This is a genomic window from Flavonifractor sp. An100, from assembly GCF_002161175.1.
GTDB lineage: Bacteria > Bacillota > Clostridia > Oscillospirales > Oscillospiraceae > Lawsonibacter.
The window spans coordinates 1-52,463 of sequence record NZ_NFMA01000025.1 but is presented as its reverse complement, the minus strand read 5'-3'; the positions used below and the strand labels follow the sequence as shown (position 1 = coordinate 52,463).

Annotated in this window: 48 protein-coding genes and 1 tRNA gene; 22 read left to right on the top strand and 27 right to left on the bottom strand. The window is 57.8% G+C overall.

Going from position 1 to position 52,463, the window contains the following annotated elements; translation table 11 throughout:
• A partial coding sequence (locus tag B5E43_RS12580) for a peptidase dimerization domain-containing protein (protein WP_087397240.1) occupies window positions 1–1,039 on the top strand: 1,039 nt, incomplete at its 5' end.
• Between the two features lie 60 nt (window positions 1,040–1,099).
• On the opposite strand, the gene B5E43_RS12575 is transcribed toward B5E43_RS12580, so the two are convergent.
• The 7 genes from B5E43_RS12575 to dusB all read right to left on the bottom strand — a co-directional run bounded on the left by B5E43_RS12575 (window position 1,100) and on the right by dusB (window position 10,817).
• A complete protein-coding gene (locus B5E43_RS12575; RefSeq protein ID WP_087397238.1) occupies window positions 1,100–2,275 on the bottom strand; it encodes an amidohydrolase in 1,176 nt (391 codons plus the stop codon).
• A complete protein-coding gene (locus B5E43_RS12570; protein ID WP_087397236.1) occupies window positions 2,272–3,465 on the bottom strand; it encodes an amidohydrolase in 1,194 nt (397 codons plus the stop codon). The genes B5E43_RS12575 and B5E43_RS12570 overlap by 4 nt, the downstream gene beginning before the upstream one ends.
• Window positions 3,466–3,573: 108 nt before the next feature.
• A complete protein-coding gene (locus tag B5E43_RS12565) occupies window positions 3,574–5,130 on the bottom strand; it encodes an AbgT family transporter (RefSeq protein ID WP_087397234.1) in 1,557 nt (518 codons plus the stop codon).
• A 470-nt stretch (window positions 5,131–5,600) separates the two neighbouring features.
• A complete protein-coding gene (locus tag B5E43_RS12560) occupies window positions 5,601–7,673 on the bottom strand; it encodes an elongation factor G (RefSeq protein WP_087397232.1) in 2,073 nt (690 codons plus the stop codon).
• Between the two features lie 282 nt (window positions 7,674–7,955).
• A complete protein-coding gene (locus B5E43_RS12555) occupies window positions 7,956–9,179 on the bottom strand; it encodes a zf-HC2 domain-containing protein (RefSeq protein WP_087397230.1) in 1,224 nt (407 codons plus the stop codon).
• Between the two features lie 5 nt (window positions 9,180–9,184).
• Window positions 9,185–9,796, bottom strand: coding sequence for a sigma-70 family RNA polymerase sigma factor (locus B5E43_RS12550; protein WP_087397228.1), 612 nt, complete (start codon window positions 9,794–9,796; stop codon window positions 9,185–9,187).
• Between the two features lie 49 nt (window positions 9,797–9,845).
• Window positions 9,846–10,817 carry a tRNA dihydrouridine synthase DusB gene (gene dusB, locus B5E43_RS12545; RefSeq protein ID WP_087397226.1) on the bottom strand — a complete coding sequence of 324 codons (972 nt, stop codon included), beginning with the start codon at window positions 10,815–10,817 and terminating at the stop codon, window positions 9,846–9,848.
• A 128-nt stretch (window positions 10,818–10,945) separates the two neighbouring features.
• On the opposite strand from dusB, the gene B5E43_RS12540 reads away from it, so the two are divergent.
• Window positions 10,946–12,145 carry an ATP-binding protein gene (locus B5E43_RS12540; RefSeq protein WP_087397224.1) on the top strand — a complete coding sequence of 400 codons (1,200 nt, stop codon included), beginning with the start codon at window positions 10,946–10,948 and terminating at the stop codon, window positions 12,143–12,145.
• Between the two features lie 115 nt (window positions 12,146–12,260).
• Here the strand turns inward: B5E43_RS12540 and B5E43_RS12535 are convergent, their stop codons facing one another.
• The 4 genes from B5E43_RS12535 to B5E43_RS12520 form a co-directional block, all read right to left on the bottom strand.
• Window positions 12,261–13,649, bottom strand: a complete 1,389-nt coding sequence (locus B5E43_RS12535) for a hypothetical protein (protein ID WP_087397222.1) — start codon at window positions 13,647–13,649, stop codon at window positions 12,261–12,263.
• A 711-nt stretch (window positions 13,650–14,360) separates the two neighbouring features.
• Window positions 14,361–15,749, bottom strand: a complete 1,389-nt coding sequence (locus tag B5E43_RS12530; protein WP_087397221.1) for a hypothetical protein — start codon at window positions 15,747–15,749, stop codon at window positions 14,361–14,363.
• 808 nt (window positions 15,750–16,557) lie between these two features.
• Window positions 16,558–17,625, bottom strand: coding sequence for a branched-chain amino acid aminotransferase (locus B5E43_RS12525; RefSeq protein WP_087397219.1), 1,068 nt, complete (start codon window positions 17,623–17,625; stop codon window positions 16,558–16,560).
• Between the two features lie 42 nt (window positions 17,626–17,667).
• Window positions 17,668–17,916 (bottom strand): hypothetical protein, encoded by a 249-nt coding sequence (locus tag B5E43_RS12520; RefSeq protein WP_087397217.1) that lies wholly within the window; start codon window positions 17,914–17,916, stop codon window positions 17,668–17,670.
• A 65-nt stretch (window positions 17,917–17,981) separates the two neighbouring features.
• On the opposite strand from B5E43_RS12520, the gene B5E43_RS12515 reads away from it, so the two are divergent.
• The 6 genes from B5E43_RS12515 to ftsH all read left to right on the top strand — a co-directional run bounded on the left by B5E43_RS12515 (window position 17,982) and on the right by ftsH (window position 25,918).
• On the top strand, window positions 17,982–19,964 hold the full coding sequence (locus tag B5E43_RS12515) for a DHH family phosphoesterase (protein WP_087397215.1): 1,983 nt from the start codon (window positions 17,982–17,984) through the stop codon (window positions 19,962–19,964).
• Window positions 19,965–20,077: 113 nt separating this feature from the next.
• Window positions 20,078–20,524, top strand: a complete 447-nt coding sequence (rplI, locus tag B5E43_RS12510) for a 50S ribosomal protein L9 (protein ID WP_087397213.1) — start codon at window positions 20,078–20,080, stop codon at window positions 20,522–20,524.
• A gap of 55 nt (window positions 20,525–20,579) precedes the next feature.
• Complete coding sequence (gene dnaB / locus B5E43_RS12505) at window positions 20,580–21,929, top strand: replicative DNA helicase (protein WP_087397211.1); 1,350 nt, start codon at window positions 20,580–20,582, stop codon at window positions 21,927–21,929.
• A gap of 51 nt (window positions 21,930–21,980) precedes the next feature.
• Window positions 21,981–23,387: a tRNA lysidine(34) synthetase TilS gene (gene tilS, locus B5E43_RS12500; protein ID WP_087397209.1), complete on the top strand. Its 1,407-nt coding sequence runs from the start codon at window positions 21,981–21,983 to the stop codon at window positions 23,385–23,387.
• 29 nt (window positions 23,388–23,416) lie between these two features.
• Window positions 23,417–23,959 (top strand): hypoxanthine phosphoribosyltransferase, encoded by a 543-nt coding sequence (gene hpt / locus B5E43_RS12495; protein ID WP_087397207.1) that lies wholly within the window; start codon window positions 23,417–23,419, stop codon window positions 23,957–23,959.
• An 81-nt stretch (window positions 23,960–24,040) separates the two neighbouring features.
• Entirely contained in the window at window positions 24,041–25,918 is a 1,878-nt protein-coding gene (ftsH, locus tag B5E43_RS12490; protein WP_087397205.1) for an ATP-dependent zinc metalloprotease FtsH, read from the top strand.
• A gap of 72 nt (window positions 25,919–25,990) precedes the next feature.
• Here the strand turns inward: ftsH and B5E43_RS12485 are convergent, their stop codons facing one another.
• The 6 genes from B5E43_RS12485 to B5E43_RS12460 form a co-directional block, all read right to left on the bottom strand.
• On the bottom strand, window positions 25,991–26,983 hold the full coding sequence (locus tag B5E43_RS12485) for a biotin--[acetyl-CoA-carboxylase] ligase (RefSeq protein ID WP_087397203.1): 993 nt from the start codon (window positions 26,981–26,983) through the stop codon (window positions 25,991–25,993).
• Window positions 26,984–27,074: 91 nt separating this feature from the next.
• Window positions 27,075–27,626, bottom strand: a complete 552-nt coding sequence (gene raiA, locus B5E43_RS12480; RefSeq protein ID WP_087397201.1) for a ribosome-associated translation inhibitor RaiA — start codon at window positions 27,624–27,626, stop codon at window positions 27,075–27,077.
• Window positions 27,627–27,763: 137 nt separating this feature from the next.
• Window positions 27,764–28,924, bottom strand: a complete 1,161-nt coding sequence (locus tag B5E43_RS12475) for an amidohydrolase (protein WP_087397199.1) — start codon at window positions 28,922–28,924, stop codon at window positions 27,764–27,766.
• 229 nt (window positions 28,925–29,153) lie between these two features.
• The gene (locus B5E43_RS12470; RefSeq protein ID WP_087397197.1) at window positions 29,154–29,618 is read right to left on the bottom strand and encodes a S1 RNA-binding domain-containing protein; all 465 of its coding nucleotides are present in this window, start codon (window positions 29,616–29,618) and stop codon (window positions 29,154–29,156) included.
• A 78-nt stretch (window positions 29,619–29,696) separates the two neighbouring features.
• Window positions 29,697–29,972, bottom strand: a complete 276-nt coding sequence (locus B5E43_RS15560; protein ID WP_242964823.1) for a hypothetical protein — start codon at window positions 29,970–29,972, stop codon at window positions 29,697–29,699.
• Between the two features lie 489 nt (window positions 29,973–30,461).
• Complete coding sequence (locus B5E43_RS12460; protein WP_087397193.1) at window positions 30,462–30,752, bottom strand: YabP/YqfC family sporulation protein; 291 nt, start codon at window positions 30,750–30,752, stop codon at window positions 30,462–30,464.
• Between the two features lie 170 nt (window positions 30,753–30,922).
• On the opposite strand from B5E43_RS12460, the gene B5E43_RS12455 reads away from it, so the two are divergent.
• From B5E43_RS12455 to lexA, 4 genes are all read left to right on the top strand, one after another.
• The gene (locus B5E43_RS12455; RefSeq protein ID WP_087397191.1) at window positions 30,923–31,696 is read left to right on the top strand and encodes a Cof-type HAD-IIB family hydrolase; all 774 of its coding nucleotides are present in this window, start codon (window positions 30,923–30,925) and stop codon (window positions 31,694–31,696) included.
• A 105-nt stretch (window positions 31,697–31,801) separates the two neighbouring features.
• Window positions 31,802–33,400, top strand: a complete 1,599-nt coding sequence (locus tag B5E43_RS12450; RefSeq protein ID WP_087397189.1) for an MBL fold metallo-hydrolase — start codon at window positions 31,802–31,804, stop codon at window positions 33,398–33,400.
• Between the two features lie 39 nt (window positions 33,401–33,439).
• Entirely contained in the window at window positions 33,440–34,393 is a 954-nt protein-coding gene (locus B5E43_RS12445) for a DUF975 family protein (protein WP_087397187.1), read from the top strand.
• Window positions 34,394–34,532: 139 nt separating this feature from the next.
• On the top strand, window positions 34,533–35,150 hold the full coding sequence (lexA, locus tag B5E43_RS12440; RefSeq protein WP_087397185.1) for a transcriptional repressor LexA: 618 nt from the start codon (window positions 34,533–34,535) through the stop codon (window positions 35,148–35,150).
• A gap of 77 nt (window positions 35,151–35,227) precedes the next feature.
• Here the strand turns inward: lexA and B5E43_RS12435 are convergent, their stop codons facing one another.
• From B5E43_RS12435 to ychF, 3 genes are read right to left on the bottom strand one after another with little or no spacing between them, the layout of a single operon-like run.
• A complete protein-coding gene (locus B5E43_RS12435) occupies window positions 35,228–35,791 on the bottom strand; it encodes a chromate transporter (RefSeq protein WP_087397183.1) in 564 nt (187 codons plus the stop codon).
• Window positions 35,788–36,345 (bottom strand): chromate transporter, encoded by a 558-nt coding sequence (locus B5E43_RS12430; protein WP_087397181.1) that lies wholly within the window; start codon window positions 36,343–36,345, stop codon window positions 35,788–35,790. Before B5E43_RS12430 ends, B5E43_RS12435 begins: the two co-directional genes overlap by 4 nt.
• 22 nt (window positions 36,346–36,367) lie before the next feature.
• Window positions 36,368–37,456, bottom strand: coding sequence for a redox-regulated ATPase YchF (gene ychF / locus B5E43_RS12425; protein ID WP_087397179.1), 1,089 nt, complete (start codon window positions 37,454–37,456; stop codon window positions 36,368–36,370).
• Window positions 37,457–37,622: 166 nt separating this feature from the next.
• Between ychF and B5E43_RS12420 the strand changes: the two genes are divergently transcribed.
• Window positions 37,623–38,093, top strand: coding sequence for a hypothetical protein (locus B5E43_RS12420; protein ID WP_087397177.1), 471 nt, complete (start codon window positions 37,623–37,625; stop codon window positions 38,091–38,093).
• A gap of 11 nt (window positions 38,094–38,104) precedes the next feature.
• Here the strand turns inward: B5E43_RS12420 and B5E43_RS12415 are convergent, their stop codons facing one another.
• Entirely contained in the window at window positions 38,105–38,869 is a 765-nt protein-coding gene (locus tag B5E43_RS12415) for an ATP-binding protein (protein WP_087397175.1), read from the bottom strand.
• Window positions 38,870–39,183: 314 nt separating this feature from the next.
• On the opposite strand from B5E43_RS12415, the gene rplM reads away from it, so the two are divergent.
• From rplM to B5E43_RS12375, 8 genes are all read left to right on the top strand, one after another.
• Window positions 39,184–39,615 (top strand): 50S ribosomal protein L13, encoded by a 432-nt coding sequence (gene rplM, locus B5E43_RS12410; protein WP_087397173.1) that lies wholly within the window; start codon window positions 39,184–39,186, stop codon window positions 39,613–39,615.
• Window positions 39,616–39,631: 16 nt separating this feature from the next.
• Window positions 39,632–40,036 (top strand): 30S ribosomal protein S9, encoded by a 405-nt coding sequence (gene rpsI / locus B5E43_RS12405; protein ID WP_087397171.1) that lies wholly within the window; start codon window positions 39,632–39,634, stop codon window positions 40,034–40,036.
• Between the two features lie 197 nt (window positions 40,037–40,233).
• The gene (locus B5E43_RS12400) at window positions 40,234–40,629 is read left to right on the top strand and encodes an Hpt domain-containing protein (RefSeq protein ID WP_087397169.1); all 396 of its coding nucleotides are present in this window, start codon (window positions 40,234–40,236) and stop codon (window positions 40,627–40,629) included.
• On the top strand, window positions 40,626–41,672 hold the full coding sequence (locus B5E43_RS12395) for a response regulator (protein ID WP_087397167.1): 1,047 nt from the start codon (window positions 40,626–40,628) through the stop codon (window positions 41,670–41,672). Before B5E43_RS12400 ends, B5E43_RS12395 begins: the two co-directional genes overlap by 4 nt.
• A 292-nt stretch (window positions 41,673–41,964) precedes the next feature.
• Window positions 41,965–42,744 (top strand): sulfite exporter TauE/SafE family protein, encoded by a 780-nt coding sequence (locus tag B5E43_RS12390; protein ID WP_087397165.1) that lies wholly within the window; start codon window positions 41,965–41,967, stop codon window positions 42,742–42,744.
• A 195-nt stretch (window positions 42,745–42,939) separates the two neighbouring features.
• Entirely contained in the window at window positions 42,940–43,425 is a 486-nt protein-coding gene (locus tag B5E43_RS12385; protein ID WP_158099062.1) for a MarR family transcriptional regulator, read from the top strand.
• Between the two features lies 1 nt (window position 43,426).
• Complete coding sequence (locus tag B5E43_RS12380; protein ID WP_087397161.1) at window positions 43,427–45,166, top strand: ABC transporter ATP-binding protein; 1,740 nt, start codon at window positions 43,427–43,429, stop codon at window positions 45,164–45,166.
• Complete coding sequence (locus tag B5E43_RS12375; protein ID WP_087397159.1) at window positions 45,166–47,223, top strand: ABC transporter ATP-binding protein; 2,058 nt, start codon at window positions 45,166–45,168, stop codon at window positions 47,221–47,223. Before B5E43_RS12380 ends, B5E43_RS12375 begins: the two co-directional genes overlap by 1 nt.
• A 77-nt stretch (window positions 47,224–47,300) precedes the next feature.
• Here B5E43_RS12375 and B5E43_RS12370 read toward each other — a convergent pair whose 3' ends face one another.
• Genes B5E43_RS12370 through B5E43_RS12360 form a run of 3 tightly spaced genes read right to left on the bottom strand, consistent with a single transcriptional unit; the run spans window position 47,301 to window position 48,806 of the window.
• Window positions 47,301–47,582: a hypothetical protein gene (locus tag B5E43_RS12370; protein ID WP_087397157.1), complete on the bottom strand. Its 282-nt coding sequence runs from the start codon at window positions 47,580–47,582 to the stop codon at window positions 47,301–47,303.
• Window position 47,583: 1 nt separating this feature from the next.
• Complete coding sequence (locus B5E43_RS12365) at window positions 47,584–48,351, bottom strand: hypothetical protein (RefSeq protein ID WP_087397155.1); 768 nt, start codon at window positions 48,349–48,351, stop codon at window positions 47,584–47,586.
• Entirely contained in the window at window positions 48,348–48,806 is a 459-nt protein-coding gene (locus tag B5E43_RS12360; protein ID WP_087397153.1) for a LytTR family DNA-binding domain-containing protein, read from the bottom strand. The genes B5E43_RS12365 and B5E43_RS12360 overlap by 4 nt, the downstream gene beginning before the upstream one ends.
• 269 nt (window positions 48,807–49,075) lie before the next feature.
• On the opposite strand from B5E43_RS12360, the gene B5E43_RS12355 reads away from it, so the two are divergent.
• Window positions 49,076–49,151: transfer RNA gene (locus B5E43_RS12355), tRNA-Arg, on the top strand.
• A 153-nt stretch (window positions 49,152–49,304) separates the two neighbouring features.
• On the opposite strand, the gene B5E43_RS12350 is transcribed toward B5E43_RS12355, so the two are convergent.
• From B5E43_RS12350 to B5E43_RS12340, 3 genes are all read right to left on the bottom strand, one after another.
• Window positions 49,305–50,723 (bottom strand): site-specific integrase, encoded by a 1,419-nt coding sequence (locus B5E43_RS12350; protein ID WP_087397151.1) that lies wholly within the window; start codon window positions 50,721–50,723, stop codon window positions 49,305–49,307.
• An 82-nt stretch (window positions 50,724–50,805) separates the two neighbouring features.
• Complete coding sequence (locus B5E43_RS12345; RefSeq protein ID WP_206407000.1) at window positions 50,806–51,006, bottom strand: helix-turn-helix domain-containing protein; 201 nt, start codon at window positions 51,004–51,006, stop codon at window positions 50,806–50,808.
• Between the two features lie 63 nt (window positions 51,007–51,069).
• Entirely contained in the window at window positions 51,070–52,227 is a 1,158-nt protein-coding gene (locus B5E43_RS12340) for a phage/plasmid primase, P4 family (protein ID WP_158099061.1), read from the bottom strand.
• Window positions 52,228–52,463 lie beyond the last annotated feature (236 nt).

Here is a 52,463-nt window from a genome sequence, read left to right as displayed (position 1 = left end):
CGCCACCCCCCAGGGCTTTGCCCACGCCTGCGGCCATTATGCCCAGATCGTGTGCATGCTGGGAGCCGCCCTGGCCCTCAGTGATCCGGAGGTGGCCGCCAGCCTGGGCGGCACTGCCACCATCTTCGCCGTCCCCGCCGAGGAGTTCCAGGACGCCTCCGTTCGGGAGGAGGTCCGCCGCACCCACGACGTCCACTGTGCCGGGGGCAAGTGTGAGCTACTGCGTCGGGGAGAGTTTGACAACGTGGATCTGGCCATCACCACCCACTCTCTCATGGTGGACCGGGACTCCGGGGCCGACCTGGTGTTGGGCAACAGCGCCTGCACCGGCTTTGTGGGTAAGACCGTCTACCTCCACGGCCGGGCCGCCCACGCCGCCGCTGCTCCCCATCTGGGAATCAACGCCCTCAATGCCGCCTGTCTGGGCATGTCCGCTCTGGGTATGATTCGGGAAACCTTCCAGGAGAAGGACTGTGTCCGGGTCCACCCCTATATCCGCAAGGGGGGCGAGGCCATCAATATCGTCCCCAGCGAGGCCATCGTGGACATGATGGTCCGCGCCAACAACCAGCCCGCCATTGAACGGGTGAGCCAACAGGTGGACAACTGCTTCCAGGGCGCTGCCATGGCCATCGGTTGTGAGGCGGAGATCGTCAATTCCCAGGGCTATATGCCCTGTCCCCAGCGCCTGCCTGACCAGGTGATGTGGGATGCCGCCGCCCTGTTGGGGGATCAGTACAAGGTGGTCTCCATCCCTGACGGGGCCTGCAACACCGCCAGCACTGACGTGGGTGACCTGTTCGCCGTGATGCCCGTTTTAAACTTCACCTTCGGCGGCAGCACCGGCGACCTACACTCCAAGGACTACAAGGTATCTAACCCCGACGTGGCCCATATTCTGCCCGCCAAGATGATGGCCCTGCTGACCTACCGCCTGCTGAAGGACGGCGGCGCTGAGGCTAAGAATATCGTGGCAGGGTATCAGGCCCCCTACACCAAGGAGAGCTATAAGGAGTATGTGAAAAAGATCAGCGGCTAATTGGGTGAAAATTAAAAAACAGGTCCCCCGGTATAACCGGGGGACCTGTTTTTCCCATTTTTAGTGGGTCTCTTCCAGGTAATCCATGGCAAACTGGGCGTAGATGCCGGCTCCGTAATAGAGCACCGACTCATCCACATCGAAGCTGGGATGGTGGGCGATGCACTCAATGCCCTTCTCCCGGTTCCGGATCCCCAGGTAGCCGTAAACGCCCGGGATGTGCTCCATATAAACGCTGAAGTCCTCAGCCCCCAAGGTCTTGACCGAGGGAACCAGACACCCCTCACCCATCACCTTCTCCGCTGCACCCTGGGACAGGCGGTTGAGCAGGTCGTTGTCGTTGATGAGGGGGCTGGGACCAAAGTAGTAGTCACACTCGGCGGTGCAGTTATAGCCCGCAACCACCTGCTCCACTACCTTCTGGATGCGCTGGGGCATGCTCTGGCGGAACTCCCGGTTAAAGGCCCGGACGGTACCCACCAGCTCCACGTGGTCACACAGGATGTTCTCCTTAGTACCGCCGTTCATCATACCCACGGTGACCACCAGGGAGTTGAGGGGGTCATTTTGCCGACTGGGGATGGACTGCAGGGCCATCACCGCCGCAGCGGCTGCCAGGATGGCGTCGTGGCCCAGGTGAGGAGCGCTGCCGTGGGACAGCTTACCCTTGATCTGGATGGTGAAGCGGTCGCTGCATGCCATCCGCTCCCCGGCCTCAAAGTTGGCGGTCCCCACATCCAGGGAGGGCCACACGTGCATACCGAAGATGGCGTCCACTCCCTCCAGAACGCCCCGCTTCACATATTCCTCCGACTTCCGACCGATCTCCTCGGCCATCTGGAAGATGAGCTTCACGGTGCCCTTGAGCTCCTGCCGGTGGGCCCACAAAATCCGGGCGGCCCCAAGGAGCATGGCGGTGTGACAGTCGTGGCCGCAGGCGTGCATGACTCCGGGATTCTGGCTGCAATACTCCTTGCCGGGGTTCTCCTGAATGGGCAAGGCGTCAATGTCCGCCCGGAGCATCACTGTTTTACCGGGCTGTCCGCCCTGGATGGTGGCCACACAGCCGGTGATCCCCTCAAAGGTCTGCACCGGGATGCCCTGTGCCTCCAGCTCCCCCACAATAAACCGGGTGGTCTCCACCTCATGCTCCCCTACCTCGGGGTGGGCGTGGAGGTGACGGCGGGTGTGAATGATATAGGCTTCCTGTTCCTTTGCCAGCTGCTGCATATTCATTTTCCCGCACCTCCCGCATGCTTGTCCAGATAGTCGGCGGCAAATTGGGCGTACTCCGCCGCACCCGCTGGCAGGATGTTCTCATTGATCTTAAACTTTTCATTGTGGACCGGATAGACGCACCCCGTCTCCTCGTCCCGGCAGCCCAGGAACACAAACATGGAGGAGGGAATCTTCTCCATAATATAGGAGAAGTCCTCACTGCCGGTGGCCAGGGCGGTGGAGCGGAGAACATCCTCACCATAGAGGGTCTTGGCCGCCTCGCGGGCAATTTTGTTCAATGCCAAATCGTCGTTGCGTACCGGGGGCTCCAGGTAATTGTACTCGATCTCGGCGGTACAGCCCATGGCCAGAGCGGTGGCGTCCACGATCCGGCGCATGTTCTCCTCCACCAAACTCCGGGCCTCGGTGGTATGGGCGCGGACCGTGCCCTCCATCACTGCGGTATCAGTGATAATATTGAACTGGGTGCCCGCCTTGATGGTACCCACCGACACCACCAGGGAATTGAGGGGGTCGTTGATTCGGCTGACGATGGTCTGCAAGTTGCAAATTATGGCGCTGGCCGCCACAATGGCATCCCGGCCGTTGTGGGGCTGGGAGCCGTGGGCGGAAACTCCGTGGACGGTGATTTTAAAGTTGTCACAGCTGGCCATCAGCGGACCGTCCTGGACACACAGCTTTCCGCTGTCCACGGTGGGCCAAACGTGCATGCCCATGGCGGCATCCACGTCAGACAGGTAACCCTTATCCCAGTAGTAATGGCTGCCCACAAAGACCTCCTCGGCGGCCTGGAAGAGCAGCTTTACAGTACCCTTGAGCTGTTCCCGCTGCTCCCACAGCAGTTGGGCTGCCCCCAGAAGCATGGAGGCATGGCAGTCGTGGCCGCAGGCATGCATGATCCCGGGGTGGATGCTCTCAAACTCCACTCCACTGTTCTCCTGGATGGGCAGGGCGTCAATATCCGCCCGGAGCAGCACTGTCTTGCCCGGCTGCCATCCCTGAATGGTGGCAATACAGCCGGTATAGTCATCAAAGGACTGCACCGGAATCCCCAGCTTGGTCAACTGTTCCACCAGATAAGCGGTGGTCTCCTTCTCCTGGAAGGAGAGCTCCGCATGCTGATGCAGATAGTGGCGGTGGGCAATGATTGCTTCTTTCAGCTCCGCCGCGCGTGTGGCAAAATTCATAGCGGTCTCCTTTTCTTGTTTTCATATGAGCAGCGGCCCGAATCCTTACAAATTCGGGCCGCTGGTGGTTTATTTATCCCAGAAATACGGCCTTTTTCGGCTGGCAGATCAGGCAACCGGGAGATAGATGCCGCCGCCAGGGCCCAGAGGCAGGTTCAGGGACACCCAGACGATGACCTGGATGATCCACACGATGGCGAAGGTCACCGAGAAGGGCAACATGTTGGCAATCACGGTGCCCAGACCCACGTTCTTATCATACTTGCGGGCAAAGCCCAGCAGGACGGGGGTGTAAGTAAACAGAGGGGACAGGGGGTTGGTGATGGAGTCACCGATGCGGTAAACCGCCTGGGTGATAGCCGGGTCGTAGCCCATGAACATCATCATGGGGACGAACACGGGGGCCAGGATGGCCCACTTGGCGCTAGCGGAACCGATGAACAGGTTGACAAAGCTGGCCACAAAGATCAGGCCGATCATCAGAGGCACGCCCTCAAAGCCAATGGCCTTCAGACCGTTGGCGCCGTTGATGGCCAGGATGGTACCCAGGTTGGACACGGAGAAGAAGTTGGTGAAGATGGAGATGAAGAAGCACATGAATACGTAGTTACCCATCTCCGCAAAGCCCTGGCTAATATCAGCCCAGATATCCTTATCGTTCTTGTACTTGCCGATGGCAATACCGTAAGCGATACCGGGGATCATGAGGGCCAGAGTGACGGTGAACACGATACCTTTGGTGAAGGGGGCGGCAGAGTTGGTGATGGAGCCGGTCTCATCTGCCAGAATGGCGGTGGGACCAAAGATGGGCAGGGACAGCACCAGGATCAGGATCACATACACCAGCTCGGCGATACCAGCCACTACTAGCCCCTTCTTCTGTACCGCAGAGAGATTGGAGGACTCTACATCAAAGTCATACTGAGCCAGAGACTCCGGAGTCATGGGGAAGCGGTGGACCAGTACCTTCTCCACCAGAATAGTACCAGCAATGGTGAGGATGATACAAGAAACAATGAGGAAATACCAGTTAATGGCGATAGAAGCGGAATAGCTGGGGTCCACCATCTTGGCAGCCGCCTCGGTAAATCCGTAGGCCAGGGCGTCAGACAGGCCCAACAGGACATTGGCACAGAAGCCGGCAGCCACAGAGGCAAAGCCCACATACATACCCAGCAGAGGGCTACGGCCGATGGACATATACAGGATGGCGGCCAAGGGGGGCAGAACGATAAATCCGGCATCACCGGCAATGTTCAGGTTGATGCCCAGGAAGATGATGACCAGGGATACAACCCAGCCCTTAGCTCCGCCCAGGAAGCGGTGCATCAGAGCCACCAGGAAACCGCTCTTCTCCGCCACAGAGGAGCCGATGACGGCCACCAGCACCATGCCCAGAGGGGCAAAACCGGAGAAGTTGGTGATGATGTTGGACCACAGATACTGAATACCCCACACGGAGAACAGGTTCTGGGTTACCACCATCTCATTGGTGGCAGGATTGAGCGCCTGAACACCCAGAGCACTGCACAGCCAGGACACCAGCGCCACAATGATTGCCAGGCCCAAAAACAGGGTGATGGGGTCAGGGAGCTTGTTGCCCACCCGCTCAATGGCGTCCAGCATTCGGTCTAATAGACCCTTTTTCGCCTTTTCTTCCGTCATACATACTCCTTTCTTGCGCTGGGCACTTCCAGCGCAGACACCCTGGCCTGATCTCTCCCATTTGCCAAGGCTCCGAGGCCAAAACAGGGTTCTTTCGAAAAAGCCCCCTGGGGGCACAACTCGGACCTGCGCCCTTTTCTCCTAATTCCGTTTCCCATATCTTCGCAAGAGCACTGCTCACTCCCGAGTATGAGTAGCAAAAAAGGGAGTTTCCTCCCCCCTTCTCTTTTGCGAAGTGCTGTGTTGATTATACTGGATTCTTGCTCCTATGACAATAGACGCCGCCATCTTTTTTCATAATTTATTCATATTTTACCCGCACGTCTTTCCTAAAAGGCCATTTTGTCGTCATTTGTCCTCGTGCTGAGAACATTTATGCAAGGCACCTCCTCGCACCCTGTAAATATACTACGGTTCCATTGCGAACAAAAAGTCGCCCGTCTTGGTCGACGGGCGACTTTTTATTGATTTTATTCTTCTGCCATGGCCTTGGCGGCGGCAATCGCCTTCTCCTGTGCCATGGGGGGACAATCCTCGTAGCGGACGAAGTGGAAGGTGTACGACCCTCTGGACTGGGTCATAGCCCGCAGGTCGATGGCATAGGAGGTCATCTCTGCCATGGGGACCTCGGCCTCGATGATCTGGTCGCCGTCTCCGGTGGGGGTCATGCCCATGACACGGCCGCGGCGTTTGTTCAAATCACCGATGACGTCGCCCATGTAGCTGTCAGGCACCGTGACCTTCAGCTCACCCACGGGCTCCAGCAGCACGGGGTTGGCCTCCGGCATGGCCGCCTTATAGGCCAGCTGGGCAGCGGTCTTGAAGGCGATTTCCGAAGAGTCCACGGGGTGATAGCTTCCGTCGTAGAGAACGGCCTTCAGATTTACCACCGGATAGCCGGCCAGCGGTCCGTGGACGCAGGCTTCCCGCAGTCCCTTTTCCACGGCCGGGAAGAAGTTCTTGGGGACGGAGCCGCCGAAGACTTCCTCGGCGAAGACCATCTGCTCCTCGTCGGGGTTGGGCTCGAAGCGGATCCACACGTCGCCAAACTGGCCGGAACCGCCGGTCTGCTTCTTGTGACGGCCCTGCTTCTGGACGGTCTTGCGGATCTTCTCCCGGTAGGGAACCCGGGGGGCCTTCAGCTCGGCCTCCACGTTGAAGCGACTCTTCAGCTTGGACACCAACACATCCACCTGGATGTCGCCGGCGGCGTAAATGACCATCTGGTGGGTCTCGGCGTTGTTCACCACATAGAAGGAGGGATCCTCCTCGTTGAGGCGGTTCAGGCCCTGGGCCACCTTGTCCTCCTGGCCGCGGGTCTTGGGAGAGATGGCCACGGAGTAGCAGGGCTCGGCGAAGGGGATCTGCTTGAGGGCCACCACCTTACGGGGATCACACAGGGTGTCGCCGGTCTTGACCTTTTCCATCTTGCCGATGGCACCGATATCACCGCAGGACAGCTCCTTGACCTCCTCGGCCTTCTTGCCCTTCATCACATATAGCCGGCCCAGCTTCTCGCTGCTGCCTGTCCGGGAGTTGACCAGGGACAGGTCGGAGGTAATGACACCGGAGAGCACCTTGATGTAGGAATACTTTCCGTACTGGTCAGAGACGGTCTTGAACACAAAGGCCGTGGGCACGCCGCCGGGGGAGACCACGAACTCCTCCGTCTCGCCGTCCTGGCGGGTGGCCTTGTGGTAGTTGCCCTCCATGGGGTTGGGCAGCAGGTCCACGATGTCGTCCATCAGCATCAGAGAGCCCATGGTATTCACCGCCGAGCCGCACAGCACCGGGAACAGGGACAGCTCCCGCACGCCCTGGCGCAGGCCCTGAATCATCTCGGCATAGGTAAAGTCCTCGCCGGAGAAGAACTTGTCCATGAACTCCTCGCTGGTCTCCGCCACCGACTCCTTCAGCGCGTCGTTAAACTCGGTGATGACCTCTTCCTTCCCCTCGGGGATCTCGATCTCCACCCGCTTGCCGTTTTGCATCTCATAGGCACGCTTGTTGAGCACGTCGATGATGCCGGTTACCTTCTTGTTCTCGTCCCAGATGGGAACCACCAGGGGAGCAATCTTGTTGCCGTACTTGGCACGCAGGGCCTCAAAGGTGGCGTTATAGTCGGAGTTATCCTCGTCGGTCTTGGAGATATAGATGAAGCGGGGCATATTCCGCTCTTCGCAATACTTCCAGGCCTTCTCCAGACCCACGGACACGCCATCCTTGGCCGAACAGACAATAATGGCCGCGTCCGCCGCACGCAGGGCCTCCATCACTTCACCGGAAAAGTCGAAGCCGCCCGGAGTGTCCAGAACATTGATCTTACAGCCCTTGTACTCCAGAGGAGCCACGGACAGGGAGATGGAAATCTGACGCTTAACCTCCTCCGGGTCGTAATCGCACACGGTATTTCCGTCTACGCTCTTGCCCATGCGGTCAATGGCGCCAGTCATATAAAGCAGACTCTCCGCCAGGGCGGTCTTTCCGTTCCCACCGTGTCCCAGCAGGCAGACATTGCGGATGTTTTGTACAGAATAGCTCATATCTTGTTTCCACTCCTTACTGTTTGGACAGTTGCTCCGTCTTGGATTGGTCTACCATTCCAAAAGACGTTACACGCTGTTGGTTATTATACATTAAAAACCTAAGTATGACAACTCTTTTTTTGTCAGGTACGCAGCTTCCTCCGTCACTCCGCTCCTGTTTTTCTCCTGTTTTTTCGTGTAAAGTGCCCAATTTTGTGGAAAACACCGGAAAAGTGGCAAAAAGGCTGTAAACACAAAAAAATCGGCCCGGGCAAAAAGCCCGGGCCGATGCCCTTTGAATCAGTTTTTCTCGGTCACAATCAGAGCACACCGCTGCTCCGCCTCAATTCGATTGGTGGCCGCATGGGTCAGGTCCTGCCCCTCCTCCTGGGCCAGCGAAATCAGCTGCTCCATCTGTTGACCGGAAATCAGACACCAGCTGTCCCCCGCTTCATTCACCTGCCAGGAAATTTCCTCGCCCAGAACTTCCTGGGCTCCCTGGGGTAAAACCGTGAGCGTAAGAATGGCATCCACTGTCTCCTCGCCCACCTGGTAGGTTTCTCCCTGCGGCACGTCTCCCTGAATGGAATCGGACACAGGCTCCTGCTCGGGCTGCTCTGCCGCATCCACTCCGGTGTTAGGGTCCCCTGTGGTCTGTCCGACCTGATCCTCCGGAGGGAGCTCCTCCGTGGGCTGATCATCGGCTGTTCCGTCGGTGGTCTGCTGCGCAGCCCCTACTGTGGTTTGCGTAGACGGCTGTTCGCCGCCTCCTACTGCCCCCGCCACCGATACCTCGCCTTGTCCCTCGCTCTGGCTTTGACTTGCGGACTGTTCCTGAGAAGTGACACCGTAGGCCTTGCCAGTGCCTACCTGAGCGGTTCCTTCGCTTTGTTTGTCAGAATTCTGGGGCGTCTGGACCTTCTGAGACTGGGAGGAGGGCTCTTGTGTGGGCTGTACCGCTGGCTCCTGGTTGCTCTGCACGGTATCGCTGCTCGTCGCAGTCGATTCATCCGGCTCATTCTGGACCTCATCACTGCTCTGAAGTCGGGGGGCTCCGGTGACCTCCGGCTCCCCCTCTGTCTCCAGCAGCTCCTGTCCACCCTTCTGCTGGACCTGACTGCTGGCGTCCAGGGACGCGGTTTGGAAATTGCCCTGGCTTCCCGGCAGCCGGTTCAGCAGACCGGCCTGGTACACGCCCAGGCACAGCACCGCACAGGCTGCTAATCCTGCCAGCGCCCGTGCCTGGGGCCGGCGGAACATATGGATCACCTTGGTCTGCTTCTGGGAACTGGGAACTGCTTCCTCTGCCCGAATCCGGGCCATGACTCCCTGGGCAAAGCCCTCCGGAGCTGGAATATCTTCTAACTGGGTGAAGGCTCCATGGAGCCGTTCCAACTGCTCTGCAATCTCCCGGCAGTCCGAGCATTGCTCCAGGTGCTGGCTCAGCCACTGCTCCTCTTCCGCGGTCAATTCCCCGTCCAGGCGCAGGGAAAGTAGCTCCATACACCGTTCACATCGCTCCATGTCCTTCACCTCCTTTTTCTTCCTTCTGCTTGGTTAGACGGCGAAACCTCAAAAAGGTTCCCTTCTGTCAGCAAAATTTTTCGCAGGGCCAATCGTGCCCGGGCCAGCCTGGATTTTACCGTCCCTAAATCCAGCTCCAGCGCCTGTCCAATCTCCTGATAGCTCAGTCCGGACAGCTCCCGCATTATCAAAATCTTCCGCTGGTGTTCCGGCAGCGCCTCCAGCCCCCGCTCTACCGCTCGGCTCAGCTCGGCCCGCTCCAGATGACGCTGTGGGTCCTGCCGGAGATCCGCCGGTTCTGCCCAGGTGCGCTCCTCGTCATCCAGGGAAACCACCTGCTCCACTTCTCGGCGCCGGTTCTGCCGGCGCAGAAAGTCGATGCACACATTGGTGGCCAGCCGGTACACCCAGGTGGAAAAGCTGCTCTCCCCCTGGAAGGAGTCTAGACCCTGCCAGGCCTTGAAAAAGGCCTCCTGTGCCAGATCCGCTCCCTCCTCCCGGCTGCCCGTCAGGCGTACCGCCAGAGAGTAGATGCGATTTTGGTTGTCCAACACCAGCTGCTCAAAGGCGTCCTGGTCCCCGGCCTTGGCTCGGGCCACCAGTTCCCGCTCCGTCACAGCGCCTCACTTCCTTCCCCTTTCCTCCAGCTTTGCCGCCCGGTCGTGCTCAGCACAGGTCCCGCTTGATACCTGCCGTTACCCGATACACGTCCTCCAGAGTGGTGATCCGTACAATCTGCTCTTTATAATATCCGGCGTGGGGGACCCCCTTGAGATACCAGGCATAGTGCCGTCTGGCCTCCAGGCAGGCAATTTTTTCCCCCTTATTGGCTGCCGACAGCTCAAACTGCCGCACCGCTGTATCGCACCGCTCCGCAAGGGGCGGCATCTCCGGAATGGGTTTCCCTTCCAGCGCCGCCCGGCACTGAGCAAACAGCCAGGGATTCCCAAACACGCCCCGGCCGATCATGGCCAGATCTGCTCCCGTGTACTTTAAAATTCGGGGGGCATCGGTGGGTTTGAACACGTCACCGTTGGCAATCACCGGAATCTTTACCGCTCGTTTGACCTCCCGGATATAGTCCCAGTTGGCCGTTCCGGCATACATCTGGTTTCGGGTCCGGCCGTGGACGGCCACCGCCGCCACTCCAGCTTCCTCCATGGCCTGGGCAAATTCCACACAGTTGATGGATCCCTTATCCCAGCCCAGCCGAAACTTCACCGTCACCGGGCACCCCGCTCCCCGGATCACCGCCTGGGCCACCTTGACCGCCAAATCTGGGTTTCGCATCAAACCGGAGCCATCCCCGGAATTGGCCACCTTGGGCACTGGACATCCCATGTTAATATCAATGAAATCCGCCCCTGACACCTCATGGGCAATGGCAGCCGCCTCCTGCATACACACCGGATCACTGCCGAAAATCTGGGCCGCTGCCGGGTGCTCCCCCTCCCCCAGCTTCAGCAGAGGGATAGACTTCTTATCCTGGTAACACAGGGCCTTGGCGCTGACCATCTCCGTACAGGTCAGTCCCGCCCCCTGCTCCCGGCAGATGGTCCGGAAGGCCAGATCCGTCACCCCCGCCATGGGGGCCAGGGCCAGTGGGGTTTGGATGTGGATTCCTGCTATGGATACCATAATTACCTCTTCCCGCATTCTCACTTGTAATGTTCAGTGTGATATTCTACCACAGGCCTATCTGGTTGACAAGGGTGGCAAAACACTTTAAAATAAGGAAATCCACAGAACAAAAGAGAGGAATGGATATGAATTTTACCGCTGTGCGGATTGCCCTGTCTGGGATTTCCGCCTACCGTCCTTTGCTGGATGCCCCCATGCTCATCCAGGCCCGCCAGCTGCTGGACGCCTGTGACCGGCAGGCCGGAGAGGAGGCTCTCTCCCTCTACACCCAGCTGTTTTACGACCTGTGTGCCCAGGGCTTTTCCGGGTTGGGGGATTGGGTTTGGGAACAGCTGCGCTATACGCAGACGCCCTATGCTCTGCTTGCTGAGCGGGGAGACTCGGACCCCTGTTTGGAACAAGCTGCCTGCCGGGATATTTATGCGCTGACCACCCTTTGCCGGATTGACTGTGGGGACTATCTGACCGCCATGGAGGGCGCTCTATCTGCTGAATACAAGTCCATGATTTCCGGCCTGCCCCGCTGGTCCTCCCAGGTTCCCTTTGATTTCTCCACTCTCACCCAATTTTATAAGGACCACGGGTGCGGACTATACGCCCGGTACCGGGCCTTTTTGTGGGAGGATGGGCAGCTAATCCCCGTGGCTGACCCCGACTGTCCCAAGCCCCAGGACCTGCTGGGCTATGAACTGCAGCGGGGCCAGGTGGAGGCCAACACCCGTCAGCTTGTCCAGGGCCGGGAGGCCAACAATGTATTGCTCTTTGGCGACGGCGGGACAGGCAAGTCGGCCACCGTAAAATCCATGCTCTATTTGCCCGGCATGGAGGATTTACGCCTGATCGAAATTCAGAAGGAAAATCTGACCGGCCTACCCAGCCTCATGCGGTCTCTGGGAGGACGGCGGCATAAATTCATCCTGTTTATTGACGATTTGGCCTTTGATCAGGACGACAAGACCTATTCCTCCCTGAAAACGATTCTGGAGGGCAGCTTGGAAAAGCGACCGGCCAATGTGGCCATCTATGCCACCTCTAACCGCCGCCACCTGGTGCGGCAAAACTTCTCCGACCGGGGCAGCGACGAGGTGGATGCTGCGGAGACCATTTCGGAAAAGACCGCTCTGGCAGAGCGTTTTGGTCTTCGCATCCCCTACCTGACCATGAACAAGGCCGGTTATCTGGCCTTGGTGGACTATCTGGCTGACCAGGCTGGAATCCATATGGAGGCTCAGCAGCTTCACGCTCAGGCTATGACCTGGGAGATCCGCCACTCAGGACGTACTCCCCGCGTGGCCCGTCAATTCATTGCCAGCCTGCACCGGTAAATTCACAAAAAATCCCCAGGTCCCAATGTATGGGACCTGGGGATTTTTTCATTCAGTTTTCTCTGATTCCAATACCTGTTACCGCAATCCGCTGTGGGATCTTGGTTTTCTAGAATCAGAGCAACATGACTGCTACGACACAAGCGGTTGCCAATCCCGCAAAGGTTGGAACCAAGTTTTTTCTGCACACTTCTACTGCGTCTACATCACAGATTGCAGCAACCGGAATAACCGCCCAAGGCACCACGGTTCCGCCGCCAATCCAAACGCATCCCAGCTGACCAACCATGGCCAGAACCGCAATATTCATGTCCAGCGCAGTACCAAAAGCCAGAGCCAGAGACCCCATCAGAGGCAGTCCAGAGAACCCGGACCCTCCCAAACCGGTGAGGCCACCAATGATTGCCATCAAAATGACAACCGGGATCTCCGACATGGGCACCATATCAGATAGCCACCAGGCCCAATCCATCAGCAAGCCTTGGGCGTACTCACCAGGCAGGATGTTCGCCACTCCAGAACCGCCAATAAAGAAGAAGCCGCCAATAAACAGGGCTGAGGTAAAGGCCATGATACCAAATTCCATACCAGCCTGGGCATAACCCACAAACCGCTCCAGCGCTTCAACCACTCCGTACTGAAGAATCGCGCCTACCACAGTGACAATAACGCCCGTTCCAATGAGCATGTTTAACGCATCGCCTCCGGCCAGGCCTTCGACCAGAATGCCTCCAATGGCCAGAGCGAAACAAATGGGCGTAAAGATTGCCATGAACTTCGCCGCAGGATGAATGGCTTGTTCCTGCAGCTCCTCTTTGATCTCCACGTTCGGCTTACCCTGAGCTGCACAAACATTTCCTCTACGCTTCATGTCAATCTGGAACGCAATAAAAGAACATGTGAGAGCTACCACACCACAGGACAGCCATACCGGCCATCCAGTTGAAATCAGCTCAGCAACCGTGATGCCTGCCGTACCAGCCGTAATGCCTCCAGCGCCTTGGATTACCGGATCCAACGAGAACACAAGTCCATGTCCAAACATATTCATGGCTACGGCCGCCCAGATTGCGGGCATTCCAGCCCGAACCGCGATGGGGGTCAGCAGCCCGCCTACTAAAGCAACGCCAGAAGATGGCCATACCAGTGCAGTGATAATTGCCATAACTCCACCCAGTATAAAATAAGAAACACCGGGGTACTTAATAAATTTAGACAAAGGCTCAATCAAAAAACGATCCGTTCCCATATCGGCCATTTGTTTGGCCATGGCTACCATTACGCCAATGCCAAGAATGAGAGATCCAAATTCTCCCAGCGCAAACAACAAAGCATTTGCCTGAACCATCACCGCCCCGACCAGACTTCCCGAAGCAATCAGGCCAGTTAAAAGCGTGAACAGGATGCAGGGTACTACCACATTTTTGCGCATAATCATAGTGACTAAGATCACTACCATGCCGATTAGGTAAATCCAATGCAAGGCATTCAATGTAATATCCAAGGTCTGATCCTCCTCTTTTTATCAACACACGTCTTCTTTGTTGAGATGTAGGTATTCATTTCCTCCTTTCCTCTCCGTTTTTCCCTGGCATACACATATTTTCAGGGGCCTATGTAAGGCTAAGACGTATGCGTCTCCCGCAACGCCTGAAGGACAATCCCCCTCCACAGCTATGTGGTATAAAACCTGTCCTTCGTTAAACATCATCGCTTCTCTTTTATTGCCGCTTCTTAAAAAAGCTGTCGAATACAACCGAAACTTGCATAGGGCTGTCGAACCACTTTTTGTGTGTCTACCATGCCACTCTCCTCTTTGTCAATTAGTCAATTAAATATAGTATAAATTAACCAAATCTAAACTATTATATTGTGTGATTTTTAGAGATTATGAGAATTATTACTATTAGTACAAGCAATTTTTCCTATCTTTTTTCTTCCTTTTCGCCCCTATTTGGTCTCACTTTTTTTAAAATGCAATTTGATCCAAGTTTTTTTCAATTATTCTTATAAATTACTTTTTGGGAAGAGTAACACTTTAACCAGCACAGCACTTCACTCTCCGCTTGGTCCACCAATTCGCCGTCTGCCTGCACGGGTCACCCCGCTAAAAAACCCCGGATCCCACTTTATGGGATCCGGGGTTTCTATTCATTGTTCGCCTTGTTCGAAAACCAGTTGCTGCTCTTTGATGCGGTTATGTAGCTTACCAGAATCAGAGCATCATAACTGCCACAACACAGGCCACGGTCAAACCGATGAAGGTAGGAACCATGTTCTTGCGGCACAATTCCACTGCGTCCACGTCACACATGGCAGCCACAGGAATGACGGACCAAGGCACCACGGTGCCGCCGCCAATCCACACAGCGCCCAGCTGGCCAACCATGGCCAAAACCGCGATGTTCATGTCCAGCGCGCTGCCGAAGGCCAGAGCCAGGGAGCCCATCAGAGGCAGGCCGGAGAAGCCGGAGCCATCCAGACCGGTAATGCCGCCGATGATCATCAGCATAATGACAATGGGGATAGCGGACATGGGCACGCGAGCGGAGATCCACCAGGCCCAGTCCATCAGCACGCCCTGGGTGTACTCACCAACCAGGATGTTGGAGATACCGGAACCGCCGATGAAGAAGAAGCCGCCGATGAAGAGCACCGGAGTAAAGGCCATCATACCAAACTCCATACCCTCACGGGCATAGTCCACAAACTTAGACAAAGCATTGACCAGGCCGTGCTGGATGATGGAGCCCACAATGGTAACAATAACACCAGCACCAATGAGAACATACAGAGCATCGCTGCCGGTACGCTTGTCAACCAGGATCAAAACGATAGCCACCACGAAGGCAAGCACCGTGAAGCCGGCCATAAACTTGGCGCCGGGATGGAACTCCCGTTCCTCTTCCTGAGCCTCATCGGCCATCTTCTTTACCCGCAGAGCATAAGCCTCCTTGTTGCGCTTCATATCAATCTGGAACGCCACAAAGGAGCTGATCAGAGCAGCCACGCCGCAGGCCAGCCAGATGGGCCAACCAGTATTGATGAGCTCGGCAATGCTGATGCCCGCGGTACCAGCAGTGATACCTACAGCACCCTGAATCACGGGGTCCAGAGACATCACGAAGCCGTGGCCGCACATGTTCATAGCCGCAGCCGCCCAGATGGCGGGCATTCCGGCCCGAACCGCAATGGGGGTAAGCAGGCCGCCCACCAGAGCAATACCGGGAGAGGGCCAGAGCACGGCGGTGATCAGTCCCATCACCGCGCCCAAAATGATGTAGGAAATGCTGGGGTTCTTAACGATCTTGGCCACTGGAGTGATCAGGAACCGGTCTGTTCCCATGTCGGCCATCTGCTTGGACATCATGGTCATCAGACCAATGCCCACGATCAGCGCGCCAAACTCGCTCCAGGCAAACATCAGGGCCTTTGCCTGGGTTAACACTGCTTCACTGAAGCTACCGCCGGATGCGATAAAACCGGACACCATAGTGAAGACGGCACAGGGAACCACTACATCCTTGCGCATAATCATGGCGGCAAGGACAAACAGGACTCCCACCAGGTAGCACCAGTGCAATGCGGTTAATGTGATTTCCATGTAGGTTTTCCCCCTCGTTTTTTATCCACACGCTCCCCCCACTGTGAGAAGGATATTCACTTCCTCCTTTCCTCTCCGCTTTTCCCCTGGCATACACATATGTTCAGGGGCCAGGCAGGCTGAGACGTGTGTGTTTCCCGCAAAGCCGAAAGGACGATTTCACACCACACACAACTATGTGTTTCCCGTCCTTTTTCGGCGTGATCAGTTGCTCTTTCCATGCCTATACCAAACATTTATAAAAATAAGGGCAGACTCTACACCTGTGCGGTATAAAACCTGTCCTTCGTTGAACATCACCATTGCACCTCTTCATTGTTCCCTTCTTCAGGAAACTGTTGAACACAACAGAAACTTGCATAAATTGTCAGATTATATCTCCAGTTGCTTGGAGCCTTAGCTCTACTCTCCTTTGAGCGTTTGAGCTGTTTTTTGCAGTTTATCACATCATCCCCTTCTTTGTCAATTGAACATATAGTACGATGCATCTTAGTTTTAATGCATTAAAATTGTTATATTGCATAATTTTTTTGGGAATTGTAGGAATCATTATTATTAATGCAAGGATTCCGTCATATCTTACCCACTCTCATCCTCCTCTGTTCGGTATCACTTTATTTGCAATACAATTCAATCTATGCTGTTTTTTTTCAATTGTTCCTATGAATGATTCCTCTGGCAAAACACTTTCTGAGCCGCCTGAATGGAGCAGTAAAAAAGTCGAACCCTGTGTATGCATACACAGGGTTCGACTTTTTCAAACAGTTCATAGGTGCCGGGGCTTTTCAACATGCAGCCCCCATCGTTTTCAGCATACCTTGGTGATCCAGCCGTGGGTATCGGCCACCCGGCCCCACTGAATCCCGGTGAGCTCATCGTACAGCTTCTGGGTGACCGGGCCAATCTGATTATTGGAGACCGTGACCTTCTTGTCTCCCATGGCCAGCTCCCCGATGGGGGAAACCACAGCGGCAGTACCAGTGCCCCAGGCCTCCTCCAGAGTGCCCTGGGCAGCGGCCTCAAACAGCTCCTCAGCGGAGATGCGTCGCTCCTCCACCTCGTAGCCCCACTCCTTCAGCAGCTGGATACAGGAGCGGCGGGTGATGCCGGGCAGCACAGAGCCGTTGAGGTCGGGGGTAAGGATCTTACCGGCCACCTTGAACATCACGTTCATGGAGCCGACCTCCTCGATATACTTGCGGTGCACGCCGTCCAGCCACAGCACCTGGGAGTAGCCGTTCTTCTCTGCCCGGTCTCCGGCCCGCAGGGAGGCAGCGTAGTTGCCGCCGGTCTTGGCCATACCGGTTCCGCCCTTCACCGCGCGGACGTCTTGATCCTCCACGTAGATCTTAACAGGGTTAAGTCCTTCGGGATAATAGGCTCCCACCGGGCAGACAATGACAATGTACTGGCAGTGGTGGGAGGCATGTACACCCAGAGCGGCGTCCAGGCCGATCATAAAGGGCCGGATGTACAAGGAGGTGTCCTTCTCGCTGGGCACCCAGTCCTTCTCCATCTTTACCAGCTCGGTGATGCCGACCAGCGCCAGCTCCTCGGGGATGGTGGGCAGACACATACGCTCCGCAGAGTTGTTCATCCGCTCAATGTTATCCTTTACCCGGAACAGCTGAATGGTTCCGTCCGCGGTGCGATAGGCCTTCAGGCCCTCAAAAATCTCCTCCGCATAGTGCAGTACCTTAGCGGCTGGGTCGATCTGCAGCGGGCCGTAGGGGACGATGCGGGGATCATGCCAGCCCTGTCCCTCGTCGTAGTCCACCAAGAACATATGGTCCGTCATCGCCTTACCGAAAACCAGGGTGGAGGAATCAGGCTTCTCCTTCAGCGTAGCTGCACGGGTAATTTTGATCTCTTCCATAAAGAGTGCCTCCTAAAAAACTTGAAATATCCTTGCTTGCCTCTATATTCCACACACCTGCTCGGTCTGCAGCGTGTCCGTGGCGTCCAGAACGGGAATATCCGCCCCAGACGGGAGGGCCGTGCGGAATACGGCCGGTTTTTTTATTATAGCAGCCTTTTTCCTGGGGCGCAACGGGTCAGCCACCCCTTTTCCGAGATTTTTTCTCCCTTTCCCTCCTCCTTCCTCCGGTCCTTTCCTCTTGTTTTCCCTGCTGCAATCTGATATAATGATTTGAATTTGTTCGGGCATTGTGGCTGGAAAAACGATTCCATCCGCTTCCTGCCATTACCAAGTAAAGAAAGGGGGGCGATTTTTTGAATCGAAAGATCTCCAAGCTGCTTCAACCTAGCTTGCAGCTTTATTTTGTCTGTCTGATCGCCTTTGCCCTGCTCTCCGCCCTCTACTCCCTTCCCCTGTCAGTCGGAGAGCTGGCCGCCGTCGCCTGCCTGGGTTTATACAACCGGGAAAATACCCGGCGCCGGCGCAAGGAAATCACCAAGTATCTAGAGAATGTCACCGGCACTGTGGATACTGCCACCAAGGATACCATGGCCAACTCCCCTCTGCCCATGATCATTTTCCGCCCGGAGAGCAACGATATCATCTGGACCAACGACCGCTTTCTCCAGCTCACCGGTCAGCGGGAGCACCTCTTCGATGCCAAACTCTCCTCCCTCATCCCCGGCTTTGACACCCGCTGGCTCATGGAGGGCAAAAGCGAGTGCCCCACCGAGGTGGAATATGGCGCTCGGCGTTTTCTGGTCTTCGGCCACTTGGTGCGCACAGGGGGGCGCAGCGGCGGCTTTTTGGCCACCACCTACTGGGTAGACGTGACCGAGTTCTGCTCTGTTCGGGATCGGTATCGGGCCTCCCGTCCAGTGGCGGCGGTGCTGCTGCTGGACAACTACGACGACCTGATGAAAAACCTGACGGAGAACGAGCGCTCGGCCATTATTTCCGAGATCGACTCCCGTCTGGACTCTTGGGTGGCCGGTACTGGCGGACTGCTCCGCCGCCTGCAGCGGGAGCGCTATCTCTTCATCTTTGAGGAACAGTATCTGGGTCAGTTTGTGGAAAAGAAATTTGACATCCTGGACACCATCCACCAGGTGGTCAACCCCTCCGGTATCAACGCCTCTCTCTCCATCGGCATTGGCAAGGACGGGGAGAGCTTCCAGGAGCTTTTGCAATTTGCCAACCTGTCCATCGACATGGCTCTGTCCCGGGGAGGCGACCAGGCAGTCATTCGCAACAAGTTCACCTTTGAGTTCTATGGTGGCCGCTCTAAGGAGACGGAAAAGCGCACCAAGGTGAAAAGCCGGGTCATGGCCAACGCTCTGTCCGCTCTGATTTCCGACTCCTCCCAGGTCTTTATCATGGGCCACAAGTCCCCCGACAACGACGCCGTGGGCGCCGCGGCCGGTGTGTGTGCCCTGTGCCGCAAAAACGGGGTCCCCGCCCATATTCTCAAGGACCCCACCCCCCCTCCTGCCCAGGAGTTGATCGACAAGCTGTCTCAGCTGCCGGAATACCTGGACTGTTTCCTCTCCCCTCAGGAGGCCCTACTCATTGCCGATACCCGCTCCCTGGCGGTGGTCGTGGACACCAACCGCCCCGAACAGGTACAGGCCGTGGAACTGCTGGAGTCCTGCAACCGGGTGGCCGTCATTGACCACCACCGCCGGGCAGCTACCTACATCGAAGGGGCTGCCCTCAACTACCACGAGCCCTATGCCTCCTCCGCCTCGGAGCTGGTGACGGAGCTTCTTCAGTATGTGGTGGAGCCCAACCAGCTGCTGCGGGCTGAGGCCGAGGCCCTGCTGGCCGGCATCGTGCTGGATACCAAAAACTTTACTATGCGCACCGGCGGTCGCACCTTCGAAGCTGCCGCCTTCCTGCGCCGCTCCGGCGCCGACACCGGCGAGGTAAAGAAACTCTTCCAAAATGATCTGGCGGGCACTATTGCCAAGTATTCCATTATTCAAAACGCCAAGCTCTACCGGGAGCATATCGCCATTGCCGTCACCGACAAGGCGGTGGGCCGGGTCATTGCCGCCCAGGCTGCCGACGAGCTGCTGAACATCATCGGCATCGACACCTCCTTCGTTCTCTCCCAGGACGGCGACCGGGTGAACATCTCCGGCCGGTCCATGGGGGACACCAACGTCCAGGTCATTCTGGAACAGCTGGGCGGCGGCGGCAATGCCGCCTCTGCCGGCGGACAGGTGTCGGGTAAATCTCTGGAGGAAGTGACCATGGAGCTGGCCCGGGCCATCGACCGGTATCTGGACACCTGACCGGCCCCATCTTCCCCGCCTTTTGTGATCCCTTACTTAAATTGGGGCGCGTGCCGTTCCCTTGCGCATCCGCCACGCCCTTCAATAATTTCACCATGTGGAGGTATTGTACTATGAAAGTGATTTTGCAGCAGGACGTCCGTGGCCAGGGCAAGAAGGGCCAGCTGGTGGATGTATCCGACGGCTACGCCCGCAACTTCCTGCTTCCCAAGAAGCTGGCGGTCATCGCCACCCCCGAGAACCTGAACACTATGAAGCAGCAGGAGAAGGCCCGCAAGGCCCAGGAGGCTGCCGAGAAGGCTGAGGCCCAGGCCACCGCCAAAAAGCTGGAGGGCCTGATGGTCAAGATCCCCGCCAAGGCCGGCGAGGGCGGCCGTCTCTTCGGCGCTGTCACGGCAAAGGAGATCTCCGAGGCCCTCTCCGCCCAGCACGGGGTGGATATTGCCAAGACCAAACTGGTACTGGATGAGCCCATCAAGGCCTGTGGCGGCTATCAGGTCAAGGCCAAGTTGGGCTATGAGGTGGTAGGCACCGTCAACGTGATGGTCACCGAGGCCTGATTTTTCCCTAAAATTTCCGCTCATTTCACGGCAAAGGAGGTGTGTTCCATTGGCAATGGAGGAGGATGAGCTGCTGCTCAAGCAGCTGCCCCACAGTGTGGAGGCCGAACAAGCGGTACTGGGCTCCATGCTCATTGACCCCCGCTGCGTCCCTGAGGTCATCGACAAGCTGCGCCCCGACGACTTCTATCTACGGCAAAACCGGGAGATCTACGAGACCATCTACTCCATGTTTAACTACTCCCTCACCATCGACCCGGTGACGGTGCTGGAAAACATGAAGCAGAATGGCTACTACGACGAAAACCTCTCCCGGGGGTACATCCTCCAGCTCATGGACACCACCCCCACCGCCGCCAACGTCAAGGAATACATCGACATTCTCAAGGACAAAACCCTGCTGCGCCGGGTGGCCGAAACTGCCGGCGACCTGACCGCCATGATTCAGCAGGGCACCGACACCGGCCAGGATATTCTGGAGGCCGCTGAGCAGCGGATCTACGCCATCCGTCAGGGCCGGGCCGCCCGGGGACTCACCCCCATCTCCGACGTGCTGATCGATGTCTATGACCGGCTCAGTGAGCTGGCCGCCAGCGACAGCGCCATCCCGGGGCTGTCCACCGGCCTGCGGGATCTGGACCGGGCCATTTCCGGCCTGAACAAGTCTGACCTCATCCTCCTGGCCGCCCGTCCCGGCATGGGCAAGACCTCTATGGCCCTGAACATCCTGCTGGAGGCGGGGAAAAAATCAGGCAAAAACGTAGCCTTCTTCTCTTTGGAAATGAGCCGGGAGCAGTTGGCCCTGCGCCTGATTTCCAGCGAGTGCTTTGTGGACAACAAAAAACTGGTCACCGGCAAGCTCACGGAGGAGGACTGGGAAAAGGTGGCCGTGGCCGCCGACTCCCTCAACCGCTCAAAAATTTTAATTGATGACGACTCCTCCGTCTCGGTGGCCGACATCAACGCCAAGTGCCGCCGGGTAGAAAACCTGGGTCTGGTGGTCATCGACTACCTACAGCTGATGCAGTCTGCCGGGGGCAAGACCCGCTCTGGGGACAACCGCCAGCAGATCGTCTCTGATATCTCCCGCTCCTTGAAGATCATGGCCAAAGAGCTCAACGTACCTGTGTTGTGCCTCAGCCAGCTCTCCCGTGCCAACGAATCCCGCCAGGACAAGCGCCCCATGCTCTCCGACCTGCGGGAATCGGGCGCCATCGAGCAGGACGCCGATATCGTCATGTTCCTCTACCGGGAGGGCTACTACAATAAGGACACGGAAAATCCCAATCTGGCCGAGTGTATCGTGGCCAAAAACCGCCACGGCGAGACCCGCACGGTGGAGCTGCAATGGCTCCCCGACTTTACCACCTTCAGCGACATTGAGTGGCAGAGGCAGGAGTTCTAATTTCTCCTTTCCCGCTGCCCACACCACTCCGGCCAGGAAGGGAGGCCCTCCATGCTGGACGAGATGTCCAAGCTGATTCGGGAGCAGCACATGCTCTCCCCCGGCACCACAGTGCTGTGCGCTGTGTCCGGCGGAGCGGACTCCATCTGTCTGCTCCACGCGCTGTACCACCTGCGGCCCCAGCTGGGCTTTCACCTGGCTGCCGCCCACTATAACCACAACCTTCGCGGGGAGGAGTCCCTGGGGGACGCCGCTTTTGTGGAGCAGTTTATCTCCCTATGCTGCGGCTCCTGCCGTCTGTCTGATGGCTCCCTCCTCCCTGCCGTACCCCTGTATACCGGCTCTGGAGATGTGGCGGGCGAGGCCCAGCGCCGGGGGACCGGCCTGGAGGAGACCGCCCGGTCCATGCGCTATGACTTCCTCCGCCAGGCCGCCCGGGAGGCGGGGGCGGAGGTCATTGCCACCGCCCACACGGCGGGGGACAACGTGGAGACCATTCTCTTTCATCTGGCCCGAGGGGCCGGGCTTAGGGGATTGAGCGGCATTCAGCCTGTGGGAAATGGGCTGATCCGGCCCCTGCTCACCACTTCCCGGCCGGAGATTGAACAGTATCTAGCCTATTACGGTCTGCCCTACCGGGAGGACCGCTCCAATTACGACACCACCTATACCCGCAACCGCATCCGGTACCAGGTGATCCCGGTGCTGGAAGAGCTGTGTCCCGGGTTTGTCCGCCGCCTGGGCGCCACTGCCGACTATCTGCGCTCGGATGAGGACTACTTGGACCAACAGGCCCGTAAGCTGTTGGAACCGGCCGTCCTTCGGGAAGGAGGACCGGCCCTCCCCGCCGCCATCCTGGCCCAGGCCCCCAAGCCGCTGGCCGTCCGGGCTGTGGGGCAGCTCATTGGCCGGCTCAACGGCGGACGCCAGGACTGCTCGGCTGTCCACCTGGAGGGTGTGTTGGCTCTCTGTCGGAGCTCAAGCCCCTCCGCCCAGATGGACTTGCCCTACGGCCTCACCGCCCGGCGGGTCTATCAGGACCTGCTGCTCACCAAGTCCGACCCCGCCCCCCTGCCGGAGGACACGCCATTGCCTCTGCCCGGCTGTCTTCAGATTGGGGACTGGCAGATAACCTGCCGGGAGGAACCCTACACCGGCCAGCCCCAGGGCCCCTATGAGTTCTGGCTGGACCGCGCCCAGGTCCCCTCCCTCACCCTCCGGCCCCGCCGTACCGGGGACCGACTGCGTCTGCCGGGCCGGCCGGAGAAGTCCATGAAAAAGTGGTTTATTGATGAAAAAATCCCGGCCCACAGGCGGGACAGCCTCCCTCTGCTCCTCCTTCCCGATGGGCAGGTGGCCGCAGCTGCCGCCCTTGGGCCCCACGCTCCCCTGCTCCCCCAGCCGGGCGCTCCCGCCTGGCACATCACTCTGTCTGCCTCTGGGCAGGACACCGGATGATTACTTACCAGAAAGGAAGTTCGCCCTCTATGCTAGAAAACGACATTCAGGAGATTTTGTTCAGCGAAGATCAGCTCAAGGCCCGAGTCCGGGAGATCGCACAGGAAATTGAACGGGACTACGCCGGAAAGGAAATTATGCTCATCAGCGTGCTGCGGGGCTCCTTTATCTTTATGGCCGACCTGTGCCGGGCTCTGGACCTGCCCTGCACCCTGGACTTTATGTCCGTCTCCTCCTACGGCAAAGGCACCACCTCCAGCGGTCAGGTGCAGATCACCAAGGACCTGTCTGAGGACATCTCCGGCCGGCACATCATCGTGGTGGAGGACATTCTGGACAGCGGCAACACCTTGAGCTACCTGCTGAACATTCTCCAGCACCGCCACCCCGCCTCCGTCCGCCTATGTACCCTCTTGGACAAACCGGAGCGCCGGGTCAAGCCGGTGGAGGTCCACTATTGCGGCTTTACCATCCCCGACGCCTTCGTGGTGGGCTACGGCCTGGACTATGCGGAAAAATACCGCAACCTCCCCTACATCGGCATTTTGAAGCCGGAAGTCTACGGCGGCTGATTTCTCTCCCGCCTTTCATCCCCGGTGTGATTGGCGGATCGCGCCGGGGCAGAGCCTGCCGCCGGAAAGGATGGGATTTCCATGAGACGCATCAGCCCCAGGGACGTCACCCTCTATCTGCTGGTACTGGTGATGATGATTTTCGCCGTCACCACCCTACAGCGCATGGACCGGGAAGACGCCCCCATTTACAGCGACATCCGCACCCTCTTCGTCCAGGAGAAGGTGTCCTACTTTGAGTTGGAGGACAACACCCTCACCCTCACCCTGCGGGAGGAGGACGGCTCCACCTCCACCCTCACCTATCAGATCGCCCGGCCCGACTGGCTCTATCAGGACCTGCACGAGCTGTGGGAGAGCCAGATGGCAGCCGGACTGCTGCGCTACGACCTGCCCCCCGGAGTGGAGAGCACCTGGTGGTACAACTGGATGCCCACCCTGCTGACCATCGGTGCGGTAGCCATCTTCCTCTTTGTCCTCTACCGCCAGCGCATGGCGGGCATCAACAGCGGCGGAGGGGGCGCCCCCGGTGCCTCCCGGTTCGGCCACGCCCGGACCCGCACCCTGGCCGACCAGGGCAAGCGGGTCACCTTTGACGATGTGGCCGGGGCGGAAGAGGAGAAGGCAGAGCTACAGGAGATCGTAGACTTTCTCCGGGACCCCCAGAAGTTCACCGCCCTGGGCGCCCGTATCCCCAAGGGCGTGCTGCTGGTGGGCCCTCCGGGCACTGGTAAGACCCTCATCGCCAAGGCGGTGGCGGGTGAGGCCGGGGTCCACTTCCTGTCCATCTCCGGCTCCGACTTTGTGGAGCTCTACGTGGGCGTAGGCGCCAGCCGGGTCCGGGACCTCTTTGACCAGGCCAAGAAGGACGCCCCTGCCATTGTCTTTATCGACGAGATCGACGCCGTGGGCCGCCAGCGCGGCGCGGGCCTGGGCGGCGGCCACGACGAGCGGGAACAGACGCTCAACCAGCTGCTGGTGGAGATGGACGGCTTTGGCTCCAATGAGGGTGTCATTGTTCTGGCCGCCACCAACCGCCAGGACATTCTGGACCCCGCCCTGCTGCGGCCCGGCCGTTTCGACCGGCAGATCTATGTGGGCCTGCCCGACATCAAGGGCCGGGAGGATATTTTAAAGGTCCACGCCAAGAAAAAGCCCCTGGCCGAGGATGTGTCCCTGCGAGATGTGGCACGGGCCACGGCCGGCTTTACCGGCGCAGATTTGGAAAACCTTCTCAATGAGGCGGCCCTCCTGGCTGCCCGGGAAGACAAGCGCTTTATCACCCGTACCGACCTCCATGAGGCCATGCTTAAGGTCATCGCCGGTCCGGAGAAAAAGAGCCGGGTGGTCACGGAGCACGCCCGGAAGCTCACCGCCTACCACGAGGCAGGCCACGCCATCGTCATCCACCAGCTGCCCTCCCAGGACCCCGTCCATCAGATCACCATTGTCCCCCGGGGCCCGGCCGGCGGCATGACCATCTCCCTGCCCAGCGAGGACAAGGCCTATCTGTCCAAGCGGGAGCTGGAGGAGCGGATCGCCGTGTGTCTGGGCGGCCGAGTGGCCGAACAGCTGGTGCTGGGGGACATCTCCACCGGCGCCTCCAGCGACATCCAAAAGGCATCCCAAACGGCCCGGGCTATGGTCACCAAATACGGCATGAGCGACAAGTTGGGCACCATCGCCTACGGCAACGAGAGCGACGAGATCTTTATCGGCCGCTCCATGGCCCAGGCCCGCACCTACTCCGAGGAGGTGGCCGGGCAGATCGACACGGAGGTCAAGGCCATTGTGGACCGGGCGTACCGCCGCTGCGAGGAGATTCTCTCCTCCTGCCGCAAGGAGCTGGAGCTCACCGCCCAGTATCTTCTGGACCACGAGACCATGGATGCCGACGTATTTGCCAAGGTCTTTACCGACCCGGGCGCCCCGGAATTTGCCTCCTACCAGGAGGCCTGACCCCTCCACCAAGCACAAACAAGTGCCCGGCGTTCCATGGGAACGCCGGGCACTTTTCTTCTTATTTACGGGTTACACATAGCCATACATCCCCCGCACCGACACCTCGCCGGAGGACAGGGCCTTCCGCGTGCCGTCAGGCAGCTCCACCACCAGGCGGAACTCATCGTCGATCTCCAGGGCATAGGCCTCCTGGCGGGAAACAGGGGTGATGAGTTGCACCCGGTTGCCCGGGGTAATGCACAGCTCCCGATACCGCTGTAAATACTCCTCCTTGTTGGCAGGAAATCCGGCGTACATCCGGTCCAGGGCGCGGATCACCTCCACGGCCAACTTGGACCGGCGCACCGGTTTACCCAGGATCTGGGCCAGGGAGACCGCCATGTCCCGGATGTCCTCCCCAAAGTCCTCCGGGCGGTGGTTGGCGTTGATGCCGATGCCGGGTACCAGGTATTGAAGGGAGTTGGTCTCGCTCTCCAGTCCCAACTCGGTGAGGATGCCCACCAGCTTGCGCCCCTCATAGACAATGTCGTTGGTCCACTTGATCTTCGGCTGCACCCCGCAGGCGCTTTGGATGCCATCGCACACCGCCACCGCCACCCAGGCGGTAAAGTCGGCCACATCCTGGGGAGACAGCTGGGGGCGAAGGAGGGCGGACAGGTACAGTCCGCAGCCCTTGGGGGACTGGAAGGTACGGCCCAGCCGTCCCCTTCCCCCGGTCTGTTCCTCGGAGAGGACCACCAGGCCCTCGGGAGCACCCGCCATGGCCCGGCGCTTACACTCGGTATTGGTGGAGTCGATGGTCTCCAGACACACCAGACTGCTGCCCACCAGGCAGCCTGCCAGCGGCCCGGACAACTCCCCCTCCCGCACCCGGTCGGGAGCGGCAGTGAGGCGGTAGCCCCGGTTGGGGGCGGAGGTGATCTCATACCCCTCCTGACGCAGGGCTTCAATGGCCTTCCACACCGCGGCCCGGCTCACGCCCAGCTGGCGGCTCATGGCCTCTCCCGACAGGGACTGCTCCGGATGCTCCAGCAACAGGGCCAGCACCTTTTCCCGACTCATAGCAATCTCCTCCTGTGTTCTCTTAAGCCCTGGGCGGTCCATAAAAAGGCGGGGAGCGGCTGCTCCGCTCCCCGCTCCAAGTTCTGCTTGGTTATGCCTCGTCCTCAATCAGGCCGTAGTCCCCGTCATACCGGCGGTACACCACTGCAAAGGCCCCGTCCGCCTCCTCATCCTTAAAGGCAAAGAAGCTATGGCCCAGCAGATTCATCTGCAGGATGGCCTCATCCCGGGTCATGGGCTTGATGGGGAAGGTCTTGCTGCGGACAATGCGGTATTCGCCCTCCTCGGGCTCATCGGGTGCAAAGGAGGGGAACTCCTCCACATCCACCACCCGCTCAAAGGCGCCCTGACGCAGCCTTTTCTCCAGCCGGGTCTTGTTCTTGCGGATCTGGCGCTCCAAGGTGGTGACGGCGGCGTCGATGGAGGCGTGCATATCGGAGGTGCTCTCCGACACCCGGAAAATGGTGCCGCTGGAGCGAATGGTAACCTCCACCTTGTTCAGCCGCTCTTTCTCCAAGCTGAAGGTGATTGAGGCGGTGGCATCCTCCTTAAAGAAACGGTCCAGTTTCCCTACCTTCTTCTCCGCATAGGCATGGATGGAGGCCGGCAGGTTCACCTTTTTGTCCGTAAACACGAATTTCATACTTTCCGCTCCTTTCGCCCCGAGGGGCTGGTATAGGGAGGGGGAGGGGTTCCTCTCCCTCCGTTGATTCATTATACCATATCGACGGAAAAATACCATAGGTTTTTGTGAACTTTTTCTAAATTTCCTTTTGGGGGTTAGCCGTCCACCCGTTTACCCCCGATTACCACTGCCCGGACCCGGCTGAGAAGGTTGATGGGGTGTCCGCTGGTGACCACCACATCGGCCTCCTTGCCCGGGGTTAGGGAGCCCACCAAGTGGTCAATGCCCGCAATCTGGGCGGGATTGATAGTGATGGCGGCCAGGGCGGCCTCCGGGTTCATTCCCCCCTTCACCGCCATGGCGGCACACAGGGGCAGATGCTGAATGGGCACCTCCGGGTGGTCGGTACAGATGGCCACCTTCACCCCGTGGAGGTTGAGGACAGCGGGGCTTTCAATGGTCATATTGGCCAGCTCCGGCTTGGAGCGGTCCCCCAGGCAGGGCCCGGTGATGACCGGCACCCCCTCCTGCTCTAACAGCTGGGGAATCAGGTGGGCCTCGGTTCCATGGACAATGACGCACTTCAGGCCAAACTCCTTGGCGATGCGGATGCCGGTGGCGATATCGTCCGCCCGGTGGGCATGGATGTGGACGGGCAGTTCCTTGCGCACCACAGGAAGCAGGGCCTCCAGCTTGGCGTCGTAGTCAGGCTTGTCCTCCTCCTCATCCTCCGCCGCCCGGTCCAGCTTTTCGGCGTACTCCAGGGCTTTATACAGGTTCTCCCGGATGATGGCGGCGGTGGCCATACGGGTCACCGGGGTCTCATGGCGCTCGTTGTACACGCACTTGGGGTTTTCTCCCAGGGCCAGCTTCATGGCCACCGGAGCCCGGACAATCATGGCGTCCACCCATTTCCCCGTGGTTTTAATGGCCGCAAACTGTCCGCTGATGGGATTGGCGGAGCCCGGTCCGGTGAGCACGGTGGTCACCCCCGCCTTCCGCGCCTCTTCAAAGCAGCGGTCCAGAGGATTGATGGCGTCGATGGCCCGAAGGTGGGAGGTACAGGGGTCGGTGGCCTCGTTGCCGTCGTCCCCCTCAAAGCCCAGGGCGTCCCCAAACATGCCCAGATGGCTGTGGGCGTCGATAAAGCCGGGCAGGATATGTCCCTCCCTCGCGTCCAGCGTCTCTCCCTCCCAGTGCGGGGGACATTCCTCCATGGGACCCACCTGGGCAATCTTGGTCCCTGAGATGGCCACATAGCCGTTGGGAATGGTCAAGCCATCCATGGTGTGGACAGTCCCGTTGATGATCAGCATGCTGTTTCCTCCTTTTGGGTGCACCTTCCCCTGTTTCGACAAAGGTTCCCATTGACTGTTATGGTAAATTGTGGTAATTTATGGGAGCAGCTCAATCAATATCCCCCACCTGGGCGAGGTTTCTGTCTCTCTCGTTCAGGCGAAACGCCCGGTTCCGGGCGTTTTTTCTTTTTAGGGACAAAATCAGGGCCGCCGCGTGACGCGGCGGCCCTGATGCTGACTTGCCTTGTTACCGGCGTCCGCCGCCTCCGCGGCGGTTTCCGCCCTTCTTTTCGATGTAGCGCAGCTCAGAGAGCTTGCTGTCCGAAGACTGCATAAACTGCTTGAGTCGATCTTCAAAGTCCGTGGGCTCCTTGGGGGCCGGGCGGACAAACCCGACCGGACGGCCGCCTCCCTGATAAGGGCGACCATTGCCCGGCCGCTGGCCGTTCCCTGCCGGACGGGCCGGCCGCTGGGGGGGCGGGGTCACCTGCTTGATGGACAGGTTGATCCGATTGGACTGATCGATCCCGATCACCTTTACCTTTACCTCTTGACCCTCCTGAAGGTAATCCGACACCTCATTGACGTAAGAATAGGCGATCTCCGAGATATGAACCAACCCGGACTTTCCCTCCGGCAGGGCCACAAACGCCCCAAATTTTGTGATACCCGTTACCTTCCCGTCCAAAATGGACCCAACACCAAACTCCATAAGCGACCGAAATATCCTCCTTGTTTATTTCCCTCTATGCCGTCCGGCCACACAGCTCCGGACCGCCAGAAGCTCTCTTTAGTTGGCAACGTCGTAAATCAGCACCGAGTCCTTGGGCACCAGGCCCTTCTCCTCGGCCACCCGCTGCTGCACCTCAGGATCGTCTTTGTTTTCGATGGCCTCTTTTGTCTCCTGATTTTTGATGCGCAGATCTTCTACCTGCTGACTCATGTCGTCTACCTGGCCTTGCACGACCTGGATCTGGCCCCGTAGGTTGAGCAGAGAGGTGGCCATATAAATGAGCAGCCCCAGCACCACCAGCTTGGTCAAAAAACTGGCCCGCTTGAAATGCATTTTTCCTCTCTCCCCTCTCCTCCTGGTCCCGGCGGCTGGCCGCCCGCTCCAGTTCCTTGGTTTTCTGCTTTATTCTATACCATTTTCGTCTGGAAAGAAAGGTGTTTTTCCCAAGTTTTCTGATTTTTTTTAAAATCTGTCCCAATATCCCCAGCGGAAAGGTCAAAATTTCCAAAAGAAGCTGGGTCAGATCGGCCAAACGGTAGCCCAGCCACAGGAAAAAGGGGCTGCACACCCAAAAATAGACCCCTCCCCCCAGCAGACAAAACGCCGCTCCGTATAGGCGGATCTGCCCTCCCCAGGCCCCTTGAGACCACACGAACAAAGCCGCGGTGGCCATCAGCCAAAACAGCAGGTCCAGCACTCCGCCCAGCAGCGGCACCTTGATCCGCACCCGCAGCACCCGGAACAGGTCATACACCAGCCCCATTCCTCCTCCCAGCAGCAGGGCTTGACACAGCGCTTGCCCCTGCTGGAGCACATCCACCGTCATCCGCCCAGCAAGCGGCTGAGCAGGCCGCCCCGCTCCCGGCCCTGGGGCTCATAAATCAGGGCGTTAATGGTCCCCTCCACCTTTAAGTCTCCCCCGTCCAGAGACAGCTTCTCAATATGCAGCCCCTCTCCCTGTACCTCCAGCCCGCCGCAAGCCGTGGAGAGCACAATGGTGTTCTCATCAAAGCTCTCCACCTCCTCTACCCCGGATACCGTCAGCTGTTCCCGGTCCTCCAGCACCACATGGTGGGGCAATCCGGAGCCCGTCCGGCTCTCCTCATACGCCATACCCCTTCCCCCTTTCCCTTTGCTCCATCTTATGGTCCCTCTGTGGGGCTTTATGCCTTTTTTCTCCCCCTGTGATGCAGGATTGTCCATTTCGCACATAGCCTACTGTCGGTATTTGCTGTACAATAGGACCGAATCCTTTGGTTTATTCCGGACTTTGGAGGTCTTTTATGATCAAAGCTATTTTTCTGGACGTGGATGGAACTCTGGTCAGCTTCCAGACCCACCGAGTTTCCCAGGCGGTCCTCTCCGCCCTCAACCAGCTGCACCGCCAGGGGATCAAGCTCTTTGTCTCCACGGGACGTCACCCGCAGATGCTCTCCTACATCCGCTCCGTCTTCCCCTTTGACGGCTGGGTCACCCTCAGCGGCCAATACTGCTACTGCGGCGACCAGGTGATCCACCGCAATCCCATGGACCGCTCTGCCGTGGAGGAGCTGGTGGAGGCCACCCGCACCGACGCCTTCTCCTGCATCTATCTGGAGGGCAAGGAGATCTACATCAACTATGCCGATGAGCACACCCAGGCCTTTATGAAGGACCTGGACCTGCCCCTCCCCCCCGTTCAGGACCCCTCCCGGGCTTTGAAGGGAGAAATTTACCAGGCCATCGCCTTCCTCTCCCGAGACAACGAGGGCCTGCTGCTGGACAAGGCCCCCCATCTGAAAACCACCCGCTGGCACCCCTATTTTCTAGACGTGATCCCCTCCTCCGGCGGCAAGGACAAGGGCATGGATGCGGTTTTGGACTACTTCCACATCCCCCGGGAGCAGTCTATGGCCTTTGGTGACGGAGAAAACGACCTGTCCATGCTCCTCCACGCCGGAATCGGGGTGGCTATGGGCTCAGCCAGCGACCAGGTCAAGGCCCAGGCCGACTACGCCACCGGCTCTGTGGATGAGGACGGCATCGTCACCGCCCTGCAACACTACGGCCTACTCTAAGTCTGACTTCGCACATTATTTACAATTTAGTGTGGAATTTCCCCCCACTTGGGTGTACAATAAAGACAACTTTTTGTAACATTTCCCAAAGGAGGTTCCACCCATATGAAATTGACCTTTTTCGGCGCCGCCCATGCGGTCACAGGAAGCTGCCACTGTCTGGAGGTCAACGGACGGAAGATCCTTATCGACTGCGGCCTGCAGCAGGGCCGGGACGAACACGATGACAACGCGCTGGACTTTGCACCCAGCTACATCGACTACGTCCTGGTTACCCACGCCCACATCGACCACTCCGGCCGCATTCCCCTGCTGGTGAAGGAGGGCTTCCACGGCCAGATTTTCACCACCCGCCTGACGGGGGAGCTGATGTCCATCATGCTCCGGGACTCCGCCCACATCCAGGAGAGCGACGCCCAGTGGCAAAACCAAAAGGGCAAGCGTGCCGGCCGGGAAGAGGTGGAACCCCTCTACACCCTAGCCGATGCCGAAGCCGCTTTGCAGCAGGTGGTCACCTACGAGTACGGTCAGACCTTTGAGCTGTGCGAGGGGGTACAGGTGCGCTTTGTGGACGCGGGCCACCTCCTGGGCTCCGCGGCCATCGAGGTGTGGGCCACCGAGGGGGGCGTGACCAAAAAGCTGGTCTTCTCCGGCGATTTGGGCAACGTGGACCAGCCCATCATCCGGGACCCGGACTTTATTTCCCAGGCCGACTACGTGGTCATGGAATCCACCTACGGCGACCGCAACCACGAGCCTCCCGAGAGCTACACCCAGGCTCTGGCCGCCCTCATTGACGACGTCTTCTCCAAGGGGGGAAACATCGTCATCCCCTCCTTTGCGGTGGGCCGTACCCAGGAGCTTTTGTATTTCCTGCGGGAGATCAAAAACGAGGGCCTGGTGCGAAGCGTACCCAACTTTACGGTGTGCGTAGACAGTCCCCTGGCCGCCGAGGCCACTAAGATCTACGCCGGTAACCTCCACGGCTATCTGGACGAGGATGCCATTGCCGTGCTCCAGGGCGGAGACGACCTGTTCACCTTCCCCGGCCTCACCCTTACCCAGTCCACCGAGGAGTCCAAGGCCCTGAACATGGACAAATCCTCGAAAATCATCATTTCCGCCTCCGGCATGTGTGATGCCGGACGCATCCGCCACCACCTGAAGCACAACCTGTGGCGGCCGGAATGTGCCGTGGTCTTCGTGGGCTATCAGGGGGAGGGCACCCTGGGCCGTCGCCTGCTGGAAGGGGCCAAAACCGTAAAGCTCTTCGGCGAGGAAATTGCTGTCCGGGCCCGGATCATCAACTTCAAGGGGCTGTCCTCCCACGCCGACCGGGACCACCTCCTGGGCTGGATCGAGCACTTCGCCCCCAAGCCTCAGCAGGTCTTCGTGGTCCACGGAGACGCCCCTGTCACCGAGGTCTTTGCCAACACCCTTACGGAGCGGGGAATCCCCGCCCATGCCCCCCTCTACGAAGAGGTCTATGACCTGTTGGAAAACCGGATGCTGGCCAAGGGCGTGGTTCTGGAGACCAAATCCCGCTCTGCCGGAGCCTCTGCCGGTTCCCCCGCCTTCCTGCGCCTACAGGACGTGGCCAAGGAGCTGGAGCTGCTCATCAGCCGCAGCCGGGGCCGTCCCAACAAGGATCTGGCCAAGCTGGCCGACCAGCTGCGCCAGGTCATGGACAAGTGGGACGCCTGATCCCCTGCGCATGATTTTCAGTATGATAGGAGCCTTTTCATGGAACTTGACCGCAGCGAGCTGAAACACCAGGCCCGGGAGGCCATGTCTGCCACACGGCCTCCCTTCTGGCTGATCACTCTGCTCTACCTTCTTCTCACCTCTGGATTATACCTTCTCCTCTCCTACCTCCCCCTCCCCTCCGGCGACTGGGCCATGTGGGGCTCCGCCTTCTTCTTTGTGGGGATTTTCTTCCTGCTTTACAAAGTGGTCATAAACTTTGGATTTCGCCTTTGGGCCCTGTGGACCTACCGCCGTCTGAATCCCGGCGCTGGCTCTCTGGTCCAGGGGTTCTCCGTAGCCGGTCGGGTGCTGCTGATGGAAATTTTCCTTTACCTGCGCATGCTGGGCTGGAGTATCGTTCTAAGCGTTGTCCTGCTCCCCCTGGTGCTCATTCTCAGCTCTATGGTCCCTTCCCTGACTGTGCTGGGAATGGGTGTGGTCTATCTGGCCGTACAGGTCATGATGCTTCGCTACTCCATGGCCCCCTTCTTACTGGCTGACCGGCCCGATGACGGCCCTTCCGCCGCCATTCGGCGCAGCATATCCCTGACCCGCGGCTGGAAGTGGGAGCTGTTTAAGCTGGAGTTCTCCTTTGTAGGCTGGATTCTGCTCAGCACCCTCCTCTCCCTTCTGGCCCTGGTGTTCTGTCTGTGGCAGGGGGGCTTCTTTCAAGCCCTGTCCCAGATTCCCCTCCAGCAGCTGCCCGATCTCTTCTCCGGCTATGCCCTCTGGCAGTCGGGGGTGCCGGTGGACCTTTTCGGGTTTTCCACCGACTATGAGCCCATCTACCTGCTGTTTTACTCTATTGCCAACAGTCTGGGTGGCGCTCTTCTCACCCAACTGGTCGCCGTCCCCGTTTTACTGTGGCTGCTTCCCTACCGCCTTACCGCCCGCGCCGGCTTCTACTGCGAACGCCTGCGTCTGCAGCAGGAATTTGCGCCCCCTGTGTAATCCTCTATGCTCCCTCAAAATGGGGGAGCATATTTTATGAAACCCAAAGAACATCCGTTTGACATTCGTACAAATGTATGATAAAATACAACTACAATTATCCAGATAGTCCCGCCTGCCCACGAAAGGAGCGTCAACTATGGCCAAGCTCACCGCCAAGCAACAACAAATTTACGACTACATTCTCTCCTTTACCAATGAGCACGGCTATCCCCCCTCGGTGCGTGAAATCGGCGCTGCTGTGGGATTAAAGTCCCCCTCCACCGTCCATTTCCATATGAAGGGCCTGGAAGAGGCCGGTGTGATCGTCAAGGCGGAGGGCAAGACCCGGGCCATCACCCTTCCCGGCGCCGCCCTGTCCGGCGTAGCAGAAGAGGCCGACCCCCACGCCAATCAGGTGCCTATCCTGGGCAACGTGGCTGCTGGCTCCCCCATTCTGGCCCAGGAGTGTATTGAGGACTACCTGACTTTTGACACCCAGGGGCTGTCCGGAGAGCATTTCGCCCTAAAGGTCCGTGGGGAATCCATGCTGGGAGCTGGGATTTTGCCCGGGGATCTGGTGGTGGTCCACCGACAGAGTGAGGCCCACAATGGCGAGATCGTGGTGGCCCTCTTCGAGGATGAGGCTACTGTCAAAACCCTGTCCCGGCGGGACGGTCACACCTGGCTGCTGCCGGAGAACCCGGATTACGAGCCCATTGACGGCACTCGGGCCGAGATCATCGGCAAGGTGGTAGCGGTGGTCCGCCGGTATTGAGCACGCCTTTAAATAAAACGCCCTGAGCGAAGACTTCGCTCAGGGCGTTTTTGACTTTGTGTTGAAATGAACTAGAGTTAAAATTGGAACACCGCGCCCACCACAGCGGAAATGGCAATAAAAACAATGGGGTGGAGCTTCTTCAGCGGGCTCCACTTCATCAGCACGAATACCGCCGCAGCCAGGACGATGGCCGGCCAGTGAGGGACAAGCACATGCTCCTCCACGCCCTCAATGGTAACCAGGACAGCAGTGGCCACACTCAGTCCCGCCGAAGCGATCAGAGCGGTGGAGGCGGGGCGTAGTCCCTGGAAGACGGCGTCAACCGTCTTGGACTGACGGAACTTCTGTAAAAAGCCGGCGATAATTATAATGACCACAATGGAGGGGAAGATCAGGCCCAGAGTGGCTACGATAGCGCCCGGGATACCGGAAATCTGATACCCCACATAGGTGGCCATATTCACCCCCATGGGGCCCGGTGTGGACTCGGAGACCGCGATCATGGTGGTCAGCTGGGCATCGGTAAACCAGCCTGTACGGGCCCCCAGATCCTGTAGGAAGGGAATGGTGGCCAAGCCGCCGCCCACGGCGAACAGGCCGGTCTTGGCAAATTCAAAAAACAAGCGCAGCAGAATCATTTCCCCTCACCTCCCTTGGACAGCTTCAACAGGCGGTAGACCACAAAGCCCACCAGGCCGGCCGCCACAATGAGAATGACGGGGGACACGCCCACTACAAAGCCCAGCACCAGCACCACCAGGAAGATGGCCACAGACAGAGCATTTTTCAGGGTGGATTTTCCCAGCTCCAGCACGCTGGTGGCAATCAGGGCCACCACACAGGCGTTGACGCCCGCCAGGGCGTGCTGCACCACCGGGATGTCGGCAAAATTGGACAGGCAGGCGGCGATAATGGTGATAATAACAAGGGAGGGAAACACCAGCCCCAGGGTAGCCACCACGCCCCCCACATAGCTTTTCAGCTTATAGCCGATGAAGGTGGCGGTATTCACCGCGATGATGCCAGGGGTACACTGGCCAATGGCGAAGTAGTCGGTCAGCTCCTCATCGGTGGCCCACCCCCGCTTCTCCACCACCTCCCGCTGGAGGATGGGGAGCATGGCATAACCCCCGCCAAAGGTACAGACTCCGATCCGGGCAAAGGTAAAAAACAGGTCAACCAGTACATTCATAATGATTCTCCGGCCCTCCTGCTCAGACGTTGAACCGGAACAGGATGATATCCCCATCCTGGACCACATACTCTTTCCCCTCCGAGCGGATGAGTCCCTTCTCCCGGGCTGCCGCCATGGTGCCGCAGGCCATCAGGTCCTCATAGGAGACCACCTCGGCCCGGATGAAGCCCCGCTCAAAATCGGAGTGGATTTTGCCCGCCGCCTGGGGGGCTTTGGTGCCCCGTTTAATGGTCCAGGCCCGGCACTCGTCCTCCCCGGAGGTGAGGTAGGAAATGAGGCCCAGCAGGGTGTAGCTGGCCTTCACCAGCCGGTCCAGACCGGACTCGGCAATGCCCAGGTCATCCAGGAACATCTTCTTCTCTTCGGCGGGCAGTTCGGCGATCTCCGCCTCCAGCTTGGCACACACCGGGATCACCTGGGCCCCCTCCGCCTGAGCGCGCTCCTCCACCTGGCGGTAGTAGTCCACTCCGTGGGGGTCGGCAAAGCCGTCCTCATCCAGGTTGGCGGCGTAGATCACCGGCTTGAGGGAGAGCAGCTCGCAGTCGGGATATTCCTTGGCAATATCCACTTCCTCATAGGACCGGGCGGACTTGCCGTCGTTGAGCCAGTCCCGCAGCCCCTCAAAGTCTGCGGCCTCCTGGAGGAACTTCTTGTCCCCCTTGGCCGCCTTCTTGGCCTTGTCAATCCGCCGCTCCACCATCTCCAGGTCGGCCATAATAAGCTCCAGGTCAATGGTGTCCATATCCCGGATGGGGTCTGTAGAGCCCTCCACGTGGATGACGTTATCGTCATCAAAGCACCGCACCACATGGACGATGGCATCGGTCATACGGATGTTGCCCAAGAACTTGTTGCCCAGGCCCTCTCCCTTGGAGGCCCCCTTCACCAGTCCGGCAATGTCCACAAACTCAATGACGGCCGGGGTGGTCTTCTTGGGGTGGTACATCTCGCTGAGCTTGTCCAGACGGTAGTCCGGAACCGCTACCATACCCACATTGGGGTCGATAGTGCAGAAGGGATAGTTGGCGCTCTCCGCTCCGGCATTGGTAATGGCGTTAAACAGGGTACTTTTGCCCACGTTTGGCAGGCCGACGATACCTAATTTCACGGCAATTCCTCTTTTCCGTTGTCATTTTCAAAGTTAGCCAAAATATTATATCTGGTTTATTAAAAACTTGCAAGACCATCTTATGGTCCTTTTCCCTTGTGGGAAGGAGAATCCTATGCTATACTGAAAAGCGCAAACCTCCACATTGGGAAAAGGAGTGTCTTCCATGGAGTTTTCCTACCGGATCAGTCCCTTTATCTATACCAAGTACATGTTCTATACCTTCCGTTGGCTTCTCTTGCTGCTCCCCGCCGCCATGTGTCCTACCTTTCCCCCAAGAGAGGGCATCAGCCTGGGGGTGAGCCTGCTGTCCTATTATATCGTCCTGCTGCTCTCGTTCTGCGGTGTGATTTTTCTCCTCTCCTCCGCCTTCTCTTTGTTCTTCACCCTCTGGCAGCACCAGGCAGGGATAACCAGCACCGTGCGGGTGGACGACTCTGGGCTGACAGAGATCTGGGGTGACCGGCAGATCCATATCCCCTGGACCAGTGTGCGGCAGGTCACCACGCGTAAACGCTTTCTCCAGGTCCGTTCCCGTTCCCCCCACATCCACTGGTTTTTATTCCGCTCCGCGGTGGGCAAGGAGACCTTCCGCCAGCTTTCCAGCTACATCCGCAGCCACACAGCCGCCCGATAAGGCGGCTGTTTTTATTCCTCCAGTTCCTCGGGAAGGGGACGGCGCCGGTGCTCCACCGGCCCCCACTCCGGCAGTGGGAGACGCTGCATAGCCCCAAAGGTCCTGGCCTTCAGGCCGGGATACTTCCCCTGAAGCTGGTAGATCAGCTCCTTAATCTCCTGCCGCTTGGTGTTCCCGTTGGCGGGGCACGGGTTTTCCACCACCGGGAAATTCAGCCGCCGGGCGGTGTGGGCAACGAGCTTCTCCCCGCAGTACAGCAAGGGCCGGATCTGAGTGATGCCTGTGCGGTCCAGATAGGTCACCGGTTGGAAGCAGGACAGCCGCCCCTCAAAAATCAGGGACATGAAAAAGGTCTCGATGGCGTCGTCATAGTGGTGGCCCAGGGCGATTTTAGTGATGCCCCGCTCCTTCATCCCGTCATGGAGGGCCCCACGGCGCATCTTGGCGCACATGGAGCAGGGGTTCTTCTCCCGCCGTAAATCAAAAATCACATGGTGTATTTCACTTTTTATAATGGTATAGGGCACTCCAAGCTCCTGGCAAAACTGGGCTACTGGGGTAAAGTCCATCCCCGGCCGGCCGTCGGCGTGTCCCATGTCCAGAGTGATGGCCTCCACAGTAAAGGGGACGGGGTAAAACTCCCTTAGCTTTGCCAGGGCCGCCAGCAGGGTAATGGAATCCTTTCCCCCCGACACCCCTACCGCAATCCGGTCCCCGGGCGCAATCATCTCATAGTCCTCCACGCAACGGCGGGTCAGTGACAGGATCTTGTTCATATCGCTCCTCCTTGGCAAAAAAATAGGTGAAACCGGCGCAGCTGCCAGCTTTCTTATACTTTTATTGCTGATTTTATGATTTTGTCCCACTAAGAAAAATAAAAATTGAAAGTTAGAAAACAAGAGAAAATAAGAGATTTATCGAGAAAACAAGAGATTTTATTGAGCAGCGTGAAAAAAGTGTGAAAATGCCGTTGACACCCGGCCACCCCCGTACTATAATACAAAACGCTCCGCTTGTACAGAGTGGAGCGCACTGTTTTATCACCAACCAAATGGTTACGATTTATAGAAGGAAAATGGAGGTTTCACCTATGTCCACTTTCATGGCAAACAAGGGGAACATCGTGCGGAACTGGTACGTCCTGGACGCCGCCGCCAAGCCCCTGGGTAAGACCGCTGCCCTGGCCGCCGATCTGCTGCGCGGCAAGCGGAAGCCCGAGTACACCCCTCACGCTGACTGCGGCGACTTCGTCATCGTCATCAACGCTGAGCAGGCCGTCCTGACTGGTAAGAAGCTGGATCAGAAGTATTACCGCACTCACTCCGGCTGGGTTGGCGGCCTGAAGGAAGTCAAGTACCGCACCCTGATGCAGAGCAAGCCTGAGCTGGCTATGAAGCTGGCCATCCGCGGCATGATGCCCCACAACATCATTACCAAGGACTCCCTGACTCGCCTGCACATCTATCGCGGCAGCGAGCATCCCCATGCCGCCCAGAAGCCCCAGACCTGGGACGCCGAGTAAGAGGAGGATTTAGATCATGTATAAGAGCAAGAAGCCTTATTTCTATGGCACCGGCCGCCGGAAGTCCTCCGTGGCCCGCGTCCACCTGTTCCCCAATGGCACTGGCGCCATCACCATCAACGGCCGTGATATCGACGACTACTTCGGCCTGGATACCCTGAAGCTCATTGTCCGTCAGCCCCTGGTCACCACTGAGCAGCTGGGCAAGGTGGACATCGTGGCCACCGTCACCGGCGGCGGCGTGACCGGCCAGGCCGGCGCCATCCGGCACGGCATTTCCCGCGCTCTGCTCCTGGTCAACGAGGAGTTCCGTCCCGCTCTGAAGGCCGCTGGCTTCCTGACCCGCGACCCCAGAATGAAGGAGCGCAAGAAGTACGGCTTGAAGGCCGCCCGCCGCGCCCCCCAGTTCTCCAAGCGCTGAGATTTTCCATTGTATTTCAAAACAGCCAGCCCGATTTGGGCTGGCTGTTTTTCTTTTGCTATTACGAAAACCGACACTGGCTTGCCGCATATACTTTTGACCGCTTGTTCCTGTAAACAGGCTTGTGCCGACGTCTAGCCCAGGGCTCCGGCGTCTGCACACCCATATCTATTCTTGCTCTGCAAAGGAGGCTCAATATGGATTCTGACGCTCTGCTCGCAGCCCTTCCTCAAACCGGCGTAGCGGTTTCTGAGGCCCTGAACCGTTTTATGGGCAACCAGGAGCTATATCTCTCCTTTTTGCTCCGCCTTCCCCAGGCCATGGAGCTCCCCGCCATCCGTCAGGCCCTTCAACAGCAGCAGGCCGACGTTTTTTATACCAAAATTCATAATTTAAAGGGACTTTCCGGAAACTTGAGTCTGCTCCCCATTGCCCAGCTGTCCCAGCAGCTTTTGGAGGAGTACCGGGAACACGGGCTGAACCATCCCCAGCGTTTGGAATCCATACTCCAGCAGATCGACGCTGCGGCCGCCCCCCTTATCCAACTACTGAAACAGTATGGGGCTGTATTCCCCCAAGGAGGACCGCTATGAATCGAGACACCCTTCTGGTTATTGATGACTCCCCCCTTGATTTAGCCATTTTAAGGGAAATTTTTAAATCGCTTTTCCATGTTGAGTGCTTTGAAGAATCCCGTCCTGCCCTGTCCTACATCCACCGAAATTCCCAGCGCATCTGTGCCATATTGCTGGATATCTGTTTAGGCAAGCGAGGAGCTGGTTTTCCTGTGCTTCAGCAGCTGCAAACCGTAGAGGCCACCGCAGATCTGCCCGTGATTCTGATTACCTCCGACGCCCGAAAGGAATATGTCCTCAGTGGTGTAGACAAGGGGGCCTCCGACTTTCTGGTCAAGCCCCTGAGCCCCGTCTCCGCTCAGGAACGGGTCTGTTCGGTCGTACGCAATGCCTGGCCCACTGGCTCCACCATTTTAGACCACTCCCTCCAAGCTGCTCAAACACCCCAGCTCCCGGTTACCCCCCAGGAGCCCTCCTTGGCTGACCACTGGAATCGGCTCCTAGACTTGTTTTTTCAAAACCGTCCCGGCCTTTCTCCCCACAAGTACCACCTGTTAGGACAAATTACCCAGGCACTGGCCAACGGACTACGCAAAGTCAAACCCAGCTGTGGGCTGTCCCCCTCCGAGGTACTGCTCATTGGTCAGGCGGCAGTGTTCTGCGACATTGGTTTGCTGGGCATCCCGGACGACATTCTTCTCCACGGCCCGGAGCAGGGGGGCTCCGGCCAAAACATCTATTTTCAGCACACCACACTGGGACACGCCCTGTTTACCACCGGCCCCAGCAGCGCGCACCCGCTGGCCCGTTACGCCGCTGAAATTGCATACTGCACCACAAAAATTACGACGGCACCGGCTACCCCCTGGAAGCGGCCCCCAATCCGCTGCCCATCAGCGCTCAGTTGGTACACACCGCACTTCGCTGCATGGATTATCTGGAATTTTTCCAGGGCTATCCCGACCGTCTGGACCGTAGCCTCCGGGCCCTGGCCAGCGATGTGGGGCGTGCCCTTGATTCTGATCTGTATCAGGCGGCCCAGGTGGCCCGCGAAGAGCTAATGGCCTGCCTTTCCGACCGGCAGCCTACGTAAGCTCTTTTTCCGGATTCGTCTGGCGTACCCCAGAGGGCCTGCAATGTGGCCACTTGTATAACGTAACACAAAAAGCTCCTTGACGCAGGGGGGAAAAAGTCGGATAATAGACAGGCACGGCAGGACCTGGCAATTTACACCGGTTTCTCCATCCTCCATGGGCCAGCCCCCCATTAGCGAACGGATGGAGTGCCTATATTGTCCTGGAGTGGCGCGTCCTTGAGGCGCCGCTCCTATTTTCTTGAGGAGGACTTTGGCCCATGGGAATCATTATCTTCGCGATCTGTTTGGCCGCTTCCACCATCGGAGGCATCTGCGGAATCGGCGGCGGCGTGATTATTAAGCCGGTTTTGGACGCGCTGCACATTATGAGCGTAAGCAGCATCAGCTTTCTATCGGGACTGTCGGTTCTGTCCATGTCTGTGGTCTCCATGATCAAGCAGCGGAAAAGCCACCTGGTGGAGCTGCGCACCGGCAGCCTACTGGCTCTGGGTGCCGTGCTGGGTGGCATTGCCGGCAACGCCATTTTCCAGCAGCTGAAGGCCATGACTCAGGACCAGCTGGTGGGTATGGTGCAGGCCATTGTTCTGGCCATTATTACCATTCTGACCCTGGTATACAGCGCCTTCCTTCGCTCCCGTCTCCCCTCCTACCAGGTTCACAATCCGGTTGCCACCGTCCTGCTGGGCCTGCTCATGGGGGTGCTCTCCGCCTTTTTGGGGATTGGTGGAGGACCCATCAACCTGGCCATCCTCTATTTTGCCTTCTCGATGGACACCAAAAAAGCGGCTGCCAACTCCCTGTACATCATCATGTTCTCCCAGGCCTCCAGCTTCCTCACCTCCTGCATCCAGCGCACCATCCCTGAATTTGAACTGATTTATCTGGTGCTCATGGTGGCAGCTGGGATTTTGGGCGGTATGCTGGGCTCTAAAATCAACAAGCGCATTTCTGCCGCCACCACGGACAAACTCTTTGCTGGTCTACTGCTGGTCATTGTGTTTATTTGCTTCTACAATGCCTGGCGCTTCGCTCCCTGATGCGTCACCACTCCGACTCCTCCCTTTTAAATCTTATTCTTCCAGCCGCCCTGCTTAGGGCGGCTTTTCCTTTTCCCAAAAGTGTAAACATTTTTTAAACCCGGCTGAAAATTCCTTGACTTTCCGGTCCTGGGTGCTAAAATGATTAGCACGCTAATCGTTAACCCGTTAATGATTCCTTTTGGGGGAATGTACATGGCAATTCACATCAGTCAAATGGAGCTATTGGCCCAACAGCTCCACCAGGCCCACCGAAATGCTTTGAGCGCCGAGCTGTCTGCCCGGGGTCTGAGCGAGGTGGGCCATCCCATGCTCCTGACCATTTTAAAAAGCTCCCAGGAGACGAGCACCGGCGCCCCCCTCCTGGCCCAACGGGAGCTGGCTCAACAGCTGCATATCTCTCCCGCCGCCGTGGCAAACTCACTAAAATCCCTGGAACGAAGCGGCTACATCCGACGACAACCGGGACCCGGAGATGCCCGCCGCAACCAGGTATTGCTCACCGAAAAGGGATACCACGCCGTGGAGGGCTGTCAGCGGGCCTTTGATGCCGTGGCGGAGCAGATGCTGGAGGGATTTACCCCTCAGGAGCTGGAGCTGATAATGTCCTTCCGACTCCGCATGCTTCAAAATCTACGTCCCCCATTAAACGCCCAGCCCAAGCGAAAGGAGGAATCTTAATTTGCTTTCCCTATTTTTAACCCATCTCCAGGGCTATAAGAAACAGGCCATTCTCTCGCCCATTCTCATTATCCTGGAGGTCATCTGTGAGCTGCTGCTCCCACTGGTGATGGCGGAGATCGTGGACACCGCCATCCCGGTCGAAAATGTCACCTATATCTTTCAGCTGGGCGCTCTGATGCTGCTGCTGGCAGGGATTTCCATGGCCTGCGGCGTACTGGCGGCCAAGTATTCCACCTTTGCCAGCCAGGGCTTCGGCGCCAATCTGCGGCAGTGCCTGTTTGACCAGGTGCAGCAGTTCTCCTTTGCTGACATTGACCGCTTCTCCTCCGCTTCCCTCATCACCCGTATGACCAACGATGTCAACGCCATGACCATGATGCTGGCCATGGGCCTTCGGATGCTGGTCCGGGCTCCGGTGATGCTGATCGCTGCCCTGATTATCAGCATCTCCCTCAATGCCCGCCTAGCCTTTATTCTGGTGGTGGTCATTCCCCTGATGGCTCTGGTCATCGGAATCCTCATGAAGATGTGTACCAAGCTCTTTGAGGTCATGCAGGCCCGCATCGACGCCTTAAACAACACCCTACAGGAAAACCTGGTGGCCATCCGGGTGGTCAAGGCCTTCGTGCGGGAGAACCACGAGCGGAAGAAGTTTAAAAAGGCCAACGACGAGCTGATGCAGGCCGCTTTAAGCGTAGGCCTGCGGGTCATTGCCATCCTGCCCGTCATGATGCTCTGCCTCAACGGCGCCACGGTGGCGGTGCTGTACTTCGGTGGCAAAATGGTGATGGGCGCCACCTTTGATTTGGGCAGCCTTCAGGCCTTCATCAACTACATTTTCCAGATCCTTATGAGTGTGATGATGGTGGCCATGTCCCTCCTCCAGCTCTCCCGAGCCCAGGCCTGCGCCCACCGGATCAATGAGGTGCTGAACACCGTCCCCTCCGTTCAGGACCGGGAGGGCGCCCCTCAGGCTCAGCTCCCCGCCCCCAAGGGGAAGGTGGAGTTTGAGGATGTGTCCTTTAAGTATGTGGCCACCGGCACTGGAGATGATGTGCTCTCCCACATCTCCTTCTCCGTGGAGCCGGGGCAGTTTGTGGCCATTGTGGGCGGTACCGGTACAGGTAAGTCCTCCCTGGTCAACCTGATCCCCCGGTTCTACGATGTCACTGGGGGCCGGGTCCTCGTGGACGGCATGGACGTGCGGGATTACCCCCTGGATGAACTGCGGGGTCGCATCGGTATGGTCCTACAAACCAACGTCCTCTTTACCGGCACCATTCGGGAGAACCTTCTCTGGGGCAATCCCGATGCAACGGAAGAAGAGATTATTCAGGCGGCCAAGGACGCCCAGGCCTATGACTTTATCATGTCCTTCCCCGACGGCTTCGACACCTATCTGGACCAGGGCGGCGTCAACGTCTCCGGCGGACAGAAGCAGCGGCTGTGCATTGCCCGCGCCATGCTCCGCAAGCCCGCCATCCTGATTTTGGATGACTCCACCTCCGCCGTGGACTCCACCACCGAGGCCGCCATCCGCCAGTCCTTTGCCCAGAATCTGAAGGACACCACGGTCATCATCATCGCCCAGCGCATTTCCTCCGTGCAATATGCCGACCAAATCCTCATTCTGGACGACGACCACATCGCCGGCCAGGGCACGCACGAGGAATTGCTGGCCAGCAATCCCATTTATCAGGAAATCTATCGTTCCCAACAAGAGGGGGTGGGTGAATAATGCCAGGACCCAATCATGCGCCCCGGGGCGGATTCCAAAAGCCCAAGGAGCTGAAAAAGACCGTTCTTCGTCTGGTGGGCTACCTCACCCGCAGCAAGCTGCCGCTGCTGTTCATTCTCCTGTGCCTGCTGACCTCTGTGGCCACCAACATTGGCGGCTCCTATATGATGCGGGGCATCATCAACAACTTTATCTGGTCGGGCTGCACCGACTTTGCGGGACTGGGGCTGGCCATTGCCAAGCTGGTGGGCATTTACCTCATCGGCTGCCTGGCCACCTATGGCCAGTCGGCCACCATGGTCCGCCTGGCCCAGCGGGGTGTCAACCGCCTGCGCCACGACCTGTTTGACAAGCTGCAGCAGCTGCCCCTGAGCTACTTTGATAAGCATCCCCACGGAGAGCTGATGAGCCGCTTCACCAACGACGCCGACAACGTCCAGCTGGCCCTGGAGCAGAGCGTGGTCTCCATGTGCTCCAGCTGCCTGATGTTTGTGGGGCTGGTGGTGATGATGCTCTTCATCAACTGGAAGCTCTTCCTGGTCACCGCCCTGGTGCTTGCCCTCACCATGGCCCTGTTCAAAAGCCTGGGCGGCCGTAGCCGCAACTATTACCAGCAGCAGCAGGCGGCCCTGGGCAAGGTCAACGGCAACATTCAGGAAATGATCGAAGGGCTGAAGGTGGTCAAGGCCTTTACCCACGAGGAACAGGCCAAAGCTGACTTTAAGCAGCTCAACGACGCCTACCGGGACGCCGCCCAGAAGGCCAATTTCTACTCCACCATGATCATGCCTGTCTCGGCTAACCTGATGAACATCAGCTACGCCCTGACCGCCGCCTTCGGCGGGCTGCTTTCCGTCCTCCAGGGCTTTGACCTGGGCGGACTGGTGGTTTACCTCAACTACTCCAAGCAGGTGGGCCAGCCCCTCAACCAGATCTCCCAGCAAATGACCTCCCTCCTCTCCGCCCTGGCCGGCGCGGAACGGATCTTCGAGGTCATGGACACCCAGCCCGAGGTGGACGAGGGGAAGATCACCCTGGTGCGGGCCCGGAAGGAAAACGGCGTTTTGGTCCCGCTGTCCTCCAATGAGACCACCCGCACCGGCGTCTGGGCCTGGAAGGTTCCCAAATCCAGTCCCATGAAGCTGGTTCGCGTGCTGAACCTGCCTGACAAGTCCGCTGTAGAGCTGCCCAAGGACGGGGAGCTGGCGGGACCCAACACCGGCTGGGCCTGGAAATACCCGGGGCCCGACGGCACTATGGGTCTGCACCCCATCCGGGGTGCCGTGCGGTGCAAGGAGGGGGAGGAGTTTACCTACACTGAGCTGAAGGGAGCTGTCCGCTTCAGCCACGTGGACTTCTCCTATGTGCCCGGCAAGCAGGTACTCCACGACGTGACGGTGTACGCCAACCCCGGCCAGAAGATCGCCTTCGTAGGCTCCACCGGCGCGGGAAAGACCACTATCACCAACCTCATCAACCGCTTTTATGAGATCGAAGGCGGTCTCATCACCTATGACGGTCTGGACGTAAAGACCATCCGCAAGGACGACCTGCGCCGTTCCCTGGGTGCGGTGCTCCAGGACACCCACCTGTTCACCGGCACCATCATGGACAACATCCGCTACGGGCGCCTGGACGCCACCGACGAGGAGTGCATTGCCGCGGCCAAGAGCGCCAACGCCCACTCCTTCATCCGCCGCCTGCCCCAGGGGTATCAGACCATGGTCACCGGCGACGGAGCCAACCTTTCCCAGGGACAGCGCCAGCTGCTGGCCATTGCCCGGGCGGCGGTGGCCGATCCCCCGGTGATGATTTTGGATGAGGCCACCTCCTCCATTGATACCCGCACGGAATCCCTGATCCAAAAGGGCATGGACACCCTTATGGAGGGCCGGACGGTCTTTGTCATCGCCCACCGGCTGTCCACGGTGCGCAACTCCAACTGCATTGTGGTCATCGAGCACGGGCAGATTGAGGAAAAGGGCGACCACGACGAGCTGCTGGAACAGAAGGGCCGGTACTACCGGCTGTATACGGGACAGTTCCAGCTCTCCTGAAACATTCCGTTCCAAAAAACGCAATAAAACGCAATCAGGCTCTCCCGCTTCCAGGCGGGAGAGCCTGATTCTTTCCTTCATTCCTTCTTTGCCCACAGGGCTCCCGCCAGCACGCCCAGCAACAGCCCTGCCGCCATAGACAGGGTCAAAAGCCCGCAGGCCAACAAAGTTAGTGGCTGGAATGGGCCGCCCCACCGCCAAGCCTCCCACCACCGGAAGGCCGAGACGGCCAGTACCGCTGCAGGCAGCAGACGAAGGGGCCAGCCCCGGTACCGGGTGAGTCGGAACACCACACACTCCACAACAAACACGGCCAGACCGGGTCCCCAAAAAACCGCCGTAGAAAGCAGTAAATCCATATTATCCTCCCATCTTGCCAGCCCGCCCCAGGAAACACCCCAATACATTCCCCCCCAGGGCAGGCAGGGCGGTCATAAAACAGTGGAACAGCGCCGTAGTGTCATAAAGAACCAACACCAAGGGCAGGTAACACAAAAAGCAGGCCAGGGGGAACAGGGGGCAGATCCCCCTGCGTTTTCCCAGAGACACTCCAGCGCACAGGCTGGCCACGGGCAGGATCAGGAAGGGGTACACGATTCCCGTCAGCGCGGGCAAATCCGTCCCCATCCCCCGCTCAATGCCCCGCAGCACCAAAGGGACAAGGGTACACAGCAGCACCACAAAGGGCAGATAAGGGAGAGTCTCCCGCCATTTCAAGGGGGTAGGCCCCGGCTCCAGCCCCAGCAGCTGCCGCAGCTGAGACACCTCCACATACCACCCGACCCATCTTCCCAGCCAGATCAGGGCATAAAACAGAGCCAGCAGTCCCTCCCAGAATAGCACTCCCGTCCAGCCCGGGGCAATGTCCAGCTCCACCACCAGCAGGGCAAACCAGGCAGCAGTGATGAGAAAATGGCCGCCGGACCGCAGGAGCAGCACCCGTCCACTGTCGGCAAAGGGCTGGGTCGCCACACCGGCCATTCCCCCAAGCCCCACACAGGCCAGCACCGCCAGCGGCGGGCATTCCCGGCTGTACATCGCATAGGGTACCCATAAAATTCCCGCCAGCAGCCCCAAAATCCCGCCGATGAGCGCCCGGCCTCGCCAGGTTATCCCCTTTTGCTTCATGGAGTCCGCCTCCTTTCCATCTGCAGCGTCTGCTTGATCTTTTTCACATACCTCCGGGACACATAGGCATAAACGCCCCCTGTTAAGGTCATTCGGATGGTCCCGGTGAGGGACAAATCCAGAGCGGTGACCCGGTCCAGATTGACGATCTCCCCGTTGGAGATGCGGACAAAGCGGGTTGCGTCCAGCCGCTGCTCCAGCTCATATAGCCGCAGGTGCACCGGGAAGCTCCCCTCCTCGGTCTGGGCCAGCACCCCTTTATCCTGGGTATAAAACCGCAGAAAGGCCTCCTGGGGCAGCCGGAGCATCTCCTCCCCCCGCCACACCGGGATGGGGGCCAGGGCCAGTCCGCTCAGTTCCCGCACTAGCCGCTCCAGCGCCGGGGTGGGCTCCCCGGCCAAGATCACCACCTTGGGCTCGGTCCGTCCCGGCTCCAATTTCAGTTCCACGTCCATCCCCCGCCCTCCTTTCTGCCTCCAGCATACCATGTCCCGCTCTACCCGTCCATAGCTCCTCGACAAATGGTCGCCCTGGGCAGACCATCGGTCCCCCATTTCCCCGTTGACATCCCTCTTTTCCTAGGCTAAAATAAAATAGTCTTTTCCCACATTGGGGAGAGACACCGTTCCATGTCTCAGTAGCTCAACTGGATAGAGCGTCCCCCTCCTAAGCGGGAGCAGGAGCATCCGCCAAAGATTGCAAAAAAATTGAATATTGTGTATAAGCCCTGGTAGCGTAGTGGATAACGCGACCGCCTCCTAAGCGGTAGACCGGAGGTTCGAGTCCTCTCCAGGGTGCCAAAAGGAGCCAAAACCGTCGGTTTTGGCTCCTTTTTTACACTTTACTTGAGAATCCATTCCCTGCAATTATATCAAGTTAGCTCGCATATTTTGCCTACACGCTTCTCTTGATTTGAGCTCGAAAAGCCGGAGTTTGCCTACACTTGCCAACATTTAAGTGTTCTCTACGCCTGTTTCCTGGTCTTTTTCTGCCCCTCTTAGTAGTTCGGATAACAGCTCCGGGCGGCTTTGGATTAGTGCTTTCAACTTACATAGCATATCAGCGTCTACACCCTCATCCGGTGATGTAGTGCCAATCTTGGAAAAGAACCCGGTGTCCATTTCATGTGCAATTAGCTTACGATCCGCATCGAACCCGTGGGCGTATGTATCCGTCACCATACGGGCCTCGGCATGGCCTGTGTCACCCTGGACAGCCTTGATATTGCCTCGGCTCAACTTGAGCTTCAGAGATGTACTGCTGTGACGTAGGCTATGGAATACGACCGGTCGGAAATTGTTTTCCGTGATGAGTTTGTTAAATGCCTTATCGATGATACGGATTTCATAGGGCCGGCCATTGAGCTGCGATACCACCAGGTCATAGTCGTGGTATTCGTCGCCCATCAGCCGCTTGTATTCTGCCTGCTGTGCCTTGACTTGTCGCAGTTCCTCTATGACAGCATTTGGAAGGTATATCGTCCGGTTACTGCTTTCAGTTTTCGGCGCTTTCAGTACAAGTGTAGTCGTAGCCTTCTTAGGCATAACAAGGGGGAATTTGAAAATAATCGTGCTGCGGTTGACCCGTTCCAATGCCTCGATGCTCTCATTATTGCAACGATGTAACTCACGATCCACCTTAAGGAACGCAGCACCTTCCGCCACCAATTCATCCTCGATATGTACATTGGTCCACTGTAATCCTAGAATTTCTCCCAGGCGCATGCTGCAGCTTAACGCAAGGTATAAGCAGATACGCAGGGGTTGCTCCTTGCAGGCAGAAAGAGCGGCGATTGCCTCATCATCCGACCACACTTCCCTTTTCTCCGCCTTGGCTGTCGGAAGAGTTGCCCCGATGGTTGGATTGACAGCGGTGTACTCCCATACCACCGCTTTCCCGAAAGCGCTTTTGAGTAATTTATGGATACGACCGATAGTGTGGGCCGTAATCTTGGCTCCTGTGTCCAAGTGGCCAGATACTACCGCCGCCGGTTTATCAAGAAGCATCGTGTAGTAGGCGTCTACATCACGCACCGTAAACGAGCGTACATACCGATTTCCGATATAGGGCTTGATGTAGTTTTTGATGAGGCCCGTACACATGGAGTAATAGGAATTGCCCCATTTTTTTAGGCCGTAAACCTCCACATATTCATCCAGGAAATCGCCGATAGTAACCTCCTGCTTGATTCGGACAGCACCCTTGGCAACCTTCACAGGCGGTTCAAAGGTGCCGTTCTTTTTTGCCAGTTTGATTTGCATGTCCCGGAGTAGAGCCTCGTCTTTGGACTTGAAAGTCTCAGTGCGGGGAGAGGCCTCACCAGGACAGCGATAAATCACCTGAAAAGAGTTACCTCTGATGCGAACAGACATTGACTTTCCCTTCTCTCTTATATATTATGGAAATATAAGCACTGCCCGCCAATGGACAGCGGGCAGTGCTATACAAAAGGAACTAGGCGATAGTCATTACACCGTCTTTGAGAAAAGAGATAAAGTTTTCTCTTGGAATGCGGTAGTGATTGCCGAGCTTTAAAGCCTTTATCCTTCCGCTATTGACCAAATCATAGGCTTTGTTGCGACCAATTGCCAGTGTGTCTGCGATGTCTCCTACTGTGAGAACAAATGGCATTGATTCAAAATTTTTGTAAGTCATAGGGTGAATTCCTCCTTGTTTATGTGGTTCTCTTCAATAATACATGAACATAACGAGCAACTTTTACAAGCTCCATTCGTCGCGGAGACCTATACCCTGGTATCCACGCGCCCCATTTCTAACGCGCTTGCAGGAAGTTACTCCGGGCCTAGTTTGCAGATAGTCAGAGAGCTTTCTAGCAAATTCAATCTGAGAAATCGTTGCTAACGAATTCTTATCTGCATAATTTTGGTATGCCAGATAAAGTGACTTCGTTGCTATCTCACGGTCGGCCTGAAACAGACAGCAGTCAGAGACAAACTGGGTCACGGCCTGATAACCTTCTCTGCCATCCTGCGGGGCATATTCATCAGGCAACGGTACGCGCGTGACTGCAAAGTTCCGCTGGTACAGTTGTCTATATGCCTGGATTGCTTGCGCTACAATATAAGGTGCATCCTTTAGAAGCAGCTCATAAAGTTTGGGGGTTTGTTCCTGTACTGGCACCGGGTTGGAAAACGGGATGACTACCATGCGATTCAAGAGTGCCTGCTCTTTTGAAATGTTGGGAATGCGGATTGGATGATTTCCGGCAAACAAGAGCAGTGGCTTGTGATAAATCGTATGGCTGTTCTTGTACTTGGCCTCCACTTTAATGGGATCATCCCCTACAAATTGCTTGATAATCCCCACTGCAATAAAAGGAAGCGGTTCATCTGGAAGATCCAGACAAGTCGCCAAGAGCTTTCCTTCCAGTGCAGATGTTGTAAAGCGATTTGTAAAATCATGGACTCCTGAGAGGCTTTCCACATTTTTACGCCCCAGTAATTCTTCTAAAAATCGTCCGAACTGAGTCTTTCCTGTGCCGGACTCTCCCAGAAGAACATAGAATACCTTCGCTTCATACCCTGTAACGGCAAGGGCTACCAGCTCCAGAAGCTGCTGCCTGATTGCACGGTCACAATTTCCAATTTGGGACACAAAGGCTTCAAAAGTTTGCCCCTCGTTGCTCGCTTGAATGTCAGCGAAATTCAGGTCCAAAAAAGTAAAGAACCCATCTTCCGGATCGTGCGGATAAAGTTCCATTGACAGTAAATCTAAGGTCCCATCCCGGAGGTTTAGACAGTGCGGCGGAGGTTCAATATCGACCTCTTGCCGGATATCGGGATTGCCAAGCAGTAAGCGATAGACCTCGCGATACTCGCTTGTAGTCAACACACTCGATAATCCATCTTCATCCAAAAGGCGGCGAAAGCAACTTATCGCTTTATGGAAATCTAGGTGCCGCCAGCACGGAGCATCAAACATCCAGAGCTCATTTTTGTACGCCATTAAAGTCAGTCGCTTGGTTATGTACTTTTCAACGCCTCATGAAATGCCATCACAGCTGAGAATGAAAATATAGTCTGTGCGTTAACCGAAGGATTTGCTAAACTGAATACAGCAGGCGTAGTCCGGTTGCACCTTGGTGGATTTTC

Bases quoted from the DNA above. Each gene is read 5' to 3' on its own strand.
- B5E43_RS12575 (WP_087397238.1), bottom strand. From the start codon at position 2,275: ATGAATATGCAGCAGCTGGCAAAGGAACAGGAAGCCTATATCATTCAC.
- B5E43_RS12400 (WP_087397169.1), top strand. From the start codon at position 40,234: ATGGATTCTGACGCTCTGCTCGCAGCCCTTCCTCAAACCGGCGTAGCG.
- B5E43_RS12365 (WP_087397155.1), bottom strand. From the start codon at position 48,351: ATGAAGCAAAAGGGGATAACCTGGCGAGGCCGGGCGCTCATCGGCGGG.
- B5E43_RS12385 (WP_158099062.1), top strand. From the start codon at position 42,940: ATGGCAATTCACATCAGTCAAATGGAGCTATTGGCCCAACAGCTCCAC.
- lexA (WP_087397185.1), top strand. From the start codon at position 34,533: ATGGCCAAGCTCACCGCCAAGCAACAACAAATTTACGACTACATTCTC.
- rplI (WP_087397213.1), top strand. From the start codon at position 20,078: ATGAAAGTGATTTTGCAGCAGGACGTCCGTGGCCAGGGCAAGAAGGGC.
- B5E43_RS12520 (WP_087397217.1), bottom strand. From the start codon at position 17,916: ATGCCCGAACAAATTCAAATCATTATATCAGATTGCAGCAGGGAAAAC.
- B5E43_RS15560 (WP_242964823.1), bottom strand. From the start codon at position 29,972: ATGCATTTCAAGCGGGCCAGTTTTTTGACCAAGCTGGTGGTGCTGGGG.
- hpt (WP_087397207.1), top strand. From the start codon at position 23,417: ATGCTAGAAAACGACATTCAGGAGATTTTGTTCAGCGAAGATCAGCTC.
- B5E43_RS12345 (WP_206407000.1), bottom strand. From the start codon at position 51,006: ATGACTTACAAAAATTTTGAATCAATGCCATTTGTTCTCACAGTAGGA.
- B5E43_RS12435 (WP_087397183.1), bottom strand. From the start codon at position 35,791: ATGATTCTGCTGCGCTTGTTTTTTGAATTTGCCAAGACCGGCCTGTTC.
- B5E43_RS12370 (WP_087397157.1), bottom strand. From the start codon at position 47,582: ATGGATTTACTGCTTTCTACGGCGGTTTTTTGGGGACCCGGTCTGGCC.
- B5E43_RS12540 (WP_087397224.1), top strand. From the start codon at position 10,946: ATGAATTTTACCGCTGTGCGGATTGCCCTGTCTGGGATTTCCGCCTAC.
- B5E43_RS12430 (WP_087397181.1), bottom strand. From the start codon at position 36,345: ATGAATGTACTGGTTGACCTGTTTTTTACCTTTGCCCGGATCGGAGTC.
- B5E43_RS12530 (WP_087397221.1), bottom strand. From the start codon at position 15,749: ATGGAAATCACATTAACCGCATTGCACTGGTGCTACCTGGTGGGAGTC.
- B5E43_RS12445 (WP_087397187.1), top strand. From the start codon at position 33,440: ATGGAACTTGACCGCAGCGAGCTGAAACACCAGGCCCGGGAGGCCATG.
- B5E43_RS12455 (WP_087397191.1), top strand. From the start codon at position 30,923: ATGATCAAAGCTATTTTTCTGGACGTGGATGGAACTCTGGTCAGCTTC.
- ftsH (WP_087397205.1), top strand. From the start codon at position 24,041: ATGAGACGCATCAGCCCCAGGGACGTCACCCTCTATCTGCTGGTACTG.
- B5E43_RS12450 (WP_087397189.1), top strand. From the start codon at position 31,802: ATGAAATTGACCTTTTTCGGCGCCGCCCATGCGGTCACAGGAAGCTGC.
- rplM (WP_087397173.1), top strand. From the start codon at position 39,184: ATGTCCACTTTCATGGCAAACAAGGGGAACATCGTGCGGAACTGGTAC.
- B5E43_RS12565 (WP_087397234.1), bottom strand. From the start codon at position 5,130: ATGACGGAAGAAAAGGCGAAAAAGGGTCTATTAGACCGAATGCTGGAC.
- B5E43_RS12570 (WP_087397236.1), bottom strand. From the start codon at position 3,465: ATGAATTTTGCCACACGCGCGGCGGAGCTGAAAGAAGCAATCATTGCC.
- B5E43_RS12375 (WP_087397159.1), top strand. From the start codon at position 45,166: ATGCCAGGACCCAATCATGCGCCCCGGGGCGGATTCCAAAAGCCCAAG.
- B5E43_RS12460 (WP_087397193.1), bottom strand. From the start codon at position 30,752: ATGGCGTATGAGGAGAGCCGGACGGGCTCCGGATTGCCCCACCATGTG.
- B5E43_RS12475 (WP_087397199.1), bottom strand. From the start codon at position 28,924: ATGCTGATCATCAACGGGACTGTCCACACCATGGATGGCTTGACCATT.
- dusB (WP_087397226.1), bottom strand. From the start codon at position 10,817: ATGGTATCCATAGCAGGAATCCACATCCAAACCCCACTGGCCCTGGCC.
- B5E43_RS12555 (WP_087397230.1), bottom strand. From the start codon at position 9,179: ATGGAGCGATGTGAACGGTGTATGGAGCTACTTTCCCTGCGCCTGGAC.
- B5E43_RS12360 (WP_087397153.1), bottom strand. From the start codon at position 48,806: ATGGACGTGGAACTGAAATTGGAGCCGGGACGGACCGAGCCCAAGGTG.
- B5E43_RS12415 (WP_087397175.1), bottom strand. From the start codon at position 38,869: ATGAACAAGATCCTGTCACTGACCCGCCGTTGCGTGGAGGACTATGAG.
- rpsI (WP_087397171.1), top strand. From the start codon at position 39,632: ATGTATAAGAGCAAGAAGCCTTATTTCTATGGCACCGGCCGCCGGAAG.
- B5E43_RS12395 (WP_087397167.1), top strand. From the start codon at position 40,626: ATGAATCGAGACACCCTTCTGGTTATTGATGACTCCCCCCTTGATTTA.
- tilS (WP_087397209.1), top strand. From the start codon at position 21,981: ATGCTGGACGAGATGTCCAAGCTGATTCGGGAGCAGCACATGCTCTCC.
- B5E43_RS12525 (WP_087397219.1), bottom strand. From the start codon at position 17,625: ATGGAAGAGATCAAAATTACCCGTGCAGCTACGCTGAAGGAGAAGCCT.
- B5E43_RS12350 (WP_087397151.1), bottom strand. From the start codon at position 50,723: ATGTCTGTTCGCATCAGAGGTAACTCTTTTCAGGTGATTTATCGCTGT.
- B5E43_RS12560 (WP_087397232.1), bottom strand. From the start codon at position 7,673: ATGAGCTATTCTGTACAAAACATCCGCAATGTCTGCCTGCTGGGACAC.
- B5E43_RS12390 (WP_087397165.1), top strand. From the start codon at position 41,965: ATGGGAATCATTATCTTCGCGATCTGTTTGGCCGCTTCCACCATCGGA.
- raiA (WP_087397201.1), bottom strand. From the start codon at position 27,626: ATGAAATTCGTGTTTACGGACAAAAAGGTGAACCTGCCGGCCTCCATC.
- dnaB (WP_087397211.1), top strand. From the start codon at position 20,580: ATGGAGGAGGATGAGCTGCTGCTCAAGCAGCTGCCCCACAGTGTGGAG.
- B5E43_RS12470 (WP_087397197.1), bottom strand. From the start codon at position 29,618: ATGGAGTTTGGTGTTGGGTCCATTTTGGACGGGAAGGTAACGGGTATC.
- B5E43_RS12420 (WP_087397177.1), top strand. From the start codon at position 37,623: ATGGAGTTTTCCTACCGGATCAGTCCCTTTATCTATACCAAGTACATG.
- B5E43_RS12485 (WP_087397203.1), bottom strand. From the start codon at position 26,983: ATGAGTCGGGAAAAGGTGCTGGCCCTGTTGCTGGAGCATCCGGAGCAG.